Here is a 53,585-nt window from a genome sequence, read left to right on the forward strand (position 1 = left end):
AAGGTCACGGCCATCGACACGCACTGGATCTGGCAGGACGGCCAGTTCCTCACGCAGAACCCGCTGCAGATCCGCGGCGGCTTCGTCGAGGTGCCGAAGACCCCCGGCCTGGGTGTGACGGTGGACCGGGCCGCCCTGCAGCGTGCCAATGCCCACTACCAGCAGCACGGCCTGGGTGCGCGCGACGACGCCATCGCGATGCAGTACCTGATCCCGGGCTGGAAGTTCGACAACAAGCGCCCGGCCATGGTGCGCTGAGCCGACGCGGCCTCCGTCGTGGCCAGCCGCAGCCACGAGCGTTGTCCTCAACAGCATCAAGAAGGTACGCGGCCTCGGCGGACATGGGCTCTGGTGCATCGTGTCCCCAGCGCCCCCACCCTAGGACCTCGCGGCTCGCTGCCCCTGCTTCTGTCCAGTTCAGCGCTGGCAACACTGCAATCCTGCTCTTCGCTATCAAAACATAAGCCGTTTTGATAATGAAAAAAGGGCATGACGCCCGCACCATTAGCGATTGGACCGGCCGCCGATGACCGGGGACGATGACCCTCTTTCCAGGAAGAAGGGCATCTCATGCAGGTCCAAGACGGCAGGGTCCAGGTCGCTTCGATGCGCGACCGTTGTTCGGAGGCAGAGTGGCAGGCCAGGGTCGATCTGGCCGCCTGTTATCGCCTGATCGACCTCTACGGCATGGCCGACATGATGGCCAACCACATCTCCATGCGCGTGCCGGGCGAGGAGGCCTTCCTCATCAACCCCTACGGCATGATGTACGAGGAGATCACGGCCTCCTGCCTCATCAAGGTGGACCACGCCGGCACCATCCTGGCCAGTCCCGACTTCGGCGCGCTGGGCTACGGCATCAACAAGGCCGGCTACGTGATCCACAGCGCCGTGCACGAGGCGCGGCCCGAGGTCGCCTGCGTGATCCACACGCACAGCTGGGCTTCGATGGCCGTGTCCGCGCTCGACTGCGGCCTGCTGCCCATCACGCAGACCGCCATGCGCTTCCTGAAGGTCGGCTACCACGAGTACCAGGGCGTGGTGCTGGACACCAAGGAGCAGGCCTCGCTCATCGAGGACCTGGGCCAGGGCGAGGCGCTGATCCTGCGCAACCACGGCGTGCTGACCGTGGGGCGCACCGTGGGCGAGGCCTTCAACTGGATGCACCGGCTCGAACTCGCGTGCCGTGCCCAGCTGGGTGCGATGGCCTGCGGCGTGCCGCTTCGCCCCGTGCCTGCGCCCGTGCTGGAAGAAACCTGGAACCAGTACCAGCCCGGCACACGCCGGCCCTACGGCGTGATGGAGTGGCCCGCCCTGCGACGCAAGCTCGACCGGCTGGACCCGAGCTACGCGCTCTGACGAACAACGACCACGACATTGGAGACATCGCGATGAACCCCCTCACCCTTTCGCGGCTGGGCCGCCGCCTGCTGGCCGGCGCTGCGGCGCTGGCCCTGTCCGCCGGGGCCATGGCCCAGGCCTATCCCACCAAGCCCGTGAGGGTGATCGTGGCCTTCACGGCCGGCGGCACCACGGACATCCTGGCCCGGGCGACGGCGCAGAAGCTCACCGAGAAGCTGGGCCAGCCCTTCGTCATCGACAACAAGCCGGGCGCCGGCGGCAACATCGGCACCGAGATGGTGGTGCGCGCAGCACCCGACGGCTATACGCTGATCGTCAACTCGGTCGGCCCGATGACGGTCAACCAGACCCTCTACAAGAACCTGCCCTACGACCCCCTCAAGGACCTCGTGCCGGTGGTGCAGATCGCCGATGTGCCCAACGTGCTGGTCGTGCATCCCAGCGTGCCGGCGAAGGATCTTGCGCAGTTCATCGCCTATGCCAAGGCGAACCCAGGCAAGCTGTCCTACGGCTCGACCGGGGTCGGCACGTCCTCGCACCTGTCGAGCTTCATGCTCAGCCAGCGCAGCGGTGTCGAGACCGTGCATGTGCCCTACAAGGGCGCCAATGCGCTCACCGACCTGCTGGCGGGGCGGCTGCAGTTCATGTTCGCCACCGCGCCCACGGTGATCCAGCACATCCGCGCGGGCAAGCTGCGGGCGTTGGCCGTGTCTGGCGACCAGCCCTCGCGATCGCTGCCTGGCGTGCCGACCGTGGCCGAGAAGGGCTTCCCCGGCTTCTCGGCCAGTTCATGGTTCGGCTTCTTCGCGCCCAAGGGCACGCCGGCCTCCGTCATCCAGCTCATCAACAAGACCGTCAACGACGCGCTGCCTTCGCTGGAGGAACAGCTGGTGCGCGAAGGGGCCGAGCCCGCAGGCGGCACGCCCGAGCGATTCGGCGCCTTCGCCCAGCGCGAGCACGAGAAGTGGAAGGCGATCGTGCGCGACTCCGGCGCCACCGCGGAATGAGCGTGCACCTCGCGGGCCGGACCTCGTCCGGCCTCGCGAACCTTTCGATGACGACACAGGAGACATCAGCATGAGTCTTTTCGCCCGCATCGCCCGCGGCCTGATGGTGGGTGCGCTGGGCGGCGCACTGCTTGCCGCCGCGCACGCCGAGTACCCCGACCGGCCGCTGCGCCTCGTGGTGCCCTTCACGCCGGGCGGCAACATCGACGCCACGGCACGCATCGTCGCCCAGGGCCTGTCCGAGCAGCTCGGCCAGCCGGTCGTCGTCGACAACCGGGCCGGCGCCGGCGGGGTGCTGGGCTCCGAGCTGGTGGCCCGCGGCCCGGCCGACGGCTACACGCTGCTGCTGGGCTCCTCCGGCGCGCTCGCGACCTCGAAGGCGCTGAATCCCGAGATCAAGCTCGATCCCGCCAAAGACCTGGTGGCCGCATCGCCCATTGCACGCGCTCCGCTGCTGCTGGTGGTGAACCCCGCGCTGCCGGTGAAGACCGTCGCGGACTACATCGCCCATGCCAAGGGCAATCCGGGCAAGGTGACGGTGGCCTCGTCGGGCAGCGGCACCGCAGCGCATCTGACGGCCGAGCTCTTCCAGATCCAGGCTGGCGTCAAGCTGCTGCACGTGCCCTACAAGGGCAGCTCGCCGGCGATTGCCGACCTGCTGGGCGGCCAGGTCGACTCGAGCTTCGACCAGCTCGCCTCGACCTTGCAGCAGATCCGCAGCGGCAAGCTGCGCGCCATAGGCGTGACCACCGCCCGGCGCTCGGCCATCGTCCCGAACATCCCCACCCTGGCCGAGTCCGGGTTGCCCGGCTTCGAGGCCAGCACCACCGCCGGCCTCATGGTGCCGGCCGGCACCCCCGCCCCCGTGATCGCCCGTCTGCAGGGCGCCATGGCGAAGGTGCTGCAGGCCCCGGACATCCGCCAGAAGTTCGAGGCGCTGGGCTCCGACGTCGTGACGGGCAGTGGCGCCGACTTCGATGCGCTGCTGCGCACGGAGATCGCCAAGTGGTCGCGCGTGGTCAAGGAAGCGGGCGTCGAGGCCCGATGACGACGCGCCTGTCACCCTCGGCCATGGCGGCAGCGTCGCCGCCCCTGTGCCTGCCGCCGTTGCCGGCGGTCCGCGCGCCGCGCCATCGGCTGCCGCCGGGCGCCACCGACTGTCATTGCCATGTCTTCGAGGATCCGTCGCGCTATCCATGGGGTGGTGAGCGCTCGTACACCCCGCAGCCGGCCGACCGCCATGCCTATGCCCAGCTGTGCCGGTCTCTGGGCCTGACGCGCACGGTGCAGGTCAGCGCCAGCATCTATGGCGCGGACAACCGCCTGACGCTCGACCTCATCGCCGAATGGGGCCAGGAGCGGGCGCGCGGGGTCGCCGGCATCGCGGCATCGACCACGCAGGCCGACCTGCATGCCCTGCATGACGGCGGCATGCGTGGGGTGCGCGTGTCGACACTGGTGAAGGGTTACGGCGGCAGCGATGCGATGGCAGGCATCGCCGCGCGCATCCAGCCGCTGGGCTGGCACCTGCAACTGCATTTCGAACGCGCCGCCGAGATCGCCGCGCTGGAAGCATCGCTGATGCGGCTGCCCGTTCCGCTCGTCTTCGATCACCTGGGTTGCGTGCGCGGAAACGAGGGCGTGGACCATCCGGGATTCCAGGCCATGCTGCGCATCCTGCAGCGCCGCGACGACTGCTGGGTCAAGGTCTCCAGCTGGTATCGCCGCTCGGAGGCGGGTCCTGGCCATGAGGACATGCGTCCCCTGGTCCAGGCGCTGGTCGACGTCCGCCCGGACCGGCTGGTCTTCGGCACCAACTGGCCGCATCCCGCCCTCTTTGCGCCGGCACAGGTGCCCGCCGATGCAGACCTGGTGGACCAGTTCTGCGACTGGGTGCCGGATGTGCAGGTGCGCCAGGCGATCCTGGTCGACAACCCGGCGCAGCTTTACGGCTTCGCGTAATCGGCCGGCTCAGGCGTTCCACACCACCTGGGTGGCGCGGGCGCATTCGTTCATCACGGTCAGGGCGCGCACGACGTTGTCGGTGCCCATGACGAAGGGGTTGCGGGCGGCGCCGCCCTGTTGGCGGGCCTGCAGCTTGTTCACCGCCTCGTCGAAGATGTCGTGGTTGGAGATGAACACATCCACGCCCTGGGCCTTGACGAGGCTGCGCACACGCTCGGTCTGGTCGATGTAGGCCTGCAGGCGCTGCATGCGGTCGGGGCTGCGCTGGAAGTTGAAGGCGGTCCCGCCCCACAGCAGCGCACGGTGGCGCCGCGTGCCTTCGCGCACGTCGAACAGCAGCGAGACGGTGCCCATGGTGTGGCCCGGGGTCAGCAGCACGTCGACCTTGGTGTCGCCCCAGGTCAGCGTCTCGCCTTCCCTGAGCACCATGTCGCGCTTGGGCGGACGGCCCCAGTCGGGCCGGTCGAACTCGAGCTTGGTCTCGGTCATCGTCCAGTCCGCCTCGCTCATGGCGGCCCGTGCGCCCGAAAGGGACTTCAGATGGGCGAAGCCGCCGTAGTGGTCGCCGTGGCCGTGCGTGATCAGCACGGCGCGGATCGTGGCCGGGTCCTGCCCGAGCTTGCGCAGGCCCGCGGCCACCAGCGTCCGTGCTTCGTCGTCGTTGTCCATGGCGTCGATCACGACCAGGCCTTCCGAGGTGGCGATGCCCCAGGCGCTCACCCACTTGTTGCCGACGAAGCCCAGGTTGTCGAAGGCCCAGCCCGGCGCGGGTGCGGGCATCGCCATCAGCGCGTCGGGCGACACCGGCGGTGCGCTCGGCGTGGGCGAGATGCCGTCGCCCAGGCGCATGTAGGCGAGCAGGTCGGTGCCCGCGGCGCGGCGAGCCGCGTCCAGGTGGGCCTGGGCCGCGGCCGGCAGCGGACCCTTCGTCTGGGCACCGGCCAGGGGAAGGGCGCAGCAGAGGCAGCCCGCGGCCAGCAGGCGACGCCGGCTCAGTGCCGCGCCCTCGGGCAGGGACGGCGTATCGGCGGCGGAGCGCAGGAAGTTGAACAACGACGATGCCATGGGCGATCTCCTCAGGGTTGGACGTAGGCCGTCTTGACGGTGGTGTAGAACTCGGCGGCGTAGCGACCTTGTTCACGCGGCCCGTGGCTCGACGCCTTGCGGCCACCGAAAGGCACGTGTGGGTCCACGCCAGCCGTCGGCGCATTGACCATCACCATGCCGGCCTGCAGTTGGCGCTTGAAGCGCGCCGCCTGCTTCAGCGAGGTCGTGCACACGCCCGAGGACAGGCCGAAGGCCGTGTCGTTGGCGACCGCCAGGGCCTCATCGGCATCGCGCACGCGGATCACCGTGGCCACGGGGCCGAAGATCTCCTCGCGGTTGATGCGCATCGCGTTGGTGGTCTCGGTGAACAGGGCCGGCTGCAAGTAGAAGCCCGGCTTGCCGTCGACCTGGGGCAGGGCGTCGCCGCCGGCCACCAGACGCCCACCTTCCTCGCGGCCGATGCGGATGTAGTCCATGTCCTGTTCCAGCTGCTTGGCATCGACGACGGGGCCGATCACGGTGCCGGGTGCGCGTGCGTCGCCCACGGCCAGGCCACGCATGCGTTCGACCATGGTGGCCACGAAGCGGTCGTGGATGCCTTCGGTGACGACGAGGCGCGAGGACGCGGTGCAGCGCTGGCCGGTCGAGTAGAAGGCGCCATTGATGGCGCAGGACACGGCGACCTCCAGGTCGGCATCGTCGAGCACGACCATCGGGTTCTTGCCGCCCATCTCGAGCTGGAACTTGGCCATGGCCCCTGGGCGCGACACGCAGGCCTGCGCCACCTTGCGGCCGGTGGCTTCCGAGCCGGTGAAGGTGACGGCCGAGACGCGCGGGTCTTCGAGCAGGGTGTCGCCGATCTCGCGGCCCCGGCCCATCACCAGGTTGAAGGTACCGGCCGGCAGGCCGCAGCGGCTGAGTATCTCGGCCAGTGCCCAGGCGCTGCCCGGCACCAGGTCCGCTGGCTTGAACACCACCGCATTGCCATAGGCCAGGGCGGGCGCGATCTTCCAGGCCGGGATGGCGATCGGGAAGTTCCACGGCGTGATGATGCTCACCACGCCCACCGGCTCGCGCGTGATCTCCACGCTCATGCCCTGGCGGGTGGAGGGCAACAGCTCGCCGCCGACGCGCAGGGCCTCGCCGGCGAAGAACTTGAAGATCTGCGCGGCGCGCACCACTTCGCCCAGCGCGTCGGGCAGGGCCTTGCCTTCCTCGCGCGCGAGCAGCTCGGCCAGCTCGGCCTTGCGGGCCTGGATCTCGTTGCCCGCCTGGTCCAGCGCGTCGGCGCGCTGCTGGGGCGACAGCGCAGCCCACGCGGGCTGGGCGGCATGCGCCGCGGCGATGGCGGCCTCGGCGTCGGCGCGGCTGGCGCGGGCATAGAGGCCGACCACGTCACGCGTGTCCGACGGGTTGATGTTCTGGGCGGCGTCCTGGCCTTCGGTCCATTCGCCGCCGATGTAGTTGCCGTGGGTGTTGGTGGTCATGCGGGTGAAGGTGAGGGTTCGGGGTAGAGGCCGTGCACGCGGCCGAAAAGCCGGGCCATGCCCAGCAGCGCGCCGATGGCGGGGGTGGCGACCCCCAGCCGCTGACCGATCTCATGGGTGGCACCGACGATGGCGTCGAGTTCCAGCGGCCGGCCGGCCTGGGCGTCCTGCAGCATGGAAGTACGGAAGGCGCCCAGCTTGGCCGTCACCGCGTGGCGGGCCTCGGGGGCTTCGTCGATGGGGCAGCCGATCTGCCGGCCGATGAGGGCGGCTTCCTGCATGGCGGCGGAGCAGAAGTCGCGCACCAGCGGGTCGGCCAGGATGCGGTCCACGGTGGCGCCGGTGATGGCACTCACCGGGTTCATCGTGAGGTTGCCCCACAACTTGTACCAGATGGCCGAGCGCACATCGTCGCTGCGGGTGGCGTCGAAGCCCGCGCGCGCGAGCAGCGACACCACCGCGTCGGCGCGCTCGCTGGGCCGCCCGTCGGGCTCGCCCACGATCAGGCCGCGGCCCATGCGGTGCCGGACCACGCCGGGCTGCGGCGTGGAGGCGCTGGCATGCACCACGGCGCCCAGCACGCGCTCATAGCCGATGGCCGCGGCGATGCGGCCTTCGGGGTCGACGCTGCGCAGGCCGGTCTCGACGAAGCCGTTGATGCGCTGACAGAACCACCAGGGCACGCCGTTCATCGCGGGCAGCACGAGGGTGTTCGGGCCGAGCAGCGGCCCCAGCGTCGGCGCCAGGCTGGCCAGCGCCGGCCCCTTGACCGCGATGACGACCAAGTCCTGTGGGCCCAGCTCGGCCGGCCGGTCGGAAGCGCGGGTGGGCACCTGCAGCCGCTCGCCGTCGGCCGCCTGCAGTTGCCAGCCGTCGCGCCGCAGCGATTCGAGGGTGGCGCCACGCGCCAGGGCGCTCACTTCGGCCTGGCCGGCTGCCGCCAGCCGGGTGCCGATCAAACCGCCGATGGCGCCCGCCCCGACGATGCAGACCTTGCCGATCATTCGCCCTTGGCCGTGCGAAGGTTGGCCTTGAAGTGTTCCGGCACGCGCTCGTCGAAGCCCAGCGCCACGCGGCGCACCTCGGGGCTGTCGGTGGGCGCATGGCCCACGCCCAGGGCCGCCGCGCGCGGCGCGTCGATGGCCACCACCGTGCCTTCCACGCGGCCGATGCCGGTGATCTCGCAGGCCACGACGTTGCCGGGGTTGACGCTGCGCGAATGGCAGGGCGTGCCCATCAGGATCACATCGCCGGGCATCAGCGTGATGTGGCGGGCGATGTCGGCGATCACGTAGTGCGGGCCCCAGATGGTCTCTTCGCCGATGTGCGCTTCCTGCACCACCAGGCCGTCCACCGTGGTGCGCAGCGTCTGCGCGAACAGGTCCACGCCGCGCACGATGCCGGGCCCGATGGGCAGCAGCGTGTCCGCACCCTTCACGCGCAGCATGCTGCCCTGGTCGGTGTCGCGGAAGTCCTGCAGGCCCATGTCCAGCGCGGGGCAGAAGCCTTCGATGTAGTCCCAGGCTTCGTCGGGCGTCACGTTGCGGCAGGTGCGGCCGATCACCACGGCGTACTCGCCTTCGTAGTTGAGGTACTTGCAGTCCGCCGGCTTGAGGATCTGGCCCTTGTGGCCGTTGAGCGAGGTCGGCGGCTTGGTGAAATAGGTGGGCGTCTCGGTCGGCTTGGGCTTGTTGCGCGTCTCCATGCTGCGCGAGCTGTAGGAGATGTGCACCGCGATGATCTTGCTCGGGTTGACCGGCGGCAGGTAGGTCTGCGCGTCGGCGTCCAGCATGCGGCCGTCGTCCAGGCGCAGGCGGCCGGCGTCGGCGCCTGCTTCCACCATCGTGCCCCAGAAGGCGCTGCCGCCGATGAGGACGCGGCGTCGCTCAACGCGGGGGCCCTGCATCACGGCGGGCAGGCTCTGGAGGGGGAATTCGAAGTTCATGGCGATTCTTGTGTGGGGGGTCAGGCAGGGAACCAGACGTGGATGTTTCCGGTGCCGCGGGCGTTCTCGTAGGCGGACAGGGCCTCACCCTTGGCGCGGCAGTCGGCGCCGCCCATGGCGCCCAGCATCTGCAGGTAGTGCGCGCCGAAGGCCTCCCAGGGCTTGCGGCGGTATTCACCGTCCCAGCGCTCCAGGATCAGGTCGTGGCGGCCTTCGGCCATCAGCGCGATGGCCCCCTTGTCGCTCTCGATGTTCTCGGGCGAGGAGACGTTGCTCTCGTGGAAGATGCGCGGATGGTTCGGCTTCCAGTCGATGCCGTTGAACTTGTGGCTGAGCGCGCCCGAGGCCAGCAACACCACGCGCAGGCCGCTGGCGCGGATGCCCTCGCCGATGTCCTCGCCGGACTGGACGAACTGCTCCCAGCGGCAGTTCTGGCAGGAGCTCACCGTGACCACCGGCGTGTCGTCCAGCTCCAGCCGCAAGTGCTTGACCAGGTTGACGGTGGCGTAGTGCCGGCCCAGATCGGGGTGGTCGATGACGCGCACGTAGCCCTGGCGTGCACGCGAGGCGGTCTCCAGCGCCCGTGCCAGCCGCGGATGGCCGTGGTAGGCGAAGGGCACGCCGTGCAGGTACCAGGGCATCTCGTCGGAGATGTAGGTGCCGCTGTAGCGCGCGCCGCCGTCCACCAGGTGGTAGCCGGTGGTGAACCAGTGGCTGTCGAAGATCATGATCACGTCCGGCCTGGCTGCCGCGATGCGCTCGCGCAGCCGGGCATAGCCGGCGATCAGGTCCGAGTCTTCACCGGCGCCCTGCAGGCGGCGGAATTCCTCGCACTGCATGAGGCCGGGATGATGCGACACGATGGCCGATCCAACGATCTGTCCCATGGATATGTCTCCTGAGTGCGTTCAGCGGTGGCTGAAGCTCGCCTTGAACGGCTTTTTGGGAACCACGACGTCCTTGATGTCGCAGAAGAATTCGAAGCTCCAGTCGCCGCCTTCGCGGCCCACGCCGGAGCGCTTGATGCCGCCGAAGGGCGCCGCCAGGTCACGGATGCCGAAGCTGTTGACCCAGATGAAGCCGGTGCGCACCTGCTTGGCGATGTCGGTGGCGTGCCCGGTCTCGCCGTAGCAGACGCCGCCCAGGCCGTAGTCGGTGCCGTTGGCCAGCGCGATGGCCTCTTCGTCGCTGGCGAAGGTCTGCAGCGTGAGCACGGGGCCGAAGACCTCGTTCTGCACGATCTCGCTGTCCTGCGCCACCTGCGTGAGCATGGTGGGCTTGAAGTACTGGGCGCCGAAGCCGTGACGCTCGCCGCCCCACAGCAGCTCGGCACCGGCCGCCACGGCGCGTTGGACGAAGCCTTCGACACGCGCCACCTGGCGCGGATGGATGATGGGGCCCACCTCGGTGGCCTCGTCGCGCGGGTCACCCACGTTGAGCTTCTCGACGTGGCTGCGCATGGTGGCGATGAAGCGCTCGGCCACCTTCTCGTGCACCAGGAAGCGCGTGCCCGCCAGGCAGACCTGGCCGGCGTTGCGGTACATCAGCGCGCCGGTGGCGGCGGCGCCGTCGAGGTCGGCATCTTCCAGCACGATGAAGGGACTCTTGCCGCCCAGCTCCAGGCTGCAGGGCACCAGGTTGGCGCCGGCGGCCTGCGCGATGGACTTGGCCGTGGGCACGCTGCCGGTGAAGGAGACGCGCGCGATGCGCGCATCACCGACCAGTCGTGCGCCGGTGCTGGCACCAGTGCCCTGCACCACGTTGAACACGCCCGGCGGCAGGCCGGCCGCGTCGGCGCAGTCGGCCAGCAGCGAGCAGGTCAGCGGCGCCCACTCTGGCGGCTTCAGCACGCAGGTGTTGCCCGCGGCCAGGGCCGGGCCCAGCTTCCAGGTGGACAGCATCAGCGGCGCGTTCCACGGCGTGATGATCACCACCACGCCGGCCGGGTCGTGGCGCACGATGTGGTGGGCCTGCTCGGTGTCGATGGGCCGGTTCTGCAGCTCCAGCGCATGCTGGGCGAACCAGCGGATGTTGAGCATGGCCCGCGGCACCACGCCGTGGCGCATGCGCGAGAGCAGCACGCCGGCATCGGTGCTCTCCAGTCGGCAGAAGTCGTCGGCACGCTTGCCGATCTCCTCGGCGAAGCGCTCCAGGTAGGGCAGGCGCTCGGCCGCGCTCATGGCGCTCCACGCCGGGAAGGCACGCTGCGCGGCCTGGATGGCGGCCTCGGTGTGGTCCTCCAGGCCTTCGGCGATGCGGCCGAGCGGCTTCTGGTCGATGGGGCTGAAGAGCTCGAAGGTGGTGGCCGAGGGCACGCGGCGGCCGTCGATGTAGTGGTCGGGCGAGACCTTGACGCCCGCTACGTCCAGCAGGGAAGTGGTCATTCGGAATGCTCCTGGTTGGGTGGCAGCAACTTGCCGGGATTCATGAGGCCGTGCGGGTCGAGCGCGGCCTTGACGGCCTGCATCAGGCGCAGCTCGACCGCCGACTTGTGGCGCGCGGATTCGTCGCGGCGCAGCACGCCCAGGCCGTGCTCGGCCGAGATCGAGCCGCCATGGGCCACGACCGCGTCGTGCACGCACTGGTTGATGGGCTTTTCGAGGGCCTCGAAGGCGGCGCGGTGCTCGGCACCCAGCCGGTCGGCGGCAGGCGAGAGGTTGTAGTGCAGGTTGCCGTCGCCCAGGTGGCCGAAGACGACGAGCCGTTCGCCCGGCCAGCGGCGCTCGATCTCCGCGCCCATGGTGGCGATGAAGTCGGCGATGCGGGAAATGGGCAGCGCGATGTCGTGCTTGATGGTGCGGCCCTCGGCACCCTGCGATTCGGAGATGTCCTCGCGCAGCGCCCACAGGGCCTGGAACTGTGCCAGCGTGGCCGACAGGGCGGCGTCGGTGGCCAGCTCCTGCTCCAGCGCGGCTTCCAGCAGGCCTTCGATGGCTGCGCTGGCATGGGCTTCGTCCACGTTGTCGCTGACTTCCAGCAGCACGTACCAGGGCGAGCGCTCGGCCAGCGGCAGGCGCGCGCTGTCCACGTGCTTTTCCACCAGCGCGATGCAGGTGTCGCTCATCAGCTCGAAGGCCGTGAGGCCGGCGCCCAGGCGCGACTGGGCCAGCTGCAACAGCTGCAATGCGGCGGCCGGGTCGGGCACCGCGACGAAGGCGGCCACCTGCGCCGCGGGCAGCGGGTGCAGCTTGAGCACTGCGGCGGTGATCACGCCCAGCGTGCCTTCGCTGCCGATGAAAAGGTCGCGCAGGTCGTAGCCGGTGTTGTCCTTGCGCAGGCCGCGCAGGCCGTCCCACAGCTCGCCCTGTGCCGTGACGGCTTCGAGGCCCAGGCACAGTTCGCGCGCATTGCCGTAGCGCAGCACCTGCACGCCGCCGGCATTGCTGGCCAGGTTGCCGCCGATGGTGCAGGTGCCTTCGGCGGCCAGGCTCAGCGGGAAGAGCCGGCCGGCTTCGCGCGCGGCGTCCTGCACCTGCTGCAGCGTGACACCGGCTTCCACGGTCAGCGTGTTGTTGATGGTGTCGATGGCGCGCACCTTGTTCAGGCGCGTGAGCGACAGCACCAGCGTGCGACCCGATGTGTCGGGCGTGGCGCCGCCCGACAGGCCGGTGTTGCCGCCCTGCGGCACCACGGCGATGCGGTGCCGGGCGCACCAGCGCACGACCGCGGCCACATCGGTGGCGCTGTCGGGCTGGGCCACCGCGATGGCCTGGCCGGTCCACTTGCGACGCCAGTCGGTCAGGAAGGGCGCCTTGTCCGCCTCGTCCAGCAGCAGGCGGCCGGCGAAGGCTTGGCGCAGTTCGTCCAGTGCGGCCTGCATGCTCAGTAGCCCGAGGTGCTGCCGGCGGCGGGCGGCGGCGCTTCCTTGAAGCGGCGGGCCAGGGCGCGGCTGGCCTGGGCCAGCAGGGTCGCGTCCACGCCCACGGCGATGAAGCGTGCGCCCTTTCCGATCCAGTGGCGGGCGGTCGTCTCGTCGGTGGCCAGGATGCCCGGCGCCTTGCCGGCGGCCAGGATGCGGGCGAATGCATGCTCGATCGCCGCGCGCACGTCCGGATGGCCAGGCTGGCCCAGCAGGCCCATCGAGGCCGACAGGTCCGCAGGGCCGATGAATACGCCATCGACGCCTTCCACGGCCGCGATCTCGTCGATGCGCGACAGGGCGGACGCGGTTTCCACCTGCACCAGCAGGCACATGCGGTCGTTGGCGGTCTGCAGGTACTGCGCGTCGGCGCCCCAGCGCGAGGAGCGCGCCAGGCCACTGCCCACGCCGCGGATGCCCTGCGGCGGATAGCGCATGGCCTGCACCAGGCCGCGGGCCTGTTCGGCGTCTTCCACCATCGGGACCAGCAGTGTGGTGGCGCCGATCTCCAGCACCTGCTTGACCAGGGCCGCGTCGCTGTGCGGAATGCGGACCACGGGATGGGCGGGGTAGGGCGCCACGGCCTGCAGCGTGCCCAGCATGGAGCGCAGGTCGTTGGGGCCGTGCTCGCCGTCGACCAGCAGCCAGTCGAAGCCGGCGGTGGCGCACAGCTCGGCGGTGTAGGGTTCGGCCAGGCCGAGCCAGAGGCCGATCTGAGCGCCGGGTGCAGCCAGTGCGGCCTTGAACGTGTTCACGGTGGAGGTCATCAGACGAATTTCAGGGAGATGGAGCCCAGCGGGCCGTAGTCCGCGTGGAAGGTGTCGCCGGCGGCGCAGTGCACCGGCCGGGTGAAGGAGCCGCCCAGCACGATCTGGCCGGCTTCCAGCCCCTCGCCGTAGGGCGCGAGCTTGTTGGCGAGCCAGGCCACGCCGTTGCCCGGATGGTTAAGCACCGCGGCGCCCAGGCCCGATTCCTCGATCACGCCATTCTTGAAGAGCAGCGCACCGGCCCAGCGCCAGTCCACCTGGTCCGGGCGCATCGGGCGGCCGCCCATCACGATGCCGGCGCTGGCGGCGTTGTCGGCGATGGTGTCCAGCACCTTGCGCGGCGCCTTGGTCACGCGATCGAACTGCTCGATGCGGGCATCGATCAGCTCCAGCGCCGGGATCACGTAGTCGGTGGCGTTGAGCACGTCGAACAGCGTGACGTTGGGCCCGCGCAGCGGCTTGGCGAGGATGAAGGCGAACTCGACTTCGAGCCGCGGCACCAGGAAGCGGGCGGCCTCCACCTCGGTGCCGTTGTCGATCACCATGCTCTGCAGCAGCACGCCGTAGTCGGGCTCGGTGATCTGCGAGGCGATCTGCATGGCTCGCGAGGTCAGGCCGATCTTGCGGCCGACGATGGTGTCGCCACCGGCCAGCTTGAGCGCCGTCCATTCGCGCTGGATGGCGTAGCTGTCGGCGATGGTCATGCCGGACAGGCGCTTGCTGAAGTGCTCCACGGGCTGGCGCGTGCGCTCGGCCTCGATGAGTTCGTGGGCGAGCGCGCGGTTGCGCTCCTGCATGTCGGTCATGGGTGTGTCTCCTGGATCGTCCTGCCACGGGCGGCAGGACACCGATTTGATGAAGGTGAAGTCTCGGCAGGCTGGCCGTCCGCCACAAGCAATGGATTTGGAACAGTGATCAAGCAGCGCTTGATAATCGACCGATGGCCCTGACCCGCTACACCCTTCGCCAGCTCGAGGCCTTCGTCGCCGTGGCGGAGCAGCGCAGCTTCACCGGCGCGGCGCAGCGCATGGGGCTGACGGCGCAGGCCGTGAGCCAGCTGATCGCCGAGCTGGAGGCGATCGTCGATTTCCGCCTGTTCGAGCGCACCACGCGGCGCGTGGCGCTGTCCAGCGCGGGCCAGCACTTCCTGGGGCCCGCCGAGACGGTCCTGCGGCATGTGCAGGCGGCGGAGATCGCGGCCTCGGATGTGCGCCATCAGGCGGCAGGCATCGTGCGGGTCGGGGCGCCGCAGGTGCTGGCCGGCACGGCCATCCCGGCGGCCATCGGCGCCTTCCAGGCCCTTCGGCCGCGCGTGGTGGTGCGGGTGAAGGATCTGCCGGTCGACCAGCTGGTGGATGCGGTGACGGCCGGCGACGTCGACCTGGCGGTGGGGCCCGACCGGCCCACGGGCGAGGGCGTGCAGCGTGCACCCGTCTTCGACAGCCGCTGGGTGCTGTGGTGCGCACAGGCCCACCCGCTCGCGCGCCGCAGGCAGTTGCGCTGGACCGACCTGCACGGCCATGCCCTCGTGGCGGCGGGGCGCGACCATGAGCGCAGCGTGTCGCAGATGCATGTCAATGCCCCCGCGGATGCGCGGGTGGAGCCGGTCGACGTGGTGGACAACGTCTCCACCGCCCTGGGCATCGCCGCCCAGGGGCTGGCGGCCACGCTCGCGCCGGCCTACGTGGGCGTGGTGGCAAGGCCCCTCGGCCTGGTGATGCGCCGCGTGGTCGATCCCGAGACGGTGCGCACGGTCTGCCTCTACCGCTCGACGGTGCGCACCCTGCCGCCGGCCGCCGAGGCCTTCGCCGACCACCTGCTGCAGTGGTTGCCCGGCTGGCAGAAGCAGGACGACTGAGTCCTCAGCCACGCGCGGCGGCCAGCAGGCGGATCTCCGCGAGCAGGTCGGCCAGTGCGGTCTGCAGCATCTCCTGCGTCGTGGCGTCGCTCAACCTCCCATCCTGGAAGCGCGACGCGATCAGCGGAATGGCCACATGGGGCCGCGACAGCGGGCGGGCCAGGGTGGCGGCCAGCGCATCGCGGATCTGCGCCTGGGCCCGCACCCCGCCCAGGGCGCCGGGCGATGCCGTGATCACCAGCGCGGGCTTGCCCTTGAGCGGCGAGGCGAAGGCCGGGCGCGAGGCCCAGTCGATGGCGTTCTTCAGCACGCCAGGCATGCCGTAGTTGTATTCCGGCGAGCAGATGACGAGGCCGTCGGCCCGGGCGATGGCATCCTTCAGGTCCGCGACGGCGGCGGGCGGCTGGGGGCCGTCCAGGTCGCCGTCGTAGGGTGGTATCTCCTCCAGCGTGAAGAGCCGCTGCTCGGCCTCTGCCGGCAGCATCGTTCCCATGTGGCGCAGCACCGCGGTGCTGTGCGAGGCGCGGCGCAGACTGCCGGAGATGGCCAGCAGGCGAATCGCTGCGGCCGGCTGGGTGCCAGAAAAAACATTCATCGATCGATCCATTGAACTATGCACGGAAGAAAAGTTTATGCATAAAATCGCGTCCATGCAAAAAACGGATGTCGTCTTGCGCGAACCCACGCTGGTGGACCAGGCCTTTGCCCGGCTGCGGCAGGACGTGCTCAGCGGCACCTACGCCGGGGGCGTCAAGCTGAAGGTGGACGAGCTGCAGAACGCCTACGGCTTCTCCAGCAGTCCGCTGCGCGAAGCCCTGAGCCGGCTGGCGCAGGAAGGGCTCGTCCGCGCCGACGAGCGCCGTGGCTTCCGCGTGGCGCCCCTGTCGGCCGAGGACATGGCCGACATCACCCGCATGCGCCTGATGCTCGACGTGCCGGCGCTGCGCGACTCCATCCAGCACGGCGACGACCGCTGGGAGAGCGAGGTGGTGGCGGCCTTCCACCGGCTGGAGCTGGTCGAGGCCCGCCTGCCCGATGGCCCGGTGATCCTGGACGACCACTGGTCCGAGCTGCACCGCGCCTTCCACCTCTCCCTGCTGGCCGCCTGTCCCTCGGAGCGGCAACGGCGCTGGGGCGAAAGCCTGTTCGACCAGGCCGAGCGCTATCGGCGTTTCAGCGGGCGTTTCCGCAAGGTGGCCAAGCGCAAGACCAACGAGCACCGCCGGATCATGGACGCCGCCCTGCGGCGCGACGCCGACACCGCCTGCGCCCTGCTCGAAGAGCACATGCTCAGCACGCAGCGCAACGTCGAGAACATCCTGAACGACCCGCCGCCGCCCTGACTGCACTCGGCGGCGACCCATTCGAGACAACAACGGAGACAAGAACCCAAATGCTCAAAGTCCTGCGGCCCACGCCTTCCCACTTCGGCATCTTCGTGACCGACCTGGAGAAGATGGTGGCCTTCTACACCGAGACCTTCGATCTGACGATCACGGACCGCGGCGTGGGGCGCACCTTCAAGAACGAGCTGGTGTTTACCAGCGCCAGCGAGGACCAGCACCACCAGCTGGTGTTGGCTTCGGGCCGGCCCGCGGACGCGAGCTTCAGCACGGTGATGCAGATCTCCTTCGTCGTGCCCAGCATCCAGCACCTGCGCGAGGTGACGCAACGCGCACGGGAGCGCGGCGCCACCGAGGTGCGTGGCCTCAACCACGGCAACGCGCTGTCGATGTACATGCGCGACCCCGAAGGCAACACCGTCGAGGTGTATGTCGACATGCCCTTCTACGTGGCCCAGCCGCACGGCGACCCGCTCGACCTCGACAAGGACGACGAGACGCTGATGCGCGAGACCGAGGCCATCTGCCGTGCCGATCCCACCTTCATGCCGCTGGACCAATGGCAGGCCCAGTTCCAGGCCAAGGCCCCCGCTGCTGCTGCCTCTGCCGTGCGTGCGTGACCCCCGCGGCGCCTGCCGTGGCACCGCACCCTTTCGTCCTCATCTCTTTCCCACTCGAATGGAGCACCCATGAAACTGCTGTCCTTCCTCCACCAAGGCCGTGAAACCTGGGGCGCCGTCGTCGGCGACGGCGTCGTCGACCTCGGCCAGGCCCGCCCGCAGCAGGCCACGCTGCTCGACTACATCGCCTCGGGCGACTACCTGCAGGCCGCCCAGCATGTCGAAGGCCTGCCGGTCGTGGCCAAGCTGGCCGACATCACCTATCTGCCGGTCATCACGCGGCCCGAGAAGATCGTCTGCGCCGTGCGCAACTACATGGACCACCACCAGGAGGTGCTGGCCGCCGGCATGCAGCGCGAGCTGTCGGAGATGCCGCCCATCTTCCTGCGCGTATGGCGCTCGCAGACGGCGCACAACGCGCCCATCGTGAATCCCAAGGTGTCGGATTCTCTGGACTGGGAAGGCGAGCTGGCCGTCATCATCGGCAAGGGCGGCCGCGACATCCCCAAGGACAAGGCCTACGAGCATGTCGCCGGCTACTCCTGCTACAACGACGGCAGCGTGCGCGAGTGGCAGTTCCATGCCAAGCAGATCGCCTCGGGCAAGAACTTCGAATCCACCGGCGGCTTCGGCCCGTGGATGGTGACGGCCGACGAGATCGCGCCCGGCCGCGAGCTCAAGCTGGTGACCCGCCTGAACGGCCAGGTGGTGCAGTCCAGCCACACCGGCCACATGATCTTCGACATCCCCACGCTGATCAATTACGCCTCGACCATCTTCACCCTGAGCCCCGGCGACGTGATTGCCACCGGCACGCCGGCCGGCGTGGGCTGGAGCAAGAAGCCCTCGCAGTTCATGAAGCCGGGCGACGTCTGCGAGGTGGAGATCGAAGGCATCGGCACCCTGCGCAACCCCATCGTCCAGCAGGCCTGAAGCCCCGGCATCGACGGCGCGCACCGCGCGGTCGATGCCCCTGAGTGCGGCGCATCCCGGCCGGGGTGCGCGACACATCGCCCGCCGGCAGCTGGCGGCGCGAGACACAAGAATTTCAACGGAGACAACCATCATGCGGCGTAGAGATGCTCTCGCTGCAGGCCTCGGCTTGGCCTGCAGCTTCCCCTTCACGGCCCTGGCGCAGGGCTATCCCGACAAGTCCATCCGCGTGCTGCAGGGCTTTGCGGCCGGCGGCAATGCCGACACCATCGCCCGGGTGGTGGGTGCCGAGATGGGCAAGACCCTGGGCCAGCCCTTCGTGGTCGAAGCGCAGACCGGCGCCGGCGGCACCATCGCCTCGGGCGCGGTGGCGCGGGCCAAGCCCGATGGCTACACGCTGCTGCTGGCCACCGGCGGCCATGCGGTGGCGGGGGCGCTCTACAACAAGCTCAGCTACCAGACGGTGGCGGACTTCGAGTGCATCTCGACCATCACCTTCTTCCCCTTCCTGCTCGTGGTGAAGGCGGACTCGCCCTACACCTCGCTGGCCGACCTGCTCAAGGCCGCCCGCGCGCCGGGCGCGCAGGTGTCGTACGGCACGGCGGGCATCGGCTCCACGCACCACCTGGCCGGCGAGCTGCTGGTGAAGATGTCGGGTGCGCGCATGCTGCACGTGCCCTACCGCGGCGATGCGGCCTCGGTCACCGCGCTGCTGTCGGGCGAGGTACCGTTCATCATCGCGCCGCCCACCGCCGTGATGGGCAACATCAAAGCTGGCAAGATGCGCGCCATCGCCACCACCGGTCCGCGCCGCTGGGGCCAGATGCCCGAACTGCCCACCGTGGCGGAGCAGGGCGTGGCCGGCTACGAAGTCACGTCCTGGGCGGGGCTGATGGCGCCGGCCGGCACGCCCCGCGCCATCGTCGACCAGCTCAACGCCGCCGTGCAGAAGGCACTGCAGCAGCCGCAGGTGCGCACGCGCCTGGAGGACATCGGCGGCGAAGCGCGTGGCAGCACGCCCGAAGAGATGACGGCCATGGTCCAGAGCGAATTGAAGAAATGGACCGTGGTGGTCAACGAGGCCCAGATTCCCAAGCAATGAACGAGCGAGGTGCTCCCATGTCCCTGATCCAGATCCGCAAGCGCAGCCTGACTGTCGAGACCATCTACCACGAGGGCGGCCCGGTGGCCGACCGGCCGCTGAAGCTCGCGGCCGCCTGCGCCGTCATCCGCAACCCGTACGCCGGGCGCTACGAGCCCGACCTGATGCCCTTCATGGCCGAACTGCGCTCGCTGGGCACCTCGCTCGCGACGGAGCTGGTGGAGACGCTGGGCCGCGACCAGGTGGAGGTCTACAGCAAGGCCGCCATCGTGGGCGTGAACGGGGAGATGGAGCACGGTGCCGTCTGGCACGAGGCCGGCGGCTGGGCCATGCGCGCGGTACTGGGCGAGCCCAAGGCCATCGTGCCGGCCGCCAAGGCCGTGGCCGCCACGGGCTACCGCCTGATGGTGCCGCTGCACTACATCCACGCCGCCTACGTGCGCAGCCACTTCAACAGCATGGAAGTCGGCATCCAGGACGCACCCCGTCCGGACGAGATCCTCTTCGCCCTGGTCATGGGCACCGGTGGCCGGGTGCATGCCCGACTGGGCGGCCTGACCAAGGAGCAGGTCTCGGTCCACGACGGCCAGCGTTGAGTGCAGCCCGAGCCGCAGGAGCAAGACCCACGATGGCGATGACGATGAAGGCGATCCAGCTGCGGGTGCCCGGTGGCCCCGAGGTGCTGGAACAGGTCGATCTGCCCGTGCCCGCCTGCGGGCCGGGGCAGGTGCTCGTGCGCGCGCGTGCCATCGGCGCGGGCGGGCCGGACGTGCTCATCCGCAAGGGCATCTACAAGTGGATGCCGCCCATGCCGGCCATTCCCGGCAACGAGATGGCCGGGGTGATCGAGGCGGTGGGCGAGGGCGTGCCGGCGGAGCGCGTCGGCCAGCGCGTGTTCGTCAGTGCCCGCGAGCTGCCGCAGCGCGGCGGCTGCTATGCCGAGTACATCGCGGTGCCGGCCGATGCGCCCTTCGTGCTGCCCGATGCGATCTCGGACACCGAGGCCGTGAGCCTGGGCAATGTCCAGCTCGCGCAGGCCATGCTGCTGGGCACCCAGGGCGGCGTGCCCGTGCGCTCGATCCTCGTGCCCGGTGCAGCCGGCGGCGTGGCCACGGCGCTCACGCAGCTGGCGGCGCACCATGGCATGACGGTGATCGGCACCGCCTCCACGCCTGCCAAGCAGGCCCATGCGCTGGCCCATGGCGTGACCACGCTGGTGGATGGTGATCCGGCCGGCCTGCCCGAGCGGGTGATGGCCGCCACCGGCGGCCGCGGCGTGGACCTGGCCTTCGACCACGTGGGCGACCGGCTGCTCATCGCCTGCATCCGCGCGCTGGCGCCCATGGGCACGGCCATCTCGTACAACATCGCCAGCGGCCCGCCGGCCGAGGATGTGTTCCAGACCCTGCGCTCGCTGCTCAGCCGCAGCCTGGCGGTACGCACCTTCTCCATCCACACCTTCGACGCCGACCGCACGCAGCGGCGCGCGTTGATGGAGACGGCCATCGGCCTGATGCGCGACGGCGCGGTGAAGGCATCGCCAACCACGACCTACCCGCTCGCACAGGCGCGCGAGGTGCACGCGCTGCTGGACGCCGGCGCGGTGCAGGGCAAGCTCGTGCTGGTGCCTTGAGGAAACCCCCCTCACTGGCCGAGCTTGGCGGCCGTGCGCTCGCGCAGGCCGTCCAGCAGGGCCGCGGCGCGCTGCAGCGCACCTTCCCCGAGCAGCGGCGGTGAGCCTGCGACCTTGCGGCCCAGGAGGGTGAGCACGGCGCTCTTCTGGGTCAGGCCCAGCGGCCGCAGCCGTACGCGCGGCGCCGCCAGCAACACGCAGCTCGCGGGCACGAGCGCCACGCCCAGACCGGCCCCGACGAGGTCGAGCACGCCGTGCACCGTGCTCGCCTCGTAGCGGATCCGCGGTGAGAAGCCCGCCTGAGCGCACAGGTGGATCGCCTGGTCGAAGTAGGCCGGGCCGCGATGCCGGGTGAAGGCCACGAAATCCGCCTCGGCATAGTCGCGCAGGTCGGCCGTGCTGCCGCGCGGGGCGCGGGTCGCGGCGGGCACGGCGACGCAGAACGGGTCGAGCATGCGTGCCAGCGTCGTGATGCGCGGATGGCGCGTGTCGGCACGCGCAACGCCCAGGTCGATCAGACCGCTGGCCAGGGCGTCCATCTGCTCGCTGCTGATCATCTCGCGCAGCTCGAACTGCAGGCTGGGGTCGTCCGCACGCAGCGTCGCCAGCAGCTGCGGCAGCACCGTGCTGCCGGCCGAGGGCACGAAGCCCAGCGACAGGCGGCGCGTCGGCGTGGCGCCGGCGATCCAGGCGCGCAGCCCGGCCACGCGCTCCGCCACGGCGCGTGCCTCGGGTAGCAGCGCCTCGCCCGCCTCGGTCAGGTGCACGCCCTTGGGATGGCGGACGAACAGCGCGGTGCCCATTGCCTCTTCCAGCTGGCGGATCTGCACCGACAGCGGCGGCTGCGCGATGAACAGCTTCTGCGCCGCGCGGCTGAGGTTGCCCGCCTCGGCCACGGCGATGAAGTAGCGCAGATGGCGCAGCTCGATGTTCATGGTGTCTCCATACCTGCCAGGTATGCGCAGCATAGCGATTCGGTGCTGGACGTATCGAACACGGGCACCAAGAATCCGCGCCATCGCCGCCCGCTCCGAGGTGGCCCGAACGGAGACACCCCGATGACCATCAAGCGCATCCTCACCCTCGCGCTCTTTCCCTTGTTGACCCTGCATGCCGCTGCCCAGTCCTGGCCCACCAAGCCTGTGAAGGTGGTGGTGCCGGCGCCGGCAGGCAGCTCGCTGGACTTCATCGTGCGCACGCTCGGCACCCGCCTGAGCAGCCGATGGGGCCAGCCCGTGATCGTCGACAACAAGCCCGGCGCGGGCGGAATGCTCGGCATGTCCGCGGTGGCCAAGGCCGCGCCCGACGGCTACACGCTGGGCATCGGCTTCAACGGGCCCATCGCGTTCGCGCCCTTCATGTACAAGCAGATGGCCTACGACCCGGTCAAGGACCTGGCGCCCATCGTCATGACCTCCTCCCAGCCCAACGTGCTGGCGGTGCCGGCCAGCCATCCGGCCAGGACCGTGCAGGAGTTCGTGAGCTGGGCGCGCGCCCAGCCCAATGGCGTGGCCTATGGCTCTGTCGGCGCGGGCAGCTCCTCGCACCTCACCATGGAGCTGCTGCGCACCACGGCGGGCTTCGAGGCCACGCATGTGCCCTTCAACGGCTCGCCGCCGGCGGGCATCTCGCTGGCGTCGGGCGAGACGCAGGCCTTGTTCACCGTGGCGCCGGCCCTGCTGCCGCTGGTGGCCAGCGGGCGCATCCGGCTGCTGGCCGTCACCAGTGCCAAGCGCATGGAAGGCATGGAGCAGCTGCCCACCATCGCCGAGTCCGGCTATCCCGGCTTCGAGGCGCTGGCGTGGAACGGCCTGTTCAGTGCGACAGGCACACCCGCTGCCGTCGTCGCCAAGGTCAACGCCGATGTCAACGCTGCACTGAAGGAGCCCGAGGTTCAGGCCGCGTTTGCCAAGCAGGGCCTGGTGCCCGGCGGCGGCACGCCCCAGGCGCTCGCCAGCTTCATGGCGCAGGAGCGCAGCAAGTGGGGCGCCATCATCCAGAAGACCGGCATCCGTCTGGACTGACCGGAAGAAGACCTGACCATGCAAGCCTTGAGAAAGACCCGCGCGGCGGCCGGCCTCGACCTGGTGGAGGTGCCCGCGCCGCAGTCCGCCGATGGGCGGGACGGCGAGGTGCTGGTGCGAGTGCGCGCCGCCGGCATCTGCGGCAGCGATCTGCACGTCGACGACTGGACTTCCAGCTACACCTTCATCGCGCCCTCGCTGCCCGTGACCATCGGCCACGAGTTCGTGGGCGTGGCACAGGCCGGGCCGCTGGCCGGCCGCCGTGTGGTGGTGCGGCCCTCGGTGACCTGCGGCGTGTGCGCGGTCTGCACCGCCGGCGAGTTCGACCGCTGCGAGCAGCGCCGCGGCATCGGCATGACGCGCGACGGCGCCTTCGCGGCCTGGGTGCGTGTTCCTGAGCGCAACTGCGTGCCCGTGCCGGATGGCGTGAGCGACGAACTGGCCGCGCTGACGGAGCCCCTCACCATCTCGATGCAGGCCCTGCGCATCGCCGGTGACGTGAAGGGTGCGCGCGTGCTGGTGATGGGCCCGGGCACCATCGGCCAGGGCATCGCCGCCCTGGCCCGGCGGGCCGGCGCGGCGCAGGTGGTGGTCAGTGGCTTCGACGATGCCGTGCGCCTGGAGGCGTTGAAGCGCATGGGCTTCACCCAGCAGGTGGACGTGGCCCGCGGCAGCCTGGCCGACGGCATCGCTGCGTTCATGGACGGCCAGCGCTTCGACGTGGTGTTCGAGGCCACCGGCGTGCCCGAGACCATCCAGGAGGCCCTGCCACTGCTGCGTCGCAATGGCGTGGTCGTGGTCACGGGCATCCATGCCCGCCCGCTGACATTGGACCTCACCCCCCTGGTGCGCAACCAGCACCAGCTGCGCGGCTCCTTCCGGCCGCCGGAGTCGGACTGGCCGCTCGCCCTCGACCTGATGCAGGAACTCGCTCCGGTGCTCGCGCCGATGGTGAGCCATGTGCTGCCCCTGTCGCAGGCGGCCGAAGGTTTCGCCCTGGCGCATGGCAAGAAGGCCTGCAAGGTGCTGCTGGCGCCGGAGCCCTCGGATGGCTGACGAGTTCGCGGGCGCCGGCGCGCTGCTGGCGCTGTGGAACGACGTCGATCCGGAAGTGGAAGCCGACTACGAGGACTGGCATGCCAACGAGCATGTGCCCGAGCGGCTGACGGTGCCCGGCATCCTGGACGCACGACGCTATGCGGCCATGGCGCCGGCATTGCGCCCGCGCTACCTCACGTTGTATGCGCTGGCCTCGGCCGAGGTGCTGGACAGTGCAGCCTATCGGCATCTGCTGGCGAATCCCACGCCGGCCAGTGCGCGCATGCGGCCACACCTGAGGAATGTCGCGCGCTGGGTATGTCGGCTGCACCATGTGGCGGCCGGGTGGGCAGAAGGGCCGGTGCATGTCCGCACCGGCGGTGATGCCGCGCCGATGCCGGCGCATGCGCCGGCATCGCTGCTGGTGGCCGAACACCTGCCGCAGGCACCGGGCCTGCCGTGGATGGCGTCGGGGCAGGCCTCGAAAGTCGAGGGTTGCTGGCTGATGGTGCGCGAGGGCGCATCGGCCTCATTGGCGGCCGATGAGGACCGCTGCCGCCCTCTGCCGCTGCGGCGCGCGCGAATAGCGCATTGAGCGTCCCGCGCCGCCAAAGCCCTTGAGCCGCGCCGGCCTTGTGCGGGCCGTGCCGGGACGCTCGCTAGACTGGCGCGAGATGACCAGCGACTCCTCCGAGCCTCCCAGTCCGAGGCTGGCCTTCGCCAGCTCCTGCGCGTCCCGCACGCGTGCCTTCCCCGATCCTGCCGCCTCGCACTGCCGCACCTCTCTGACGGGTGCGCCGCATGCGGCATGTCTGCACTGCCCACGCGCGCAGGGGCGCCGATGATTGAACTCTTCAGCGACCCGGCCGTCTGGGCCGGCCTGCTCACGCTGGTGGTGCTGGAGATCGTCCTCGGCATCGACAACCTGATCTTCATCGCCATCCTGGCCGAGAAGCTGCCGCCCCACCAGCGGGACCGCGCGCGCGTCATCGGCCTGTCGCTCGCGCTCTTCATGCGCCTGGGCCTGCTGTCGGTGATCTCGTGGATGGTCACGCTCACACGGCCGTTGTTCTCCCTGGGGCCGCTGTCCTTCTCGGGCCGCGACCTGATCCTGCTGTTCGGGGGCCTGTTCCTGCTGTTCAAGGCCACCTCGGAACTGCACGAGCGGCTCGAAGGTGCCGAGCACCAGGTGGCCACCAACCCCGTCTATGCGGGCTTCTGGCTGGTCGTCGCGCAGATCGTGGTGCTCGATGCCGTGTTCTCGCTCGATGCAGTGATCACCGCCGTCGGCATGGTCAACGACCTGCCGGTGATGATGGCCGCTGTCGTCATTTCCATCGGCGTGATGCTGCTGGCGGCCAAGCCGCTCACGCGCTTCGTCAATGCGCATCCCACGGTGGTGGTGCTGTGCCTGAGCTTCCTGCTCATGATCGGCCTCAGCCTGGTGGCGGAGGGTTTCGGCTTCCACCTGCCCAAGGGCTACCTGTATGCAGCCATCGGCTTCTCGATCCTGATCGAGATGCTCAACCAGCTGGCGCGCCGCAACCAGGCGCGTCATCAGTCACAACGCCCGCTGCGCGAGCGCACCGCCGAGTCGGTGCTGCGGTTGCTGGGCGGCGGGCGGCGCATGCACTTGGCGGCCACCGCCGACGGCAGCGCCGAGATGCCGGCCGACGCGCCCGCTTTTGCTCCGGAAGAGCGCCACATGGTCAGCGGCGTGCTCTCCCTCGCGGAACGCACGGCCCGCAGCATCATGACGCCGCGCTCGGACGTATCGTGGATCGACCTCGACGAAGCGCCCGACGCAGTGCGCGAGCGCCTGCTGGGCTCGCCGCACAGCCTGTTGCCCGTCTGCCGCGGCAGCCTGGACGAGGTCGTGGGCGTGGGCCGCGCCACCGAACTGCTGGCGGTGCTGGTGGCCCGCGGGCGCATCGATGAGCAGGGCACTCACATCCGCACGCCGCTGCACCTGCCCGAGAGCGCGAGCGTCACCCACACCATCGATGTGCTGCGCCGGGCCAAGGGTCAGCTGGTCCTGGTCAACGACGAATACGGCCTGTTCAAGGGCGTGCTCACGCCCTTCGACATCCTGGAGGCGATCGCGGGCGAGTTTCCCGACGAGGACGAGTCCCCGGAGATCGAGCGCCTGCAGGCGGGCGGCTGGCGTGTGGCAGGGACCGCGGACATCCACCAGGTGCAGCGCATGCTCGAAACCGAGGGCCTGGTCAGCGAAGACGACAGCTACACCTCGCTCGCCGGTTACCTGCTGTCGCGCCTGGGCCGCATGCCGGCAGCGGGCGAGACGCTGTTGCACGATGGCTGGCAGATCGACGTCGAGGACGTGCAGGGCCAGCGCATCCAGTCGGTACGCATCGGGCCTGTCGCCAGCGACGCGTCGCCTCAGGCGGCCTCGACCTGACCGGCGCTCGGGTCCGCCGTCTTCTCGAGGTAGGCGTACAGGCCGAGGGCGATGGCCAGCGGCAGCAGGTAGTACAGGGCGCGGTACGCCAGCACGGCGCCCATCAGCTTGCCTTGCGGCACCGTGCCGGACAGCAGCGCCAGGTACACCGCTTCCAGCACGCCCAGGCCCGCAGGAATGGGCATGCACACGCCCACGACGGATGCAGCGAGCAGAACACCCAGCACATGGGCATAGGCCACGCTGCCGCCGAGCAGCAGGTACATCAAGGTGCCCATGAGGCACCAGTTGCTCGTGGACAGGGCGAGCTGCACCAAGGCGAGGCGCGGCGTGGGCAGATGCACGGGTTTGCCGCGCACCGTCCAGTCCTTGCCGTGCCAGCGCAGGCAGGCCAGCAGGTAGGCGACCGGCAGCAGCATGAGGCCGATGCCGATCACCTGGAGCATGCCGTTGGACAGCGGCACCGATGCAGGCAGTTGCAGCATGCCGGACGAGAACAGGCCGCCGGCGACCAGGCCATAGCCCAGCCAGTTGGTGCTCAGGCTCATCGCGATGATCTGGCCCACCTTAGTTTCGTCCAGACCCGCTCGTGCATAGAGACGCGCGCGCAGTGCCACGCCGCCCACGAGCGAGCCCAGGTTCAGGTTGAAGCCATAGCTCGCCACCGCGATGGCCCAGGTGCGCATCACGGGCAGGCCGTGCTTCGTGTGATGTCGCCCGGTCAGGTCGAAGCAGCCATAGAGCGCGTGGCTCGCCAGGGCCAGGACGGCGGCCTCCAGCAGCACGGTGGCCGGATAGCGCTTGAGCGCCGCCCATGCCCCCGCCCAATCGACCTTGTGCGCATGCGAGATGAGCATCGCCAGGACCAGCAAGCCGAGAACGGGCACGGCCCAGCGGCGAACCGTGGGCCAGATACGGGCCCAGCGACCGGTGTTGGTGGGCGAAGCGGGACGGTCCGAGGCGACAGGGGCCGTGGGCTGGGGGGTGGAGGGATCGAGCAGCACAGGCGCCTCGTTGTCTTTCATCGACCGATGTTGGACAGCCGTCGGCGCGCCAGCCGTCGGCGCCCGACCTTGGCTGCTGTAGGCCGCGCGGAGGGCGCGGCCGGTGCTGGCCCGGATCATGCTTGGGGGAGATGGTCTCCTCGCAGCACCCTTGCTGCGACTTCGCCCGGCGGCCTCGCGGCCGACCGGGTTTTTTCATGCGCGGCGACATGGTCATCGCCGGCCGCAGGTGCCCTCTCCTGGGGCGGGCTGCGCCAGGGTGGCGCTCAGCGGCGGGGCGAGGCCTTGTCCAGCGCCTGCAGCAATGCCCGGCGGTCGTCGGCAGCACGCCGTGCCAGCGCCCCGACATCCCGATGCTCCGCACTTTCGGCCGAATCGCTGAACACACGCACCTGTTCTTCCAGCAGTGCCCGGATCGTGCGCACCATGTCGCGATCGAATTCGGCGCCCTTGCTTTCGGCCACGCGGTCCACCATGCGGCGCGAGGCTTCCGACATGTCCAGGGGCAGGTTGGTCTTGTGGCGCTCGGCGTAGTCCGTCATGGCGCGATACAGGGTGTCGGAGCGCTTCTCCAGCGACGCAGCCCATTGGCGAAGCGCCGGTTTCTGGAAGCGCCGCTGCCCCAGCTTGCCGATCTCACGGTCGCGCACGACGAGGCCACCCGCCGACCGCAGGAAGACGCGGTCGCCGTTGCTCATGTCGCCGCGCAGCGTGACCTCGTCGGGGTCCTTGCTGTTGGGCTGGGCCTGCACCACCGACATGGCGCCGGCCATGCAGCCCACGCAGAGGGTCGCGAGCATGCGCCGACGGGTCGCCTGACAAACGGCGGAAGAAGAAGAGGAGGGAGACTGGAACATCGAACGGGTCCGGGCAGATTGAAGTTGCCCTGGAGGATGGACGACGCCGGGCCTGTGAATGCTGGGCCATCGCGCCCAAGCGTCGTAGGACCTTGGGCACGGCGCCATCTGGCCCCGTCCGACGCGAGGGCCGCGCCTGGAGGGCCGCCTTGTCAGGCCTCCACGAAGGCTTCCTCGCGCCGGGAGCGCACGGCGGGCATCAGCACGATGACGACAAGCACCACGGCGGCCACCAGCAGCCCTGCGGAAATGGGCCGTGTCACCAGCACGCCCCAGTCACCGCGCGACAGCAGCAGCGCACGCCGAAGGTTCTCCTCCATCATCGGGCCGAGGATCAGGCCCAGGAGCAACGGTGCCGGTTCGCAGCCCAGCTTGATGAAGCCGTAGCCGATGACGCCGAAGATGGCCACCATCCAGATGTCGAAGGTGTTGTTGTTGGTCGAGTACACGCCGATGGCGCAGAACAGCACGATCGCCGGGAACAGCCACTTGTAGGGAATCGACAGCAGCTTGATCCACATGCCGATCAGCGGCAGGTTCAGGATGATCAGCATCAGGTTGCCGATCCACATCGAAGCGATCAGGCCCCAGAACAGCTCGGGGTTGCTGGTCATGACCTGCGGGCCGGGCTGGATGTTGTGGATGGTCATGGCACCGACCATCAGCGCCATCACCGGATTGCCGGGGATGCCCAGGGTCAGCAGTGGAATGAACGAGGTCTGCGCCCCTGCGTTGTTGGCCGATTCGGGGCCGGCCACGCCGCGGATGTTGCCTTTGCCGAAGGGGATCTCGCCCGGCTTCAGGCGCAACTTCTTCTCCAGCGTGTACGACGCGAAGGACGACAGCAGCGAGCCGCCGCCGGGCAGGATGCCGAGCGAGCAGCCCAGCGCGGTGCCGCGCAGCACGGCCGGCGTCATGCGCTTGAAGTCCTCGCGCGTGGGCCAGATGCCGTTGAGCTTGGCGGTGAATGCCTCGCGGTCCTCCTCGGGCTTGGCGAGGTTGGAAATGATCTCGCCGTAGCCGAAGATGCCCATGGCGATCGCGATGAAGCTGATGCCGTCGGTCAGCTCGGGAATGTCGAAGCTGTATCGGGCCACGCCCGAGTTCACATCTGTGCCCACCAGGCCCAGCAGCAGGCCGAGGATGATCATGCACACCGCCTTGAGCAGCGAACCCGAGGCCAGCACGACGGCGCCGATCAGGCCCAGCACCATCAGGCTGAAGTATTCGGCCGGGCCGAACTTGAAGGCCAGTTCGGTCAGTGGCGGCGCGAAGGCCGCCAGGATGACCGTGCCCACGCAGCCCGCGAAGAAGGAGCCCAGCCCCGCCGCCGCGAGCGCGGGGCCGCCCCGACCCTGCTTGGCCATCTGGTGTCCGTCGATGACCGTCACCACCGAGGCCGATTCGCCTGGCAGATTCACCAGGATGGCCGTGGTGGAGCCGCCGTACTGCGAGCCGTAATAGATGCCGGCCAGCATGATCAGCGCGGCCACCGGGGGCAGCGCGTAGGTCGCCGGGAGCAGCATGGCGATGGTGGCCACCGGGCCGATGCCGGGCAACACGCCGATCAGCGTGCCCAGCAGGCAGCCGACAAAGGCGTAGACGAGGTTCTGGAGGGTGAAGGCGGCTTCGAAGCCGAGCGCGAGGTGGTCGAGCAATTCCATGGTGGCGTCCTCAGCTGATGAAGGTCGGCCAGACCTGGAACTGCAGCTTGAGGCCGACGATGAAGACCAAGTAGCTGCCGATGGCCAGCAGGGTGGCCAGGATCAGCGTGGTCCGGAAGGAATAGCTCGGGCCCGCGGGGCTGGCGATGAAGGTCAGCGCATAGATCGCCAGCACGAGCCCCATGGCGGGCAGTCCGATGCTGGGCAGGCCGCCCAGCAGCACGCCGAAAGCCAGGTTGGCGCAGATGATGAGCGTCAGGGGCCGCCAGGCGACCGCGCCGATGCGGCCGTCGCCGCCATCACCGCGCGCCAGCGAGCTGGCCATGACCAGCAGCCCCAGCAGTCCCAGCACGATGCCCAGCATCAAGGGAAAGTAGCCGGGGCCCATGCGGGCGGCGTCCCCCACGTTGTAGTGGGTGGCGCCTATGGCAAAGGCCGTACCCACGGCCGTGAACATGAGGCCGGAAAAAAAGTCCTTCTGGCTTTGGATCTTCATCGCGATGGAGGTGTGGATGCGCGGCGATGCCGCGCGTGGGAGAAGGCCGGGCAGCGCGAGGTGCGTTCCGGCGACGCCCTGACCCGGCGAGGCCCATGCAGGCCCGGACGTCAGTGGCTGTTCAGATACATCATGTTATGAGCAAAAATACATCACAACATGAGTAATTACCCTTTCCAAATGCTCATGTGGCCCATGGCGCAGGGCGGCTAAAGTCGCCGGCAACTTTCGTGGGGAGACCGAATGAGTGAAGGAGCGGCCGCCTCTGCGGCGGCGGCGCAGAAGCGCCGACTGGAAGCCTTGTCCGAATTCCGCTATCAGCTGCGCAACTTCCTGCGCTTCAGCGAGGACGCCGCGCGCGAAGAAGGCATCACGGTGCTGCACTACCAACTGCTGTTGCACACGCAGGGCTTCCCCGGGCGCGACTGGGCCACGATCACCGAGATCGCGGAGCGTCTGCAGGCGCAGGTGCACGGCGTGGTGGCGCTGGTCTCGCGCTGCGAAGACGCGGGGCTGGTCCGCCGGCGTCCCAGCAGCACTGACCGGCGCCAGACGGAGGTACACCTGCTGCCCAAGGGCCGGCGCAAGCTGCAGAAGCTGGCGGGCCAGCACCTCGGCCAGCTCACCGCCCTGGCCGAAGCGGTGCGTCTGGCACAGGCGATCGCGGGGTCCGCGGAAGACGAGGATGCGGTCGCCACCGATGTGGATCCGCCTGCCTGAGACATGGGGCCGAGGGAAGTGCCCGCGCCCGGCTCATGGCGGCCGGGCTGACGTCATCCGGCCGGGCCGCTGCCTACAGGCGGCATGCCGCTGCGGCTGACGCCGCTGGCGTGTCGACGGACTAGGCTCGTGCACCTTGCCGTTCCACCAGGAGTCCCGCCATGCATCTCGACGGATCGTGCCACTGTGGCCGCGTGCGTTTCAGCGTCGAATCCCAGGAGCCCGTCCCCTTCATGCGCTGCTACTGCTCGATCTGTCGCAAGACGGCGGGCACGGGCGGCTATGCCATCAACCTGGGTGCGGATGCGCGCAGCCTGAAGATCCACGGCGGCCAGGATGCGCTGCGGGTCTATCGCGCCACCATCGACGGCAAGGAAAGCAGCGGCCAGCGGCATTTCTGCGGGCACTGCGGCACGGCCCTGTGGCTCTATGACGAGGGCTGGCCCGACCTGATCCATCCGCATGCCGGCGCCATCGACACCCCGCTCCCCGTCCCGCCCGACAACGTGCACATGATGCTGGATTCGAGGGCGCCGTGGGTTCAGGTCGAAGGCCAGCCCGGCGATGCGCGCTTCGAGCAGTACCCGAAGGAATCGCTGGCCGAGTGGCATCGGCGGCACGGGCTCTGACCTCGGCGCAGGTCGGCCTGTGCGCCGGTGCTGACCTGATCGCAGCGGCGCGGTTGCAGCCCGGATGAAGGGCGACCGCTCAGGCGCGCAGGCCGGCGCGGGGATTGAGTGGCGCGAGCCGCACGCTCCAGCGCCGCGCCACGGCTGCGGGGTCGAGCGCCCGCAGCGCCTCGAACTCCTGGCGCCGCGCGGCGGCGATGCCGTCGTGCGGCGTGTCGTCCATGGCGGGATGGCACATCAGCACGTCCCCGTCGCGGCTCTGGCGTAGCCAGTCGTCCAGTGCGTGCGCGTAGGCCACGGCATCGCAGTCGAAGCCGTACACGCCCAGCAGCCGCCCGCTGATCGGGATCGACCGTTGCCGGGCCAGGCGCTGCGTGCCCGGGCCACCCATGCCGTGGATGACCCGCTGCTTGAACGCGACGCGCCCCGCCGCCGGCCCCGGGCGGGTGCCGCGCAGCCAGGGCAGGTCACGGCCGTAGCGTTCGTTCAGCAGTTCGGCCAGGGTCTCGCGCACGCCCGGAAGCTGGTGCACGTGCCGATGACCGTCCACATGGCTGGGCGGGCGGTCCATCTCGGCCTCGAAGCGGTCCAGCTGTTCGCGCACGATCGGGCGCCAGTGGCGTGTGCTGCGCGGCAGCAGCATGCTGCGTCCTGCCAGGCCTGCAAGGCTGGCCTCGCGGGCACTGCCGTCCACATTCGTGAGGTCCAGGTGCAGGCCCACGCTCACCTGCGTGCCCGGGCGGTGGCGCAGCGCGGGGGCATCGGCCGTCCAGGTCCGGCGCAGCACCATGCAGCTGGTCGCGGTGACCACACCGCGGTCGATCAGCGCCAGGATGGCGCCGTCGATGCCCGTGGACAGGCCATAGTCGTCGGCGCACACGCACAGGCGGCGCAGGAAGACCGGTCGGTCGCTGCTCATGAGGCGCCCTGCCAGGCCGGCAATGCGCCGGGGGTGGCGTGACCCGCCAGGCAATCGACCGCTTCGCCGGCACGGCCGTCGTGGCGCCAGACGGCGATCTCCGCATCGAAGGTGACGAGCTGCATGCCCAGCACCCACGGCGCGACGAGCTGCGCGTTCGACGGGCCGATCACCCAGGTGCGTCCCGGGCCGCAGATGCGCGCCGGCTGCGCATCGATGGACTGCAGCCAGGCGGACTTGGCGGCGGGTTCGAAGTCGCCGGCGTCGGCCAGCTCCTTGCGCCAGTTGTCGCTGGCCTGGGCCACCGCGGGCCGCCAGTCCGCCGCGACCACCACCGGGCCGTGCAGCTGCCAGTAGAAGGGCAGTTCGTAGTAGTAGCGGTCGAGCATCACCACCCGATCGCCCGGCTGGACGGACTGGCCCGCAGGCAGCCGCAGCCGCGAATCCGGCGGCGTGCCCAGGTGGGCGGCCAGGCCGACCGCGCCCACGCACATCAGCGCGGCCGCGATGCCGGTGGCACCCAGCACGCGCCCGCGGCGCGGCGAGGCGCCCAGCACGCGCGCCATGCCCAGCGCGACCAGGGCGGCCAGCGGGGGCAGGGCGGGCAGCACGTAGCCCACCAGCTTGGAGCGCGGCAGCGAGAAGAAGACGACCACCACGCCCATCCAGACCAGCATGAGCAGAGGCAGGCCGGAGGTGCCGCGGGTCGGCGCCGGCCCAGGCTTGCGCCACCACAGCAGGAGCCACAGCGTCCAGGGCAGGCACAGCCCCAGCAGCACCGGTCCGTAGAACCACAGCGGATGCTCGTTGTTGAAGCCGCTGTCCGCGAAGCGCCGGAAGTGCTGCGTGATGACGAAGTAGTCGAAGAACTCGGCATAGCGCAGCTGCATGGCGACGAACCACGGGCCGGCGATAGCGATCAGCAGCAGCCAGCCCGGCCACCACACGGCCATGCGCAGCGCCACGCGGGCACGGCGTGCGAGCAATGCCCACAGCACGATCACACCGCCGGGCAGTACGAGGCCGATCAGGCCCTTGGCGAGCAGGCCCAGCGCCGCCGCGGCGAAGGCGAGCGCCAGGGCGCTGCGCCAGGGGCGGTCTTCCTCCAGGCACCGCAGCGCGTCGGCGGCACAGGCCACGGTGGCGGTGATGCAGCCCGCCACCAGCATGTCGAGGTTGGCGAACTGGGCGCCGACGAAGAAGAAGGGACTGGTGCACAGCGCCAGCGTGGCCCAGCGTGCCAGCCGCAGGTCGGCATGCCGGCGCAGGAAGGTGTAGAGCGAGGCGGCCGCCAGCCACGCGCCCAGCACCGAAGGCACGCGCGCCGCCCATTCGTGCACGCCGAAGACCTGCATGGCCGCGGCGGCCAGCCAGTAGAACAGCGGCGGCTTGTGGAAGAAGGGCAGGCCGTCGAGCCGCGGCACCAGCCAGTCGCCCGACTGGAGCATGGCTCGCGCCACGCCGGCGTAGCGGCCCTCGTCCGGGGCGGTCAGTGGACGCAGGCCGGCCGTCCAGGCCAGCCACATGCCGACCATCAGCAGGAAGGCGGCATGTCCCTTCCACCACGACGCCGTGCCGCGCGCAGGCGCGGCGGTGCTCACGGCGTGCGCTCCGCCAGGCCGTGGCCGTGTTCTTCGCGCACCAGGAACAGCGGCCGGGCCTTGACCTCTTCGAAGATGCGGCCGACGTACTCACCCACGACGCCCACCGACACCAGCTGGATGCCCATGAAGAACATCAGGCTGACCACGATGGTGGACCAGCCGGGCACGTCGCTGCCGGAGATGAAATGGTCCAGCACGAGGAAGATGCCGTAGCCGAGTGCCGGCACGGCCAGCAGCAAGCCGATCACGCTGATGAGCCGCAGCGGCCAGGTGGTGAAGGAGGTGATGCCGTCCAGCGCCAGGTTGAGCAACCGCAGCGCGCCGAAGCGGCTCTGGCCCTCGGCCCGCGGCGCCGGCGTGTAGGGCAGGGCCACGGTCTTGAAGCCCACCCAGGCGTACAGGCCCTTCATGAAGCGGTTGCGCTCGGGCAGGGCCAGCAGGGCATCAACGACCTTGCGGTCCATCAGCCGGAAGTCGCCGGCGTCCTCGGGCAGGGGCGTGCGGCTTGCGATGTTGACCACGCGATAGAAGAGCCGCGTGCCCACGCGCTTGAGCGTGCCTTCGTCGGCGCGGTTCTCGCGCACCGCGTAGACCACCTCGGCGCCGCCGCGCCACTGTTCGACCATCTTGCCGATGAGCTGGGGCGAATGCTGCAGGTCGCCGTCGAGCAACACCACGGCGTCGCCGCGCGCCGCCTTCAGGCCTGCGCTCAGCGCGGCTTCCTTGCCGAAGTTGCGCGACAGACGCACCAGCCGGAAGCCCGCCAGCTGGCACCAGATCCGCGCCACTTCGGCGGTGTCGTCGCGGCTGCCGTCGTCCACCACGATCACCTCCCAGTGCAGGCCGCTGCCCTGCAGCAGCTGCTCGAGCAAGGGCAGCAGCAGGCGCAGGTTGGCGGCCTCGTTGTAGCAGGGGATCACGCAGGACAGGCTCGCCGCAGCCTTGTGGGCGGGAGGCTGGGCGACGACCTCCTCGGTCTCGACGACCTTGAGGTGTGGGGGAGCGGCATGCACGACGGCGTTCATGGCAGCGGTTCTTCTCGATGCGAGGGGGCGATGGCCGAAGAGGGGGCCGGTGGCGCCTGCGGAATGACCGCTTGGGCGCCCAGCCGGATGCGCAGCTGCCACTGCAGGGCCAGAAAGCCCGTGAGCAGGGCGGCAGCGAGTCCCAGGCCCGCTACAACGTCCAAGGGGAAGTGCACGCCGACACGGATGCGTGCCCAGCCCGTGGCCAGCGCCAGGAACATGGCCGTGGCCCCGAAGGGGCGCAGGGGCCGGCGCACGAGCATGCCGAAGGCGACCAGACCCATGACGGTGGCATGGGTGCTCGGCAGTCCGTCGCTGCCGCCATGCGGCATGTGGCTCGGCGCCAGGCCCAGCATGAAGGGCCGCGGATAGCCCAGGGCACTGGCCAGCGCGTGGGCGACGAGGGAGGCGACGGCTGCCATGCACAGCAGCGCGAGCAGGTAGCCGCGCTCGTCGCGGCGGCGGATGCCGGCCCAGAGCATCACGCCGGCGCTGGCGCAGGGGCCGAAGCGGGCCAGCACTTCGGCGATGGAAAGCAGCCACGACGCAGGCGAGCCGCCGGCCGTCATCGCCAGGAAGAGGGCCATGTCCGGGCGCGTCACGCGGTGCTCCTGCAAGCCCGGCCATGAGCGCCGCGCCGACGACGCAATGCGTGCGTGAACGATGGATGAACTGGCGCTCGGGCGCGGTCGGAGGGCATGCGGCGGATGCTAGGAGCGCGCCGTGAATCCTCCCTGACCACTTGTTTCAGACGCCGTTCAGGCTGGCCCGCGCGGCCTGTCAGCCCGTCGCGGCGCTCACTCCTCCTTCATGCCCGTGGCCTTGACCACCGCGCCCAGGCGGGCGCGTTCCTCGTCGACGAACTTGACGAAGCTGGCGCGCGTTCCGCCCACGGGCTCGATGCCCATGCCCTTGAGGCGCTGGACCGTGGCCGGGTCCTTCATCGCCTTGTCGACCGCCTCGGCCATCTTGTCGAGGATGGCCTGCGGCGTGCCGGCGGGCGCATGCACGCCCGCCCAGTGGGCGATGCGGATGTCCTTGAAGCCCAGCTCGGTAGCCGTGGCCAGCTCGGGATAGGCCGAGATGCGCTGCGTCCAGGTGGTGGCCAGCGCCTTGAGCTTGCCGGCCTTGATGTAGGGCAGCACCACGATGCTGGCTTCCGACGTGGCGTCGACCTGGCCGCTGAGCACGGCGGTGATCGACTCGGAGCCGCTCTTGTAGGGCACCACGTCGAGCTTGGCACCGTAGTTCTTCTCCAGCAGGCCTTCGACGAAGTGTGGCGTGCTGCCCGTGCCGGCGGTGGCGAAGTGCAGGCCCTGGCCCTGCTTGGACTTGTTCACGAAGTCCGTGAGGTCCTTGTAGGGCGAATTGGCGGGCGCCACGATCACCGAGGGTGCCAGGCCGATCATGGCCACCGGCACCAGGTCGCTGTCCTTGTAGGGCACCTTGCGGATCATGCTGTTGGAGACCACGCCCGCAGCGCTGATCAGGAAGGTGTAGCCGTCGGGCGCGCTCTTGGCGACCACGTCGGTGCCCAGCATGGCCCCGGCACCGGGCTTGTTGTCCACCACCACCGGCTGGCCCAGTGCCTTGGAGACGCCGTCGGCGGCCGCGCGGCCCATCAGGTCATTGGCGCCGCCCGCGGAGAAGGGCACGACGAAGTGGATGGGCTTGGTGGGCCATTGCTGCGCCGAGGCGCCGGCGGCCAGCAGGCCGGTGGAAAGGGCAACGAGCAGCGCGCGGCGGCGCGAAGGGGCGAGAGTCATGGCGAGGGTCCTGTCTGTCTAGGTGTTGGAATGCTTCAGGAACCGACCGGAGGCCGGGCCGGGATCATGCCACCCGGCCCACGCCTTGCCATGAGGGGAGACCGCAGCACAGGGCGCCCTGGCCTGTGCCTGCAGGCGCTCAGCTTTCGACCCAGGTCAGCACATCGTCCAAGCCCGCGCGCGTGGTGCGGAAGCCGTTGGCCGGATGCGTGTCGTCCGCAAAGCCGAAGGAGATGCCGCAGACCACGCGCCGGTCGGCCGCCAGGCCCAGCTGCGCGCGCAGCACGTCCGCGCGCGAGGCCAGCGCCGCCTGCGGCACGGTGGCCACGCCCAGGCTGGTGGCGGCCAGCATGAAGTTGGAGACGAATGCGCCGCAGTCGACGGCGCCATACACGCCCAGCGCCTCGTCGCTGGTGACGATGGCCACATGCGGGGCGCCGAAGAAGCGGAAGTTCTCCAGCGCCTGCCGTGCGGAAGCCTCGCGGTCGCCCTTGGCGACGCCGACGGCGTCGTACAGCGCCAGGCCGCATTCGCGGCGCCGCGCCTGGTAGACGCCGTGGTACTCGCGCGGCCAGGGAAAGTCGGGCTGGGGCGGCTGGGTCTGCGCCGCGAGCAGCGCGTTGCGCAGGCGCTCGGTGGCCGCGCCGCGCGTCACCACCACCTGCCAGGGCTGGGCGTTGCACCACGAGGCCGTGCGCTGCGCCAGTTGGAGGATGCGCTCGATGGTGGCCCGGGGCACTTCCTGCGGCAGGAAGCCGCGGCAGCTGTAGCGCTGGTCGAGCAGGGCCTGGAGCGTGCGGCTGGGGTCGGTGTCGGGCACAGGGCTTGTCTGGGAATCGATGGCGGGTGGCATGGCGAGCAGCGGGTCGGGATCGAACGCCCAGGCTACACCGCTGCAGCGGGCCCTTGCAGTGGCACAAACGCGAGCATGATGCGCGCACGCGCGGCCGGACCGGGCCGACGCCGGCTCGGCGTGGCCGGCGACGGCGGAACCCGGCGCCCCGCGAGAGCCTCAGCACAACATCGTTGTTGCCGTCCCTGGGAACCCAGCCCACCATGACCAAGACCCTTCGCACTGCCACCTTCGCCCTCACTGGCCTGGCCGCCCTGGGATCGGCCCTTGCGGCCGACGCCAATCCGCTGGAGGCCGAGCGCTGGAAGACCCGGCCGCTCGTGGTCGTCGCGCCGCGGTCGGACGACCCGCTGCTGCGCCGGGTGGAAGAGACACTGTCCCGCACGGCCCCGCGCGAAGCCTTCATCGAGCGCGAGATGGTCTTCTACCGCGTGGTGGCCGGCACCGGCAGCCGCGATGGCCGGGCACTGACCGCCGGGCAAACCCGGGCGCTGCTCGCCGCCCTGGGCCTGCGCGCCGATGCGCCCGCGCAGCTGGTGCTGGTCGGCAAGGACGGCGGCGCCAAGGTGCGACAGGCGGCGGAGGTCGACCTGGACGAGATCTTCCGCACCATCGACCGCATGCCCATGCGCCAGACCGGACGCTGAGGCTCTGCGAGCGGGCCGGGTCGGCGCGCGGGATGGTCGCCTGCGCCGCGCGTAGGCGGCGGACTTCACCGGGTTCAGCCGCCGTCCGCGAGGGGCCTGGGCCCGGGCACCGGGATCATCCGTGCCACGCGATCAAAACCCACGAACGTCCCGGAGCCGGTCATGCATTCCATGGAAAAGTACCTTGCCGAAGAGCCCTTCGCGCTGCGTCGCAGCGAGCGCTCCGACATCAACGTCAACGACCGCTTCGAGATGCGCCATTTCGCCCAGGAGTTGGGGGTGGACGAATCGCACCTCGCCAGCGCTGTCGAGCAGGCCGGCCTGTCTGGCCGCGCTGTCCAGGCCCATCTGGGCTGCTGCTGACGTCGTCTTCTTCATCGACCGAGTCTGAAGCCTCCCGTGCCCGCGCGGTTCCCGCGCAAGACGAGCACTCCCCCGTTCCTGACTTCAGACCCCTGATGTCCGCCATCGCGCCTCCTACGCCCACCGACGATCCTGCCTCGCCCACGCCGCGCATCCGCAGCCAGAGGCGTAACCGCCATCGCGCACCCACCCTGTCGATGGCGGCATGGCGACAGTTCATGGAGGTTGCCCGGCCCTATTGGGTGGGCGACCAGCGGGTCAAGGCCTGGAGCCTGCTCGGCATCCTGCTGGTGGTGATGCTGTGCGAAACGCAGCTGGCGGTCATGCTGATCTCGCGCACCGGCGAGATGACGTCGGCCCTGGCCGCCCGCGACGCCGACCGCTTCTGGAGCGCCGTGCGCTGGAGCCTGGTGGTGCTGGCATTTGCCGCGCCCATGTACGCCGGCTACTACTACATGCGCGACTACCTCGGCAACCACTGGCGCCGCTGGCTCACGCACCGCTTCCTCGATGGCTACCTGCAGCAGCGGCGCTACTACGAGCTGGGTAGCCGGCAGGACCTGGACAACCCCGACCAGCGCATCAGCGAGGACATCAACACCTTCACCGGTCGCTCCATCAACTACGCGCTGATCTTCCTCGGCTCGCTGATGCAGCTGGTGGCCTTCAGCGCGGTGCTGTGGTCCATCTCGAAGATGCTGGTGCTCTTCCTGGCGATCTATGCCACGGTGGGCACGGTGGTGGCGCTCTATGTCTTCGGTGCGCCGCTCATCCGCCTGAACTTCTGGCAGCTGCGGCGCGAGGCGGACTTCCGCTTCGGGCTGATGCGCTTTCGCGAGAACGCCGAGTCCATCGCCTTCTACCGCGGCGAGGCGCAGGAGCGCGTCGAGCTGGACAACCGCTTCCAGGCCGCCTTCGCCAACTACGGCCGGCTCATCAAGAAGCAGCGTTCGCTCAACCTCTTCCAGCGCGCCTTCAGCCAGCTGACGCTCGTGGTGCCCAGCATCATCCTGGCCGGCGAAGTGCTGGCCGGCCACCTGGAAGTGGGCCGCGCCGTCCAGGCGGGTGGCGCCTTCGCGGCGGTGCTCGGTGCCGTCAGCCTGATCGTGGACAACTTCGAAGGCCTGAGCCGCTTCGTGGCCGGCATCGACCGGCTGCACACGCTGGCCGGGGTCGTGATGCCGGGCAGCGTGCGGGCGCCCTCGGCCGTGGCGGTGGCCAGCACGCCGTCCGGGCAGATCCAGAGCGAATGCGGCGACGACGAGTTGTGCGTGGAGAACGTGACGCTCTATACGCCGCAGTTCAACCGCCTGTTGATCAGCGACCTGTCGCTGCGCCTCAATCCCGGCGAGGGACTGATGATCGCCGGCCCCAGTGGCTGCGGAAAGAGCTCGCTGCTGCGCGCCCTGGCCGGCCTGTGGCGCAACGGCAGCGGCACGGTGCGCACCCTGCCGGCCGAGCAGGTCTTCTTCCTGCCGCAGCGGCCCTACATGCAGCTGGGCACGCTGCGCAGCCAGATCCTCTATCCCGCCGATGCATCGAAGCACACAGATGCGCAGCTCCTCGACATCCTCGATGCCGTGCACCTGGGCGGCCTGGCCGAGCGGGTGGGCGGACTGGACGCGGTGCACGACTGGGAGAAGCTGCTGTCCATGGGCGAGCAGCAGCGCATGGCCTTCGCACGCGTGCTGGCCCGTCGGCCACGCGTGGTCATCCTGGACGAGGCCACCAGCGCGCTCGACGCGGCCACCGAGGCCGCGCTGTACCAGCGCCTGCGCGACACGGGGGCGACCATGGTCAGCATCGCGCACCGGCCCGCCGTGCTGCGCTACCACACGCATGTGCTCGAACTGCTGGGCGGCGGCGAGTGGCGCATGCACGATGCGTTGCACTACCAAGCCGCCGAGGGCTGATCTCGGTCCAGCAGGCAGTCGATGAAGGCGCGCAGCGGCGCCGGCATGTGCCGCCGGTTCGGGTGGTAGAGAAACAGCCCCGGTCGCGTGATGGACCAGTCCGCCAGCACCTGCACCAGGCGCCCCTCGGCAAGAAGCGCGCACACGCCGTCCTGATCGAATGCATAGGCGATGCCCAGGCCCTGCAAGGCGGCCGAGAGGCCCAACCCGGCATCGTTGGTCGTCAGGGGTCCCGTCACGGTGACCTCCATTCGCTCGCGCCGTCGTTCGAACTCCCAGCGGTAGGTGCGGCCCTCGGCCTCCAGCCGCCAGTTGATGCAAGCGTGTTGGTGCAGGTCCTGCGGGCGTGCCGGTGCACCGTGGCGCGACACGTAGTCGGGCGAGGCCACGGCCACCATGCGGATGTCCGGCGTCAGCCGGATGGCGACCATGTCCTTCTCCAGCCGGCCACCCACCCGGATGCCCGCGTCGAATCGACCGGCGACGATGTCGCCGAGCGCATCGTCGACCACGATGTCCAGCATGACCGTCGGATGCGCGCGATGAAAACGGTCGAGCCGGGGCGCGATGAGTTGCCGGGCGGCCATGCTCAGTGTGTTGATCCGCAGGACGCCGCCCATCTGCCCGCTGGCAGAGGCTTCGGCCACAGCTGCCGACAACGACTGCAGCAAAGGCACCAGCTGCTCGTAGAGCCGGGCGCCTGCCTGCGTCGGTGCCACACTGCGCGTGGTGCGATTGAGCAGCCGCTGCCCCAGCCGTGTTTCGAGCTGCCGGATGGTCTGGCTCAGGGCCGATGGCGAGAGGCCGAGCGCGGCCGCGGCGCGCGCAAAACTGGCGCGCTCGACCACGGCGGCGAAGGCCTGGAGCTCCGCAAATTCCGATCCGCGCATTCTGTATCTCCTGCTTCATGACCCATGAAGATTCTGGCGGATTCTCTAATCACTCCAATGAAGGCATCGTGGGGCCTTTCCCAATCCAGGAGCACTGAATGAAGACCACCGAGCTTCCGCAGCCCATCACCGCCTACTTTGCAGCGGACCGCCAGGACCCGGACGCCGTGGGCGCCTGCTTCACGGCGGACGCCACCGTCAGGGACGAGGGACGCACCCATGCCGGACGGGCGGCGATACGCGCCTGGAAGGCCGCGGCGTCGACGCAGTACCGCTACACCGTCGAGCCCTTCGCGCTGGAGGCGCGGGACGACGTGTGTACCGTCACGGCGCATGTGCGGGGCGACTTCCCCGGCAGCCCGGTGGACCTCCGGTACCGCTTCCGCCTTGCGCAGGGGCTGATCGCGTCGCTGGAAATCGGGGTCTGATGCAGACGGTGGCGGGGTGCGTGGTGCCGGCGGATGGCTTCCTAGAATCCATCGCCCCATGCCCTCTGCCCCGCCCATCAACGTCGTCGTCCGTGCCCTGGCGTTGCTGCAGGCGCTCAACCGCCAGCCCGTCTCCACGCTGGACGTGCTGCACCGGCAGACGGGCATCCCCAAGCCCAGCATCGTGCGGCTGCTGCACACCCTGCAGGCCACCGGCTTCGTGCGGCATGCGCCGCAGTACGGCGCCTACTACCTCACGGCGGAGGTGGCCTCGCTCGCCAGCGGCTACCACAGCGAGCCGCGCATCGTGGAGGCCTCCTCGGCCATCGCCGACCGGCTGACGGCCGAGCTCAAGTGGCCGGTCTCGGTGGCGGTGCATGACGGCGATGCGATGGTGGTGCGCTACAGCACCATTCCGCAGTCGCCGCTGTCCTTCTTCCATTCCACGATCAACATGCGGCTGAGCCTGCTCACGCAGGCACTGGGCCGGGCCTACCTGGCCTTCGCCGACGTGCAGGAGCAGCAGGCCCTGATCGAGCTGCTGGCCCGCACGCCCCATCCCGAAGAGCGCGAAGTGGGCGACGCCGACGCCATCCGCGCCATGCTGGATGAGACCCGCGCGCGTGGCTACGCGTTGCGCGATCCGCGCGTGCGGCCCGAGTCCTCCACGGTGGCGGTGCCGATCTTCGAAGGCCCGCGCGTGGTGGCCACCATCGGGCTGACCTGGTTCTCCTCCGCGCTCACGCCCGCGCAGGCCGTGGAGCGCTTCGTGCCGCCGCTGCAGCAGGCCGCGGCCGCCATCGCCCAGGCGCTGGACGCGCTGGCGTCGCCGCGCCGCTGACTTTCCGCCGCGCGGAAAGTCCGCAATGCCCGCTTGGTGGGCGGGTCGGGGCTGCGCATGATCGCGGCATTCCAACGGAGACAAGCATGATGAAACGACGCCTTGCCATGGCGCTGCTGGCCTTTGCCGCCGCCCTGCCCGCGCTGGCCGCCGACTGGCCCGCCAAGCCCATCACCCTGATCGTTCCCTTCCCGGCCGGCGGCAGCACCGATGCGCTGGCCCGGCTCATCGGCCAGCGCCTGTCGGAGAAGCTGGGCCAGCCGGTGGTGGTGGACAACCGCGCCGGCGCCGGCGGCAACCTGGGCACCGACATGGTGGCCAAGGCCGCGCCCGACGGCTACACGCTGGCGCTTTCCACCTCCGGCCCGCTGGCCAACAACAAGTACCTCTACAAGAACCTGCGCTTCGATCCGCAGAAGGACCTGACGCCCGTGATCGCCATCGGCGAGATCCCGATGGGCATCGCCGTGAGCCCGGCGCTCAAGGTCGATTCGCTGCAGGGCCTGCTGGAGCGGGCCCGCGCACAGCCCGGCAAGGTGAGCATCGCCAATCCGGGCAACGGCACCATCGGCCACCTCACGGCCGAGCTGCTCAAGAGCCAGGCCAAGGTCGAGGCGCTGGGCGTGCCCTACAAGGGCGACACGCCGGCCATCACCGACACCGTGGGCGGCAACGTCGATGCGGTGTCCATGCCCATCACCTCGCTGGTGCCGCAGATCCAGGCTGGCAAGCTCAAGGGCCTGGCCGTCACCTCGCGCCAGCGCTTCGCGGGGCTGCCGCAGGTGCCCACGGCCATCGAGCAGGGCATTCCCGTCGAGGCCACCGTGTGGATGGCCATCGTCGGGCCCAAGGGCCTGCCCGAGGCCGTGGTGACGCGCCTGAACACCGAGATCAATGCCGTGATCGCAACGCCCGAGGCCCGCGCCCGGCTGGAGCAGTACGGCGCCGCACCCATCGGCGGCAGCCCGCAGCAGCTGGTGCAGCTGATGGCGAGCGACAGCGCCAAGTGGAAGAAGGTCATTGAGACCACCAACATCACCCTGGATTGACCCATGAGCGACACCCGTCCCCTGCTGTTCGATGCGCATGCCCACCTGGTGGCCGACGACCAGCAACGCTATCCGCGCAACCCCATGCAACGTGCCGCCGATGCGCCCTATCGGCCGCCGGGCGTGATCGGACGGCCCGGCGGCCACCACGGCCCCAACCCCATCAACGAGGTGCCCGACGTCTCGCGCATGCGCGTGTGGATGAAGGAGGAGAACGTGGACGGTGCCGTCGCGGTGCAGAAGCGCATGGTCTACCGCTACGACAACAGCTACATCCTGGACTCGTCGGACGCCGATCCCGAGCTGTTCTCCGCCGTGGTGATCCTCGATGCCGAAGACCCCGGCACGCCCGAGCTGGTGCGCCGCTATGTGCGCGAGCACGACCTGGTGGGCCTGCGCCTGTTCGGGGGCCGCAAGCCCGACGGCAGCATGCCCTGGCTCGACTCGCCGAACGCGCTCAAGAGCTGGGAGGCCGTGGACGAGGCCGGCATCGTGATGGACCTGGAGGTGCTGGCCCAGGGCGGCGGCGGCCCGGCCGTGCCGGCACTGCTGGCCCTGGCCGAGCGCTACCGCAACGTGCGCATCGTGCTGGACCACCTGCTGGAGCCCGAGCTGCACGACGGCCCGCACTTCGGCATGGACGCGCGCTGGGAGCAGCTGGCCGCCTGCGAGCGCATCTCCTTCAAGTTCACCTCCATCAACCTCGACCACTGCCGCGAGGAAGGCTTTCCCGCCAACCAGGTGCTGCGGCGTGCGGTCGACCTGTTCGGCGCCGAGCGGGTGATGTGGGGCTCGGACATCGGCACCTCGTCGGGCACCTACAAGGACATGGTCCAGCGCATGATCGATGCGTCGGACCTGCTCTCGCCGGCCGAGCAGCGGGCCGTGTGGCACGACACCGGCCGGCGCGTGTTCGCCAAGGGCGGCAGCAAGGCGCGCGCGTGAACGACCACGAGGAAGTCGCCGCCGGCGGCCTGGACACGGCCACGGCCTACCGCCTGATCTGCGGCATCGTGGTGCCGCGGCCGGTGGCCTGGATCACCACCGTGGATCGCGAGGGCCGCGTCAATGCTGCGCCCTTCAGCTCCTACAACTACGTGGCCCACAGCCCGCCCATGGTGGCGGTCAACATCGGCACGCGCCAGGGCACGCTCAAGGACACGGCCCGCAACATCCGCGACACCGGCTTTTTCTGCGTCAACGTGGCGACCGAGGACGTGATGGAGACGCTGCACCAGTGCGGCGCCGACTATCCGCCCGAGGTCGGCGAGCCCGAGGCCCTGGGCATCGCGCTGCTGCCGGGCGTGCACACGCCGGTGCCGCGCATCGCGGCGTCGCCCATCCACATGGAATGCCGGCTCGACCAGTTCGTCACGCTGGGCCGCGGGCTCAACACGCTCTACATCGGCGAGGTGCTGAGCTTCCACCTCTCGCGCACCGTCTACGACGGGCGCAACGTCGACAGCCAGCGCCTGCGCCCCATCGCGCGGCTCGGCGGCCCGTACTACGCCGCGCTGGGCGAGACCTTCCACCGCCCGGCCCTGCAGCGGCCGCCGGGCGAACCTGCCGGAGACACCCCATGACCCGCGCGCTTCTTCCCACCGGCGACGACTGGCATGTCGGCACCTTCGTCAAGACCACCTCGCCGCAGTGCGTGGAGATCCTCGGCGGCACCTGCCTGGACTTCGCGGTGCTCGATGCCGAGCATGCGCCCTTCGACCGCGCGGCGCTGGACCTCGCGCTCATGGCGGGCCGCAGCTGCGGTCTGCCGCTCTTCGTGCGGGTGCTGGAGCGCACGGCCGCCGGCCTGCTGTCGGTGCTGGACATGGGCGCGGCCGGCGTGCTGGTGCCGCATGTGGACACCGTGGCCGATGCGCGCGAAGTGGTCGCCCATTGCCGCTATGTGGGCGGCGACCGTGGCTATTCCAGCTCGCCGCGTGCGGCCGGCTATGGCGCCCTGGGCATGAAGGAAGCCATCCGCCAGGGCGACTGCAGCGTGGTGCTGGCGCAGATCGAGAGCGTGGAGGCCGTGCGCAATGCGGCCGGCATCGCCGCCGTCGAGGGCGTGGCCGGGCTCTTCATCGGCCGCGCCGACCTCGCGCTGTCGATGGGCCTGGACAGCGCCCAGGCGCCGGAGGTGGCCGAGGCCACCGAGCAGGTGATCCGCGCCGGCCTGGCCGCCGGCAAGCTGGTCGGCATGTTCGTCGGCAGCGAGGCCGAGCGCGAGCGCTACCGCGCGCTCGGCGTGCGCTGGTTCATCCATGGCTCCGACCAGGGGCTGCTGCGCCAGGCGGCGCAGGCCATCGCCCGGCCCGCCGCGCCGACTTCCTCTTCCCCATCGAAGGTGAACGCATGAGCACTTCCACGATCCGCCCCGCCTCGGTCGCCCGCCACCATGACGAGCCGCCCGCGCACGAGGCCGATGGCGCCCGCACCTGGGTGAGCCGCGGCGCCAACTTCATCGTGACCGTGAGCGAGGTCCAGCCCGGCGCGACGCTGGCGCGCCAGGGCCAGCCCGACGAGTACTTCGTCTTCCTGCCCTATGCGGGCGCCACCATCCACGCGGGCGACGCCAGCATCGAAGCGAGTGCCGAGTCCGTGACCATCGTGCCGCCCGGCGACAGCCGGGTCGTGATGAAGGCGGCCGGACAGGTGGTCCGCGTCTTCTCGCACCAAGCTGCAGACCTGCTGGCCCTGGCCGGCAATGCGGCCGACTATGCCCGGCCCACGCCCGAGGTGGCGCCGCTCGTGCCCTGGCCCACGCCGGCCGACGGCTTCCGGCTGCGGCACTATCCGCTGGCGCAGCACACGCAGGCCGACAGCAACATGCGCATCTTCCGCAGCACCAACCTGATGGTGAACGTGATGACGCCGCGCATGGTGGCGCGCGACGTGCGCAAGCTGAGCCCGCATTCGCACACGGACTTCGAGCAGGGCTCGCTGGCGCTGCGCGGCGACTGGGTGCACCACATGCGCTACCCGTGGACGGCCGACATGAACGACTGGCGCGAGGACGAGGCCATCCAGGTCGGCAGCCCCTCGCTCACGGTGATCCCGCCCAAGGTGATCCACACCAGCCGCAACACCAACGACGGCGGCGCCTGGCTGCTGGACATCTTCGCCCCGCCGCGCATGGACTTCGCGGGCAAGCCGGGCAAGGTGGCCAACGAGCACGACTATCCGCTGCCTACGGCTTCATGAGCATGCCCGGGCTCAATGAAGCCGGCGGCGCGGAGCCCGCCGCCCCACGCATCTGCGTGGTCGGCGCGGGCGCCATCGGCGGCTGGCTGGCCGCGCGGCTGGCACTGGCCGGCGAGGCGGTCAGCGTGCTGGCGCGCGGCGCCACCCTGCAGGCCCTGCAGCAGCGCGGCCTGGAGCTGCGCAGCCAGGGCGAGCGCCAGGTGGTGCCGGTGCGCGCGGCCGATACGCCCGAGGCCCTGGGCCCGCAGGACATCGTGCTGCTGACCGTCAAGGCGCCCGCGCTGCCCGCCCTGGCGCCGCGCCTCGCGCCCCTGCTGCATCCCGGCACGCGGGTGCTGAGCGCCGCCAACGGCCTGCCCTGGTGGTACTTCCTGGCCGGTGGGCGCAGCTGCGCGGGCCTGCGGCTGCGCAGCGTCGACGCCGAGGGCCGCACCGAAGCAGCGGTGCCGCAGTCGCAGGTGCTAGGCCTGAGCGTCTTCGCGGCCTGCCATTGCCCCGCACCCGGCGTGGTGCAGCACGACAGCGGCGGCCGGCTGCTGCTGGGCGAGCCGGCCGGCGGCGACAGCCCGCGCGTGCAGGCGCTGGCGCAGCGGCTCAAGGGCGCGGGCCTCGACGCCCAGGTGAGCGAGGACATCCGCCGCGACATCTGGCTCAAGCTGCTGGGCAATGCCTGCTTCAACCCGGTGAGCCTGCTCACCGGCGCACACACCGACGACATGATCGACACGCCCGAGCTGCATGACCTGTTCGTGCGCATGATGGACGAGCTGCTGGGCATCGGCGGGCGCATCGGCCTGGCGCTGGACATCGAGCCGGCACGGCGCATCGCGCAGGCGAGGGCGCTGGGCCACATCAAGACCTCGATGCTGCAGGACTTCGAGGCCGGCCGGCCGGTGGAGATCGGCGCCATCCTCGGCGCGGTGCTGGAATGCGCCGCCGCGGTGGCGATGCCGGTTCCGGCCCTCACCACCATCCACGGCCTGGCGCGGCTGCGCGCGCAGAGCAGCGGCGTGGCCGCCTGAGAGGAAGAAGCGGACATGCCCATCACCAGCGAACAGGTGGCCCAGGTGGCGGCCGACCTCTACGAATGGTCCCTCAAGAAGGTGCCCGACGACACCCAGGCCGCCCTGCGCGACGCGGTACCGCGCGAGGGCAACGACACCGGCCGCAAGACGCTCACCATCATGCTCAAGTCCGCCGAGGCGGCGGAGCTAACGGGCGGCCTGGTGTGCTCGGACGTGGGCATTCCCACCTACAGCATCAAGGTCGGCACCCGCGTGCGCTTCGAAGGGCCGGTGCGGCAGGCTATCGCCCTCGGCTTCGCCCGCATGGCGGCCCGCAGCGATCCGCCCATCCTCAAGATGGTGACCAACCCGCTCACGCACGAGCGCAGCCATGCGGGCAAGGACATGCCCATCGTCACCTTCGACCTGCTGGACGAGGCCGACTACGTGGACATCACCTGCGCGCCCAAGGCCATGGGCACGGGCCGCTGGGAGGCGCTGGACACCTTCGTCTACCCCTCGCTGGAGACCATCGAGAACTACGTGCTCGACACCGTGGTGCGCGCCGGCTCGCAGCCCTGCCCGCCCATCGTGGTGGGTGTGGGCATCGGCGGCACCTTCGACCATGCGGCCCGCATCGCCAAGGAGGCGGTGCTGCGCCCCTTCGGCCAGACCAACCCGGAGCCCGTGCTGGCCGCCATGGAAGGCCGCCTGCTCGCCGCCATCAACCGACTGGGCTTCGGGCCCATGGGCACAGGCGGCGACACGACGGCCATGGCGGTGCACATCAATTACGCGGCCTCGCACGGCTTCGTGCCGGTGGCCGTCAGCCTGAACTGCTGGATCAACCGCCGCACCCGGGCACGCCTGCATGCCGACGGCCGCGTGGAGCGCATCGAATGAAGGCGCTGCGACTGCCCCTTCAGCGCGCCGAGGTCGAGGCCCTGGCGGTGGGCGACCTGGTCACCATCAGCGGCACGGTCACCATGTCCATCGGCCTGCCCACGCACCAGCGCATGGTGGACCACCTGGCGCGCGGCGAGCCGCTGCCGGTGGACCTGCAGGACGGTGCCTTCTTCCACCTGAGCTGCTTCAACCGCGAGCGGGCGGACGGCGAGGGCCACGAGGCGCTGTACCTCAACCCCACCACCAGCACCCGCTACAGCCCCTACATGCCACGCCTGATCGAAGGTGCGGGCCTGCGGCTGGTGGGCGGCAAGGGCGGGCTGGACGACGCCAGCGTGCAGGCGCTGCAGCGGCAGGGCTGCGTGTACCTGTCCTTCCTCGGCGGCGGCTGCACGCTGCTGTCGCAGGCCATCCGGCGCGTGGTGGCCGTGCACTGGACCGACTACATCGCCCAGTTCCGCCTGCTGACGCTGGAGGTGGAGGACCTGGGTCCCGCGACCGTGGCCATCGATGCCCATGGCCGCAGCGTGTATGCCGACCTGCGGCAGCAGGCCGAGCAGCGGCTGCAGGACCTGCGCGCCGCCCGCGCCTGAAGCGCCATCGGCCGCACCCGGTCGTCAGGCCCTCGCGTGTGGTTCACCGCCGTGCGCAGCGCCAGCCGATAGCTGTCCACCCCGAAGCCCGCGATCTGCCCCTGCACGATGTCCGCGAACACCGAGTGGTGGCGGAAGGCCTCGCGCGCATGGATGTTGGACATGTGCAGCTCCACGATGGGACAGGTCAGGATCGCCAGCGCATCGCGGATGCCGTAGCTGTAGTGCGTCCAGGCGCCGGCGTTGAGCATCACACCGTCCACGCCATCGAAGTAGGCCTGGTGGATGCGCTCGACCATAGCGCCTTCGTAGTTGGTCTGGAAGGACTCGACCGCGACGCCCAGTTCGCCCGCCAGCGCCTGCAGCTCGCCGTCGATCTGCGCCAGCGTGGTCGTGCCGTACTGCTTCGGGTCGCGCTTGCCGAACATGTTGTGGTTGATGCCGTGCAGCATGAGGAACTTCATTGCGCTGTCTCCTGCGCTCTCACTGCAGGGGCACGGTCAGCCTGGCGATGACGGCGGCCGTGTCGGGCCGCACGCCGCGCCACCAGTCGAAGGCCTCGGCGGCCTGCTCCACCAGCATGCCCACGCCGTCGGCCAGGCGCTTCACGCCCGTCTGCTGCGCCATGCGCAGGAAGGGCGTCAGGCCTTTGCCATAGGCCAGCTCGTAGGCCAGGCCCTCCGCCGTGAACACCGTCGCGGGCACCGGTGGCAGTTCGCCGCGCAGGCTGGCCGAGGTGGCGTTGAAGACGAGGTCGAAGCGCTGGCCTTCCAGCTCCTGGTAGCCGCAACCGCGCACCGGGCCGTGGGCGCGCAGCTCGGTGGCGAGGGCGGTGGCCTTGTCGACCGTGCGGTTCGCGATCACCAGTTCGGCCGGGCCCTGTTCCAGGAAGGGCAGCAGCGCGCCGCGCGTGGCACCGCCCGCACCCAGCACGAGCACGCGCCTGCCGCGCATCGCGCAGCCCAGGTTGTCCACCACGTCGCGGGTCAGTCCCACGCCGTCGAAGTTCTCGGCCATCACGCGCTCGCCGTCGAACTTCAGGGCGTTGACGGCGCCGGCCAGGCTGGCCCGCGCCGAGCGCTCGGTGGCGAAGGCAAAGGCATCGAGCTTGAAGGGCGCCGTAACGTTCATGCCGCGACCGCCCGCGGCGCGGAAGGCCTGCGCGTCCTCGGCGAACTGGCCCAGGCGTCCTTCGATGGCGGTGTAGACCAGGTCCTGGCCGGTGGCCTCGGCGAACATGCCGTGGATGAGCGGCGACTTGGTGTGGCCGATGGGGTTGCCGATGACGGCGTACTGGTCATGCATTGAAGTACCTCCGGCTTCGCCTGCGGTGCGAGCGCCCTTCGGAACGGCCGTGCGGGCGCTCATCACTTCATCTCCTGGGTGTAGAGCACGCCGTCGGCCTGCATCTGGGCGATCTCGTCGGTGCTGTAGCCGAGGGCTGCGGCGATTTCGGCGTTGTGCTGGCCCAGGTCGGGCGCGACCTGGCGGATGGTGGTGTCGCAGTCCGAGAACCTGAAGGGCAGGTTGGGCAGGCGGATCTTGCCCAGCACCGGATGCTCCTGCTCCACCACCATGCCGCGGGCCTGGATCTGCGGATCGGCCAGCACCTCGTCGATGCGCTGCACCTTGGCGCAGGGCACGTCGATGCCGTCCAGCAGCGCCAGCACCTCGGCCACGCGGCGCGACGCCACCCAGGGCTTGACCACGGCCAGGATCTCCAGGCGGTTCGCATTGCGGCCCGTGGAGGTGTGGAAGCGTGCATCCGCACCGAAGCCGGCGGGGCCGCCATGGGCTTCGACCAGAGCCGCGAAGCGCTTCCATGCATCGTCCACCTGCGCAGCGATCACCAGGTCGCCATCGGCCGCGCGGAACACGCCGTAGAGCGTCGAGGTGGGCATGTCGTGCCCCGTCTGCTCGGGCAGCACCTGGCCGCCCGACAGCGTGTAGCACTGCACCGCGTACTCGTGCATGGAGACCAGCGTGTCGTACAGCGCCATGTCGATGTGCCGGCCCTTGCCGCTCTTCACGCGGCCCAGCAGCGCGGCATTGATGGCCGCCACCGCATGGATGCCGGTGTACATGTCGCCCAGCGAGATGCGCAGCAGCGGCGGTGCCTCGCCCGGCGTGCCCACCATCTGCATGATGCCGCTCTTGGCCTCGGCGATCAGGCCGAAGCCGGCGCGGTGCGCGTCGGGGCCGGTGTGGCCGTAGGCGGAGATGGAGCAATACACCAGGCCCGGGTTGCGCGCGCTCAGCTCGGCATAGCCCAGACCCAGCTTGTCGAGGGCGCCGGGGCGGTAGTTCTCGATGAACACGTCGGCGCTGTCCACGAGCCTGTGCATCAGCGCCTTGCCGCGCGGGTCCTTGGTGTTGACCGACAGGCCCTGCTTGCCCATGTTGAGCTGCAGGAAGTAGCCGGAATAGGCATCGTCTTCGCCCACGAAGAAGGCATGGTGGCGGCCGGCGTCGCCGCTGCCGGGGCGCTCGACCTTGATCACCTCGGCGCCCAGCCCCGCCAGGCAGCGGCCCACGTAGGGGCCGGCCAGGAAGTGCGAGTAGTCGATGACGCGGATGCCGGCCAGGGGCAGCGGCTGGGTGTTGCCAGGCGCCGCGCTCATGCCGGCCTCCGCGGAATCATCAGGCGGTGCTCGCCCTTGTGCACGACCTCGCCATGCTGGTTGATGAGCTCCGAGGGCAGGATGACGATGCCCCAGCCTGGCCGGCTCTTCGAGGCGCGCAGGCCGGTGACGGTGAAGCGCACATGCAGCCGGTCATCGATCTTGATGGGCAGCAGGAAGTCCCAGGTCCAGCCCAGCGACATGCCGGGCAGGAAGCGGTATTCGCTGCGCGTCTTCAGGCCGTCGGCGATCGAGAGACCGAACAGGCCATGCGCCACACGCGTGCCGAAGGGCGTGGTCTTGGCATAGTCCTCGTCGATGTGCACCGGCGTGTAGTCGCCGGTCAGCTCGGCATAGGCATTGATGCGGGCCTCGGTCACCTCGTACTCGGGGCTGGTGCAGGTGTCGCCTTCGCGGGCATCGTCCCAGTACTTCTCGGGCGTCGAGAAGTGCTGCGGGGGCGGGGTCAGTTTCATGGGTGTTCGTCTCCGGAATCGAATGAGGTCAGCCGCGCGGCTTCACGGCCAGGGCCTGGGCCACGCTGCCGGGCGCGGCCTGGATCAGCTCGACGGCCAGGCCGTCGGGCAGCTGCAGCCAGTTGCGACCCTGCGGCAGCGGCTTCACGCCCCAGGGCTCGGCGGCGGCCAGCGCGGCCTCCAGGTCGTCCACCATCACGCCCAGGTGGGCCAGCCAGCCGGCGTCGTTGCTGGGCGCGGCCTCGAAGCCGGGCGTGGCCATCAGCTGCAGGCCGCCGAGCGTCCAGTACTGGCGCGGGTCCTCGGTGGGACCGTCGATCTCGCGCACGTCCATGCCGAGCACTTCGTGGAAGAAGCGGATGTGCCAGTGGATGTCGCGCACGCGGATGGCGACGTGCTCGACATAGGCGGTGGTGGGCGGGGTGAAGGGGGGCATGTCGTGTCTCCGTGGAATGAGGTCGGCCGGGCGGGGTCAGCGGCAGTGGCGGGCATGCTCGATGCCCTTGATGCAGGCCACCAGCGTGGCATTGACCGGCGTGGGCACGCCGCAGCGCTGGCCCCAGCGGACCACGGCGCCGTTGATGAAGTCGATCTCGGTGATGGAGCCCTTCTCCAGGCTCTGCAGCATCGAGGTCTTGAAGTCCGCGGGCAGGCCGGCGGCGGCCTTGGTCCAGGCGGCCCGGGGGTCGGTGTACGACAGCGCCACG

The 53,585-nt window shown here is 70.1% G+C and carries 57 protein-coding genes and 2 pseudogenes (1 of these 59 running past the window's edge); 31 read left to right on the plus strand and 28 right to left on the minus strand.

The window, feature by feature from the left end; genetic code table 11:
- From gudD to BXA03_RS21685, 5 genes and pseudogenes are all read left to right on the plus strand, one after another.
- Positions 1-258: pseudogene (gene gudD / locus BXA03_RS21665) on the plus strand (glucarate dehydratase); the annotation flags it as partial.
- A 312-nt stretch (positions 259-570) separates the two neighbouring features.
- Positions 571-1,359 (plus strand): class II aldolase/adducin family protein, encoded by a 789-nt coding sequence (locus tag BXA03_RS21670; RefSeq protein ID WP_076511269.1) that lies wholly within the window; start codon positions 571-573, stop codon positions 1,357-1,359.
- A 32-nt stretch (positions 1,360-1,391) separates the two neighbouring features.
- The gene (locus BXA03_RS21675) at positions 1,392-2,369 is read left to right on the plus strand and encodes a Bug family tripartite tricarboxylate transporter substrate binding protein (protein WP_076511270.1); all 978 of its coding nucleotides are present in this window, start codon (positions 1,392-1,394) and stop codon (positions 2,367-2,369) included.
- Between the two features lie 70 nt (positions 2,370-2,439).
- On the plus strand, positions 2,440-3,417 hold the full coding sequence (locus tag BXA03_RS21680) for a tripartite tricarboxylate transporter substrate binding protein (RefSeq protein ID WP_076511271.1): 978 nt from the start codon (positions 2,440-2,442) through the stop codon (positions 3,415-3,417).
- Entirely contained in the window at positions 3,414-4,331 is a 918-nt protein-coding gene (locus BXA03_RS21685) for an amidohydrolase family protein (RefSeq protein ID WP_083716240.1), read from the plus strand. Before BXA03_RS21680 ends, BXA03_RS21685 begins: the two co-directional genes overlap by 4 nt.
- 9 nt (positions 4,332-4,340) lie before the next feature.
- Here BXA03_RS21685 and BXA03_RS21690 read toward each other — a convergent pair whose 3' ends face one another.
- Genes BXA03_RS21690 through hpaH form a run of 9 tightly spaced genes read right to left on the minus strand, consistent with a single transcriptional unit; the run spans position 4,341 to position 14,245 of the window.
- Positions 4,341-5,399 (minus strand): MBL fold metallo-hydrolase, encoded by a 1,059-nt coding sequence (locus tag BXA03_RS21690; protein ID WP_076511272.1) that lies wholly within the window; start codon positions 5,397-5,399, stop codon positions 4,341-4,343.
- An 11-nt stretch (positions 5,400-5,410) separates the two neighbouring features.
- Positions 5,411-6,868, minus strand: a complete 1,458-nt coding sequence (locus BXA03_RS21695) for an aldehyde dehydrogenase family protein (protein WP_076511273.1) — start codon at positions 6,866-6,868, stop codon at positions 5,411-5,413.
- Complete coding sequence (locus tag BXA03_RS21700) at positions 6,865-7,872, minus strand: 2-dehydropantoate 2-reductase (RefSeq protein ID WP_076511274.1); 1,008 nt, start codon at positions 7,870-7,872, stop codon at positions 6,865-6,867. Before BXA03_RS21700 ends, BXA03_RS21695 begins: the two co-directional genes overlap by 4 nt.
- Positions 7,869-8,813 carry a fumarylacetoacetate hydrolase family protein gene (locus tag BXA03_RS21705; protein ID WP_076511275.1) on the minus strand — a complete coding sequence of 315 codons (945 nt, stop codon included), beginning with the start codon at positions 8,811-8,813 and terminating at the stop codon, positions 7,869-7,871. The genes BXA03_RS21700 and BXA03_RS21705 overlap by 4 nt, the downstream gene beginning before the upstream one ends.
- Before the next feature lie 20 nt (positions 8,814-8,833).
- The gene (locus BXA03_RS21710) at positions 8,834-9,700 is read right to left on the minus strand and encodes a DODA-type extradiol aromatic ring-opening family dioxygenase (RefSeq protein WP_076511276.1); all 867 of its coding nucleotides are present in this window, start codon (positions 9,698-9,700) and stop codon (positions 8,834-8,836) included.
- 21 nt (positions 9,701-9,721) lie between these two features.
- Positions 9,722-11,197 carry an aldehyde dehydrogenase gene (locus BXA03_RS21715; RefSeq protein WP_076511277.1) on the minus strand — a complete coding sequence of 492 codons (1,476 nt, stop codon included), beginning with the start codon at positions 11,195-11,197 and terminating at the stop codon, positions 9,722-9,724.
- The gene (locus BXA03_RS21720; protein ID WP_076511278.1) at positions 11,194-12,633 is read right to left on the minus strand and encodes an FAD-binding oxidoreductase; all 1,440 of its coding nucleotides are present in this window, start codon (positions 12,631-12,633) and stop codon (positions 11,194-11,196) included. The genes BXA03_RS21715 and BXA03_RS21720 overlap by 4 nt, the downstream gene beginning before the upstream one ends.
- Before the next feature lie 2 nt (positions 12,634-12,635).
- The gene (gene hpaI / locus BXA03_RS21725; RefSeq protein ID WP_076511279.1) at positions 12,636-13,439 is read right to left on the minus strand and encodes a 4-hydroxy-2-oxoheptanedioate aldolase; all 804 of its coding nucleotides are present in this window, start codon (positions 13,437-13,439) and stop codon (positions 12,636-12,638) included.
- Positions 13,439-14,245: a 2-oxo-hept-4-ene-1,7-dioate hydratase gene (gene hpaH, locus BXA03_RS21730; RefSeq protein ID WP_234983792.1), complete on the minus strand. Its 807-nt coding sequence runs from the start codon at positions 14,243-14,245 to the stop codon at positions 13,439-13,441. The genes hpaI and hpaH overlap by 1 nt, the downstream gene beginning before the upstream one ends.
- A 134-nt stretch (positions 14,246-14,379) precedes the next feature.
- On the opposite strand from hpaH, the gene BXA03_RS21735 reads away from it, so the two are divergent.
- Positions 14,380-15,297, plus strand: coding sequence for a LysR family transcriptional regulator (locus BXA03_RS21735; protein WP_076511280.1), 918 nt, complete (start codon positions 14,380-14,382; stop codon positions 15,295-15,297).
- A 4-nt stretch (positions 15,298-15,301) separates the two neighbouring features.
- Here the strand turns inward: BXA03_RS21735 and BXA03_RS21740 are convergent, their stop codons facing one another.
- Positions 15,302-15,892, minus strand: a complete 591-nt coding sequence (locus tag BXA03_RS21740) for an NADPH-dependent FMN reductase (protein WP_143476410.1) — start codon at positions 15,890-15,892, stop codon at positions 15,302-15,304.
- Positions 15,893-15,929: 37 nt separating this feature from the next.
- Between BXA03_RS21740 and BXA03_RS21745 the strand changes: the two genes are divergently transcribed.
- The 6 genes from BXA03_RS21745 to BXA03_RS21770 all read left to right on the plus strand — a co-directional run bounded on the left by BXA03_RS21745 (position 15,930) and on the right by BXA03_RS21770 (position 20,928).
- On the plus strand, positions 15,930-16,640 hold the full coding sequence (locus tag BXA03_RS21745) for a GntR family transcriptional regulator (RefSeq protein ID WP_076511282.1): 711 nt from the start codon (positions 15,930-15,932) through the stop codon (positions 16,638-16,640).
- Between the two features lie 50 nt (positions 16,641-16,690).
- On the plus strand, positions 16,691-17,260 hold the full coding sequence (locus BXA03_RS21750; protein WP_076511283.1) for a VOC family protein: 570 nt from the start codon (positions 16,691-16,693) through the stop codon (positions 17,258-17,260).
- Between the two features lie 69 nt (positions 17,261-17,329).
- Positions 17,330-18,193 carry a fumarylacetoacetate hydrolase family protein gene (locus tag BXA03_RS21755; protein ID WP_076511284.1) on the plus strand — a complete coding sequence of 288 codons (864 nt, stop codon included), beginning with the start codon at positions 17,330-17,332 and terminating at the stop codon, positions 18,191-18,193.
- Positions 18,194-18,326: 133 nt separating this feature from the next.
- Positions 18,327-19,295, plus strand: a complete 969-nt coding sequence (locus tag BXA03_RS21760) for a Bug family tripartite tricarboxylate transporter substrate binding protein (RefSeq protein WP_076511285.1) — start codon at positions 18,327-18,329, stop codon at positions 19,293-19,295.
- A 17-nt stretch (positions 19,296-19,312) separates the two neighbouring features.
- Entirely contained in the window at positions 19,313-19,891 is a 579-nt protein-coding gene (locus BXA03_RS21765; protein ID WP_017762358.1) for an amino acid synthesis family protein, read from the plus strand.
- Positions 19,892-19,923: 32 nt separating this feature from the next.
- Complete coding sequence (locus BXA03_RS21770; RefSeq protein ID WP_083716241.1) at positions 19,924-20,928, plus strand: zinc-dependent alcohol dehydrogenase family protein; 1,005 nt, start codon at positions 19,924-19,926, stop codon at positions 20,926-20,928.
- Between the two features lie 11 nt (positions 20,929-20,939).
- Here BXA03_RS21770 and BXA03_RS21775 read toward each other — a convergent pair whose 3' ends face one another.
- Positions 20,940-21,863: a LysR family transcriptional regulator gene (locus tag BXA03_RS21775; RefSeq protein ID WP_159444738.1), complete on the minus strand. Its 924-nt coding sequence runs from the start codon at positions 21,861-21,863 to the stop codon at positions 20,940-20,942.
- A 123-nt stretch (positions 21,864-21,986) separates the two neighbouring features.
- Between BXA03_RS21775 and BXA03_RS21780 the strand changes: the two genes are divergently transcribed.
- The 4 genes from BXA03_RS21780 (at position 21,987) to BXA03_RS21795 (ending at position 26,409) form a co-directional block, all read left to right on the plus strand.
- Positions 21,987-22,952 (plus strand): Bug family tripartite tricarboxylate transporter substrate binding protein, encoded by a 966-nt coding sequence (locus BXA03_RS21780; RefSeq protein ID WP_076511286.1) that lies wholly within the window; start codon positions 21,987-21,989, stop codon positions 22,950-22,952.
- 18 nt (positions 22,953-22,970) lie between these two features.
- Complete coding sequence (locus tag BXA03_RS21785) at positions 22,971-24,008, plus strand: zinc-dependent alcohol dehydrogenase (protein ID WP_076511287.1); 1,038 nt, start codon at positions 22,971-22,973, stop codon at positions 24,006-24,008.
- Positions 24,001-24,585 (plus strand): DUF4286 family protein, encoded by a 585-nt coding sequence (locus tag BXA03_RS21790; protein WP_076511288.1) that lies wholly within the window; start codon positions 24,001-24,003, stop codon positions 24,583-24,585. The genes BXA03_RS21785 and BXA03_RS21790 overlap by 8 nt, the downstream gene beginning before the upstream one ends.
- Positions 24,586-24,834: 249 nt before the next feature.
- On the plus strand, positions 24,835-26,409 hold the full coding sequence (locus BXA03_RS21795; RefSeq protein WP_076511398.1) for a TerC family protein: 1,575 nt from the start codon (positions 24,835-24,837) through the stop codon (positions 26,407-26,409).
- Here the strand turns inward: BXA03_RS21795 and BXA03_RS21800 are convergent.
- The 4 genes from BXA03_RS21800 to BXA03_RS21815 form a co-directional block, all read right to left on the minus strand.
- Positions 26,391-27,434, minus strand: coding sequence for a lysylphosphatidylglycerol synthase domain-containing protein (locus BXA03_RS21800; RefSeq protein ID WP_083716243.1), 1,044 nt, complete (start codon positions 27,432-27,434; stop codon positions 26,391-26,393). The two genes, BXA03_RS21795 and BXA03_RS21800, sit on opposite strands and share 19 nt — an antisense overlap.
- A 245-nt stretch (positions 27,435-27,679) precedes the next feature.
- Complete coding sequence (locus tag BXA03_RS21805; RefSeq protein ID WP_076511289.1) at positions 27,680-28,213, minus strand: DUF4142 domain-containing protein; 534 nt, start codon at positions 28,211-28,213, stop codon at positions 27,680-27,682.
- A 209-nt stretch (positions 28,214-28,422) separates the two neighbouring features.
- The gene (locus tag BXA03_RS21810) at positions 28,423-29,934 is read right to left on the minus strand and encodes a tripartite tricarboxylate transporter permease (RefSeq protein ID WP_076511290.1); all 1,512 of its coding nucleotides are present in this window, start codon (positions 29,932-29,934) and stop codon (positions 28,423-28,425) included.
- A gap of 10 nt (positions 29,935-29,944) precedes the next feature.
- Positions 29,945-30,430, minus strand: coding sequence for a tripartite tricarboxylate transporter TctB family protein (locus tag BXA03_RS21815; RefSeq protein WP_076511291.1), 486 nt, complete (start codon positions 30,428-30,430; stop codon positions 29,945-29,947).
- A gap of 243 nt (positions 30,431-30,673) precedes the next feature.
- Here BXA03_RS21815 and BXA03_RS21820 point away from each other — a divergent pair, with 243 nt between their 5' ends.
- Together BXA03_RS21820 and BXA03_RS21825 are read left to right on the plus strand one after the other, a co-directional pair.
- Positions 30,674-31,150 carry a MarR family winged helix-turn-helix transcriptional regulator gene (locus BXA03_RS21820; protein WP_076511292.1) on the plus strand — a complete coding sequence of 159 codons (477 nt, stop codon included), beginning with the start codon at positions 30,674-30,676 and terminating at the stop codon, positions 31,148-31,150.
- A 161-nt stretch (positions 31,151-31,311) separates the two neighbouring features.
- Positions 31,312-31,779, plus strand: a complete 468-nt coding sequence (locus tag BXA03_RS21825; RefSeq protein WP_076511293.1) for a GFA family protein — start codon at positions 31,312-31,314, stop codon at positions 31,777-31,779.
- Between the two features lie 79 nt (positions 31,780-31,858).
- On the opposite strand, the gene BXA03_RS21830 is transcribed toward BXA03_RS21825, so the two are convergent.
- The 6 genes from BXA03_RS21830 to BXA03_RS21855 all read right to left on the minus strand — a co-directional run bounded on the left by BXA03_RS21830 (position 31,859) and on the right by BXA03_RS21855 (position 37,946).
- A complete protein-coding gene (locus BXA03_RS21830; RefSeq protein ID WP_076511294.1) occupies positions 31,859-32,698 on the minus strand; it encodes a ChbG/HpnK family deacetylase in 840 nt (279 codons plus the stop codon).
- Positions 32,695-34,299, minus strand: coding sequence for an ArnT family glycosyltransferase (locus BXA03_RS21835; RefSeq protein ID WP_234983793.1), 1,605 nt, complete (start codon positions 34,297-34,299; stop codon positions 32,695-32,697). Before BXA03_RS21835 ends, BXA03_RS21830 begins: the two co-directional genes overlap by 4 nt.
- A complete protein-coding gene (locus tag BXA03_RS21840; RefSeq protein ID WP_076511295.1) occupies positions 34,296-35,327 on the minus strand; it encodes a glycosyltransferase family 2 protein in 1,032 nt (343 codons plus the stop codon). Before BXA03_RS21840 ends, BXA03_RS21835 begins: the two co-directional genes overlap by 4 nt.
- Positions 35,324-35,929 (minus strand): phosphatase PAP2 family protein, encoded by a 606-nt coding sequence (locus BXA03_RS21845; protein WP_143476411.1) that lies wholly within the window; start codon positions 35,927-35,929, stop codon positions 35,324-35,326. The genes BXA03_RS21840 and BXA03_RS21845 overlap by 4 nt, the downstream gene beginning before the upstream one ends.
- A gap of 195 nt (positions 35,930-36,124) precedes the next feature.
- Positions 36,125-37,093, minus strand: a complete 969-nt coding sequence (locus BXA03_RS21850) for a Bug family tripartite tricarboxylate transporter substrate binding protein (RefSeq protein ID WP_076511297.1) — start codon at positions 37,091-37,093, stop codon at positions 36,125-36,127.
- A 139-nt stretch (positions 37,094-37,232) separates the two neighbouring features.
- Positions 37,233-37,946, minus strand: coding sequence for a nitroreductase (locus BXA03_RS21855; RefSeq protein ID WP_076511298.1), 714 nt, complete (start codon positions 37,944-37,946; stop codon positions 37,233-37,235).
- 203 nt (positions 37,947-38,149) lie between these two features.
- Between BXA03_RS21855 and BXA03_RS21860 the strand changes: the two genes are divergently transcribed.
- The 3 genes from BXA03_RS21860 (at position 38,150) to BXA03_RS21870 (ending at position 40,869) form a co-directional block, all read left to right on the plus strand.
- Positions 38,150-38,593, plus strand: a complete 444-nt coding sequence (locus tag BXA03_RS21860; protein WP_076511299.1) for a DUF4174 domain-containing protein — start codon at positions 38,150-38,152, stop codon at positions 38,591-38,593.
- A gap of 162 nt (positions 38,594-38,755) precedes the next feature.
- The gene (locus BXA03_RS21865; RefSeq protein ID WP_076511300.1) at positions 38,756-38,956 is read left to right on the plus strand and encodes a DUF3606 domain-containing protein; all 201 of its coding nucleotides are present in this window, start codon (positions 38,756-38,758) and stop codon (positions 38,954-38,956) included.
- 218 nt (positions 38,957-39,174) lie between these two features.
- Positions 39,175-40,869 carry an ABC transporter ATP-binding protein/permease gene (locus BXA03_RS21870; RefSeq protein ID WP_159444743.1) on the plus strand — a complete coding sequence of 565 codons (1,695 nt, stop codon included), beginning with the start codon at positions 39,175-39,177 and terminating at the stop codon, positions 40,867-40,869.
- Here BXA03_RS21870 and BXA03_RS21875 read toward each other — a convergent pair.
- Positions 40,848-41,759 carry a LysR family transcriptional regulator gene (locus BXA03_RS21875; protein ID WP_076511301.1) on the minus strand — a complete coding sequence of 304 codons (912 nt, stop codon included), beginning with the start codon at positions 41,757-41,759 and terminating at the stop codon, positions 40,848-40,850. The genes BXA03_RS21870 and BXA03_RS21875 overlap by 22 nt on opposite strands.
- A gap of 98 nt (positions 41,760-41,857) precedes the next feature.
- Here BXA03_RS21875 and BXA03_RS21880 point away from each other — a divergent pair, with 98 nt between their 5' ends.
- The 10 genes from BXA03_RS21880 (at position 41,858) to BXA03_RS21925 (ending at position 49,781) form a co-directional block, all read left to right on the plus strand.
- A complete protein-coding gene (locus BXA03_RS21880; RefSeq protein WP_076511302.1) occupies positions 41,858-42,187 on the plus strand; it encodes a nuclear transport factor 2 family protein in 330 nt (109 codons plus the stop codon).
- A 58-nt stretch (positions 42,188-42,245) separates the two neighbouring features.
- Entirely contained in the window at positions 42,246-43,028 is a 783-nt protein-coding gene (locus BXA03_RS21885) for a DNA-binding transcriptional regulator (RefSeq protein ID WP_076511303.1), read from the plus strand.
- Positions 43,029-43,114: 86 nt separating this feature from the next.
- Positions 43,115-44,077: a Bug family tripartite tricarboxylate transporter substrate binding protein gene (locus tag BXA03_RS21890; RefSeq protein WP_143476412.1), complete on the plus strand. Its 963-nt coding sequence runs from the start codon at positions 43,115-43,117 to the stop codon at positions 44,075-44,077.
- Positions 44,078-44,080: 3 nt separating this feature from the next.
- Complete coding sequence (locus tag BXA03_RS21895; protein ID WP_076511304.1) at positions 44,081-45,022, plus strand: amidohydrolase family protein; 942 nt, start codon at positions 44,081-44,083, stop codon at positions 45,020-45,022.
- Positions 45,019-45,660 (plus strand): flavin reductase family protein, encoded by a 642-nt coding sequence (locus tag BXA03_RS21900; RefSeq protein WP_159444739.1) that lies wholly within the window; start codon positions 45,019-45,021, stop codon positions 45,658-45,660. The genes BXA03_RS21895 and BXA03_RS21900 overlap by 4 nt, the downstream gene beginning before the upstream one ends.
- Positions 45,657-46,433: an HpcH/HpaI aldolase family protein gene (locus BXA03_RS21905; protein WP_076511305.1), complete on the plus strand. Its 777-nt coding sequence runs from the start codon at positions 45,657-45,659 to the stop codon at positions 46,431-46,433. The genes BXA03_RS21900 and BXA03_RS21905 overlap by 4 nt, the downstream gene beginning before the upstream one ends.
- Positions 46,430-47,278: a hypothetical protein gene (locus BXA03_RS21910; protein ID WP_076511306.1), complete on the plus strand. Its 849-nt coding sequence runs from the start codon at positions 46,430-46,432 to the stop codon at positions 47,276-47,278. Before BXA03_RS21905 ends, BXA03_RS21910 begins: the two co-directional genes overlap by 4 nt.
- Entirely contained in the window at positions 47,275-48,300 is a 1,026-nt protein-coding gene (locus BXA03_RS21915) for a ketopantoate reductase family protein (RefSeq protein ID WP_234983795.1), read from the plus strand. Before BXA03_RS21910 ends, BXA03_RS21915 begins: the two co-directional genes overlap by 4 nt.
- A 15-nt stretch (positions 48,301-48,315) precedes the next feature.
- Entirely contained in the window at positions 48,316-49,185 is an 870-nt protein-coding gene (locus tag BXA03_RS21920) for a fumarate hydratase (protein ID WP_076511308.1), read from the plus strand.
- A complete protein-coding gene (locus BXA03_RS21925) occupies positions 49,122-49,781 on the plus strand; it encodes a fumarate hydratase C-terminal domain-containing protein (RefSeq protein ID WP_159444744.1) in 660 nt (219 codons plus the stop codon). Before BXA03_RS21920 ends, BXA03_RS21925 begins: the two co-directional genes overlap by 64 nt.
- A gap of 41 nt (positions 49,782-49,822) precedes the next feature.
- On the opposite strand, the pseudogene aroQ reads toward BXA03_RS21925, so the two are convergent.
- From aroQ to BXA03_RS21955, 6 genes and pseudogenes are all read right to left on the minus strand, one after another.
- Positions 49,823-50,245, minus strand: a pseudogene (gene aroQ, locus BXA03_RS21930) (type II 3-dehydroquinate dehydratase); the annotation flags it as partial.
- 19 nt (positions 50,246-50,264) lie between these two features.
- Positions 50,265-51,086, minus strand: coding sequence for a shikimate dehydrogenase (gene aroE, locus BXA03_RS21935; protein WP_076511310.1), 822 nt, complete (start codon positions 51,084-51,086; stop codon positions 50,265-50,267).
- A 62-nt stretch (positions 51,087-51,148) separates the two neighbouring features.
- On the minus strand, positions 51,149-52,402 hold the full coding sequence (locus tag BXA03_RS21940) for a CaiB/BaiF CoA transferase family protein (RefSeq protein ID WP_076511311.1): 1,254 nt from the start codon (positions 52,400-52,402) through the stop codon (positions 51,149-51,151).
- On the minus strand, positions 52,399-52,878 hold the full coding sequence (locus tag BXA03_RS21945; RefSeq protein ID WP_076511312.1) for a MaoC family dehydratase: 480 nt from the start codon (positions 52,876-52,878) through the stop codon (positions 52,399-52,401). Before BXA03_RS21945 ends, BXA03_RS21940 begins: the two co-directional genes overlap by 4 nt.
- A 28-nt stretch (positions 52,879-52,906) precedes the next feature.
- Positions 52,907-53,314: a VOC family protein gene (locus tag BXA03_RS21950; RefSeq protein WP_076511313.1), complete on the minus strand. Its 408-nt coding sequence runs from the start codon at positions 53,312-53,314 to the stop codon at positions 52,907-52,909.
- Positions 53,315-53,350: 36 nt separating this feature from the next.
- A protein-coding gene (locus tag BXA03_RS21955; RefSeq protein ID WP_076511314.1) for a ketopantoate reductase family protein crosses the window boundary here: on the minus strand, positions 53,351-53,585 show its 3' portion. The gene runs 695 nt beyond the window's last position; 235 of the gene's 930 nt are visible here — the last part of the coding sequence; the start codon falls outside the window, past its right edge; its stop codon occupies positions 53,351-53,353.

The sequence above is a fragment of the Pseudacidovorax sp. RU35E genome, from assembly GCF_900156165.1.
Classification (GTDB): domain Bacteria; phylum Pseudomonadota; class Gammaproteobacteria; order Burkholderiales; family Burkholderiaceae_C; genus Xenophilus.

What these genes read in the sequence shown, in the direction of transcription:
- BXA03_RS21670 (WP_076511269.1), top strand. Translation starts at nt 571, where the DNA reads ATGCAGGTCCAAGACGGCAGGGTCCAGGTCGCTTCGATGCGCGACCGT.
- BXA03_RS21675 (WP_076511270.1), top strand. Translation starts at nt 1,392, where the DNA reads ATGAACCCCCTCACCCTTTCGCGGCTGGGCCGCCGCCTGCTGGCCGGC.
- BXA03_RS21680 (WP_076511271.1), top strand. Translation starts at nt 2,440, where the DNA reads ATGAGTCTTTTCGCCCGCATCGCCCGCGGCCTGATGGTGGGTGCGCTG.
- BXA03_RS21685 (WP_083716240.1), top strand. Translation starts at nt 3,414, where the DNA reads ATGACGACGCGCCTGTCACCCTCGGCCATGGCGGCAGCGTCGCCGCCC.
- BXA03_RS21690 (WP_076511272.1), bottom strand. Translation starts at nt 5,399, where the DNA reads ATGGCATCGTCGTTGTTCAACTTCCTGCGCTCCGCCGCCGATACGCCG.
- BXA03_RS21695 (WP_076511273.1), bottom strand. Translation starts at nt 6,868, where the DNA reads ATGACCACCAACACCCACGGCAACTACATCGGCGGCGAATGGACCGAA.
- BXA03_RS21700 (WP_076511274.1), bottom strand. Translation starts at nt 7,872, where the DNA reads ATGATCGGCAAGGTCTGCATCGTCGGGGCGGGCGCCATCGGCGGTTTG.
- BXA03_RS21705 (WP_076511275.1), bottom strand. Translation starts at nt 8,813, where the DNA reads ATGAACTTCGAATTCCCCCTCCAGAGCCTGCCCGCCGTGATGCAGGGC.
- BXA03_RS21710 (WP_076511276.1), bottom strand. Translation starts at nt 9,700, where the DNA reads ATGGGACAGATCGTTGGATCGGCCATCGTGTCGCATCATCCCGGCCTC.
- BXA03_RS21715 (WP_076511277.1), bottom strand. Translation starts at nt 11,197, where the DNA reads ATGACCACTTCCCTGCTGGACGTAGCGGGCGTCAAGGTCTCGCCCGAC.
- BXA03_RS21720 (WP_076511278.1), bottom strand. Translation starts at nt 12,633, where the DNA reads ATGCAGGCCGCACTGGACGAACTGCGCCAAGCCTTCGCCGGCCGCCTG.
- hpaI (WP_076511279.1), bottom strand. Translation starts at nt 13,439, where the DNA reads ATGACCTCCACCGTGAACACGTTCAAGGCCGCACTGGCTGCACCCGGC.
- hpaH (WP_234983792.1), bottom strand. Translation starts at nt 14,245, where the DNA reads ATGACCGACATGCAGGAGCGCAACCGCGCGCTCGCCCACGAACTCATC.
- BXA03_RS21735 (WP_076511280.1), top strand. Translation starts at nt 14,380, where the DNA reads ATGGCCCTGACCCGCTACACCCTTCGCCAGCTCGAGGCCTTCGTCGCC.
- BXA03_RS21740 (WP_143476410.1), bottom strand. Translation starts at nt 15,892, where the DNA reads ATGAATGTTTTTTCTGGCACCCAGCCGGCCGCAGCGATTCGCCTGCTG.
- BXA03_RS21745 (WP_076511282.1), top strand. Translation starts at nt 15,930, where the DNA reads ATGCATAAAATCGCGTCCATGCAAAAAACGGATGTCGTCTTGCGCGAA.
- BXA03_RS21750 (WP_076511283.1), top strand. Translation starts at nt 16,691, where the DNA reads ATGCTCAAAGTCCTGCGGCCCACGCCTTCCCACTTCGGCATCTTCGTG.
- BXA03_RS21755 (WP_076511284.1), top strand. Translation starts at nt 17,330, where the DNA reads ATGAAACTGCTGTCCTTCCTCCACCAAGGCCGTGAAACCTGGGGCGCC.
- BXA03_RS21760 (WP_076511285.1), top strand. Translation starts at nt 18,327, where the DNA reads ATGCGGCGTAGAGATGCTCTCGCTGCAGGCCTCGGCTTGGCCTGCAGC.
- BXA03_RS21765 (WP_017762358.1), top strand. Translation starts at nt 19,313, where the DNA reads ATGTCCCTGATCCAGATCCGCAAGCGCAGCCTGACTGTCGAGACCATC.
- BXA03_RS21770 (WP_083716241.1), top strand. Translation starts at nt 19,924, where the DNA reads ATGGCGATGACGATGAAGGCGATCCAGCTGCGGGTGCCCGGTGGCCCC.
- BXA03_RS21775 (WP_159444738.1), bottom strand. Translation starts at nt 21,863, where the DNA reads ATGAACATCGAGCTGCGCCATCTGCGCTACTTCATCGCCGTGGCCGAG.
- BXA03_RS21780 (WP_076511286.1), top strand. Translation starts at nt 21,987, where the DNA reads ATGACCATCAAGCGCATCCTCACCCTCGCGCTCTTTCCCTTGTTGACC.
- BXA03_RS21785 (WP_076511287.1), top strand. Translation starts at nt 22,971, where the DNA reads ATGCAAGCCTTGAGAAAGACCCGCGCGGCGGCCGGCCTCGACCTGGTG.
- BXA03_RS21790 (WP_076511288.1), top strand. Translation starts at nt 24,001, where the DNA reads ATGGCTGACGAGTTCGCGGGCGCCGGCGCGCTGCTGGCGCTGTGGAAC.
- BXA03_RS21800 (WP_083716243.1), bottom strand. Translation starts at nt 27,434, where the DNA reads ATGAAAGACAACGAGGCGCCTGTGCTGCTCGATCCCTCCACCCCCCAG.
- BXA03_RS21805 (WP_076511289.1), bottom strand. Translation starts at nt 28,213, where the DNA reads ATGCTCGCGACCCTCTGCGTGGGCTGCATGGCCGGCGCCATGTCGGTG.
- BXA03_RS21810 (WP_076511290.1), bottom strand. Translation starts at nt 29,934, where the DNA reads ATGGAATTGCTCGACCACCTCGCGCTCGGCTTCGAAGCCGCCTTCACC.
- BXA03_RS21815 (WP_076511291.1), bottom strand. Translation starts at nt 30,430, where the DNA reads ATGAAGATCCAAAGCCAGAAGGACTTTTTTTCCGGCCTCATGTTCACG.
- BXA03_RS21820 (WP_076511292.1), top strand. Translation starts at nt 30,674, where the DNA reads ATGAGTGAAGGAGCGGCCGCCTCTGCGGCGGCGGCGCAGAAGCGCCGA.
- BXA03_RS21825 (WP_076511293.1), top strand. Translation starts at nt 31,312, where the DNA reads ATGCATCTCGACGGATCGTGCCACTGTGGCCGCGTGCGTTTCAGCGTC.
- BXA03_RS21830 (WP_076511294.1), bottom strand. Translation starts at nt 32,698, where the DNA reads ATGAGCAGCGACCGACCGGTCTTCCTGCGCCGCCTGTGCGTGTGCGCC.
- BXA03_RS21840 (WP_076511295.1), bottom strand. Translation starts at nt 35,327, where the DNA reads ATGAACGCCGTCGTGCATGCCGCTCCCCCACACCTCAAGGTCGTCGAG.
- BXA03_RS21850 (WP_076511297.1), bottom strand. Translation starts at nt 37,093, where the DNA reads ATGACTCTCGCCCCTTCGCGCCGCCGCGCGCTGCTCGTTGCCCTTTCC.
- BXA03_RS21855 (WP_076511298.1), bottom strand. Translation starts at nt 37,946, where the DNA reads ATGCCACCCGCCATCGATTCCCAGACAAGCCCTGTGCCCGACACCGAC.
- BXA03_RS21860 (WP_076511299.1), top strand. Translation starts at nt 38,150, where the DNA reads ATGACCAAGACCCTTCGCACTGCCACCTTCGCCCTCACTGGCCTGGCC.
- BXA03_RS21865 (WP_076511300.1), top strand. Translation starts at nt 38,756, where the DNA reads ATGCATTCCATGGAAAAGTACCTTGCCGAAGAGCCCTTCGCGCTGCGT.
- BXA03_RS21870 (WP_159444743.1), top strand. Translation starts at nt 39,175, where the DNA reads ATGGAGGTTGCCCGGCCCTATTGGGTGGGCGACCAGCGGGTCAAGGCC.
- BXA03_RS21875 (WP_076511301.1), bottom strand. Translation starts at nt 41,759, where the DNA reads ATGCGCGGATCGGAATTTGCGGAGCTCCAGGCCTTCGCCGCCGTGGTC.
- BXA03_RS21880 (WP_076511302.1), top strand. Translation starts at nt 41,858, where the DNA reads ATGAAGACCACCGAGCTTCCGCAGCCCATCACCGCCTACTTTGCAGCG.
- BXA03_RS21885 (WP_076511303.1), top strand. Translation starts at nt 42,246, where the DNA reads ATGCCCTCTGCCCCGCCCATCAACGTCGTCGTCCGTGCCCTGGCGTTG.
- BXA03_RS21890 (WP_143476412.1), top strand. Translation starts at nt 43,115, where the DNA reads ATGATGAAACGACGCCTTGCCATGGCGCTGCTGGCCTTTGCCGCCGCC.
- BXA03_RS21895 (WP_076511304.1), top strand. Translation starts at nt 44,081, where the DNA reads ATGAGCGACACCCGTCCCCTGCTGTTCGATGCGCATGCCCACCTGGTG.
- BXA03_RS21905 (WP_076511305.1), top strand. Translation starts at nt 45,657, where the DNA reads ATGACCCGCGCGCTTCTTCCCACCGGCGACGACTGGCATGTCGGCACC.
- BXA03_RS21910 (WP_076511306.1), top strand. Translation starts at nt 46,430, where the DNA reads ATGAGCACTTCCACGATCCGCCCCGCCTCGGTCGCCCGCCACCATGAC.
- BXA03_RS21915 (WP_234983795.1), top strand. Translation starts at nt 47,275, where the DNA reads ATGAGCATGCCCGGGCTCAATGAAGCCGGCGGCGCGGAGCCCGCCGCC.
- BXA03_RS21920 (WP_076511308.1), top strand. Translation starts at nt 48,316, where the DNA reads ATGCCCATCACCAGCGAACAGGTGGCCCAGGTGGCGGCCGACCTCTAC.
- aroE (WP_076511310.1), bottom strand. Translation starts at nt 51,086, where the DNA reads ATGCATGACCAGTACGCCGTCATCGGCAACCCCATCGGCCACACCAAG.
- BXA03_RS21940 (WP_076511311.1), bottom strand. Translation starts at nt 52,402, where the DNA reads ATGAGCGCGGCGCCTGGCAACACCCAGCCGCTGCCCCTGGCCGGCATC.
- BXA03_RS21945 (WP_076511312.1), bottom strand. Translation starts at nt 52,878, where the DNA reads ATGAAACTGACCCCGCCCCCGCAGCACTTCTCGACGCCCGAGAAGTAC.
- BXA03_RS21950 (WP_076511313.1), bottom strand. Translation starts at nt 53,314, where the DNA reads ATGCCCCCCTTCACCCCGCCCACCACCGCCTATGTCGAGCACGTCGCC.